Below are 41033 nucleotides of genomic sequence, written 5' to 3'. Positions count from 1 at the left end.
CGAAGACACGGTGGTGTTGTTTGAAGGCCCGTCCCGCATGTTTACCGACATGGGAGGGTTCTAGCGGTGGCCGGCGTGATCGAAATCACGGTTGATGACATGGCGGTCAAGGCGCTGCTCGCCAATGTGAGCCAGCGCCTAGGCGACATGTCCCAGGCCTTTGACGACATCGGCTCGGCCTTGCTCCTTCGGGTGCATCGCTCGTTTGAATTTGAGGAAGCGCCGGGCGGCGGGAAGTGGGCTCCTTTGACCTCGTTCGCCCCTCTGTCGGGGAAGCTCCTGCAACGGACACAGGCCCTGCTGAGAAGCGTAAACTACCAGGCCACTCCCACAAGCGTGAGCGTGAGCGTGGGCGGGCCGGGCATTTCGTACGCCGCCATCCACCAGTTCGGCGGGACCACAAAGGCGCACGTGATCAGGGCCAAAAACAAGAAGGCCCTGGCCTGGGCCGGCGGAAAGCATCCGGTGCGCCAGGTCAACCATCCGGGCTCGAAGATCCCGGCCCGGCCCTACCTGTTCGGGGCTGACGGCGATCTGCCGCCGGCCTGGCTGCGGGCCGTGTCCGACATCCTGGGAGATTACCTGGCGGAGGGAGCCTGATGGCCAAACGCAGCCTGCACGAAGTCGAAGACGCCATCCTGGCCGCGCTTTCGCCGCTCAAGGCGGCCTTGGGCGTGCGCCTGGTCGCGCCCTACGGCGGCGAGTTGGAGCCGGATCAGATCGCTCAGGCCATGGCCACGTTCCCCGCTCTGCTGGTGATCTACGCCGGGTCGACCACGGAAAGCCACGGCTCGCGCAGTGAGGCCAGCATGACCTGGACCATAGTCATCGGTGACAAATACCAGGGCGACCTGGTCAAGGCCCGGCGCGGCGACGCCACCACGCCGGGCGTGTACCGGCTGCTGGACGCCGTGCGCCAGGCCCTGGAGGGCAAACAACTCCTGCCCGAGCTGTTGCCGGCCGAGAGCCTGGGCGACTGGTCGCTTTTGCAGGCCGGGGGCGTGGCGGTCCATGCGGACCAATACCGCATCCCTCAACCCTACTTCAAATAGAGGAGACGCCACATGGGCGCGCAACAGTTCAAAATCATGGTGGTGCTGGGCAAGCTCCACAATCCGGGCGAGGAGGTCACTCCCCTGGCCACGGACGCCCTGCGGGTCGACGCGGACGTGGAGTGCGCCCCGGACGGCGAAAAAATCGAACGCAACATTGTGTCGCGGACCTTCAGCAAGGAGGGTTCGCGCATCGGGGCCAAGTCCCAGAAGTTCACGATCAAGCACGAGGCCTGCGGGGCCGGCCTGGACGGGACCGGCGCGCCCCTGCCGCCATATTACGACGGCCCGTTGCAGGCCTGCGGCATGGCCCGGGCCGACGGCCTGCTTTTGCTCACGCTCTCCGACCAGGTCGGGACCTGGACCGTGGGCGAGACCATTTCCGGTGGCGACCCCGTTGTCACCGGCGTGGTGCGCTTCGCCTGCGGCGATCTTTTGGTGCTTGAGGCCGGAGCCGGGGAGTTCGCGGCCGCCGACGCCCTCACCGGCGGAACCAGCGCGGCCACGGCCACGGTGGTGGAAGCGGCCAAGACCTTGGAATACACCCCGGTGACCCAGACCATCGCCCAGCAGAAGTGCATGACGTACTTTTTCCACCGCGACGGCGTGCGAAAGAGGCTGCGCGACGCGCGGGGATCGTGGAGCCTGGATTGCCCCTCGGGCCAGATCGCCAAGTTCACGTTTACCTTCCAGGCCGCCTGGCTCGACCCGGCCGACCAGCCCCTGCCCAACCCCACACTCCCGGACATCGTTCCGGCTGTCTTCACCGACGCCCACGCCACGCTCGGCGCGTTTACGCCTGCGTTTACCCAGCTCAAGCTCGATTTGGCCAACGAGGTCAACCCCCGCAAGAACGCCAACGCGGTGAGCGGCATCTCGGAATACTACATCTCCGGCCGCAACCCTACCGGGTCGCTCGACCCGGAAATGGACGATCTGTCCAACTTCAACCCCTACGCCCTGTGGTCCAGCTCGACCCCCAGCGGTTTGGTGGCCCGCATCGGCCAGACCGCCGGCAACCGCCTGATCGTGGCAGTGCCCAAGCTGCGCGTGACCAGCATCAGCGAGCGCGAGCGCAGCGGCCTGGGGGCCTACGATCTGCCCTTCGAGGCCACGCGCGACGTGGCCGGAGACGACGAATTTCGCCTCTATTTCGCCTAACCCAAATCCGAAATCAGGAGACGCACATGCCCTGCAATTTGACCGCCGATCGTCAGGTGCTGGAAATGATCGACTTGGCCGGCGAAGAGTACAAGCTCTACTACCGCCTGCCCACCAACCCCCAGAGGATGGCGTTCAGCGCCTCGCTTTACACGAAGAGTGGCAAAAAAACCGTTATAAAGAGCAACATCTTCGCCGAAGAGGCGGCCCTGGGAAAGAAGCTCGTCACTGGCTTCAGCGAAAGCTACTTCATGGACGGCGACGATTTTATCAGCTCGAACCCGTCCGAGGCGCACTACCGCGCCAACTGGAAAGACCTCTTGGCTGCGGCCCGTCCGTCGGATCTGGCCGCCGTCGCCCGCGCGGCCCTGCGCCCGTCCCAGGTCTCGGCGGGCGACGAAGACGAAATCGACCTCCTGGCCGGGGCCGAAGGCGAGGCCGACGCCGACGCCGAGGAGGCGACCGAAGAGACCGACGCCCCTTTGTCGAGCAGCTCCGAGGCCAGCTCGAACGATGCACCCCCGCAGACCGACGCGACTGTGAACGCCTAAACGGCGACTGGCTAGCCGCCGCCTGCGCTAAATGCCCAAAACGCTCCGGGGCCAAGCCGTCGCAATACCTGGGCTGGCTGCTCGCCCTGCGCCAGTACCAGCTGGGCGGCCTGGCCCTGGAGCCTGACGATCTGCCCCTGTGGATGTGGGCGGATCTCGGCATGGTCAAGGAAATGATCGACAACCACATGGCTGCCGCCCAGCGCGTCAGCCTGTTTTGAGAGGACCCTCCCCGTGGCCGGCGACAACGTCATCAAGCTCACTGTGACCGTAGATCCCACCAACGCCAATCAGGCGTTGGTGGATCTCGGTCAACAGTTAGTAAACGTCGGCGGCAAGGGCGACACCGGAGCCAAAGTCGCCACGGGCGCGCTGTTGGAGATGGCCCGGGCCGCCACCCAAGTGCGGGAGCTGCTGGCGTCTCTCGGCCAGCAGTTGCAGACCGCCGGGCAACAGGCGGCCAGCTTTGGCGGCGCGGCGGCGAGCGTCAAAGAGCTGGGCGCGGCCGCCGGCAGCGCGCGGGAGGCGATTACCGGCCTGGGGCAGCAGACCAAAACGGTCGGAGAGCAGGCCGGGGGCGTGGACAAGGCGTCGGCGAGCGTCAAGGATTTGGGACAGGCCTCAAGGCAGGCAAAGTCCGAAATGGGGGAGTTGACTTCCTCTGTTGACGTTTTGCGAGACGTGCTGGTCGCCCTGGAGCTCGCCAAAGCATTCCGTGAATTCGTATCAGCCATCCGCGACGCCATCCAGGCTGTTGACGACTACCGCGTGGCCACCATCTCCATCGCCGCGAATTTGACCGACATGAACCGGGGCACTGACGCGGAACTGCGCCAAATTTACGCCCAGAACCTGCGTTACGCCGAGGAAACCTACGCCAAAGTCGAAGCCGAAGCGGCCAAACATTTCGCCAGCGGCAGGGAGATCATAGAAGGCTGGCAAATCCTCACCAACAAGGGGATCACCCTCACCAACGATCGCGACATCGAGAACCTTGGCGTCATTATCGACAAGATCAAGTTGATGACGCAAGGGCAATCCTCCTCCCTCCAGATCGCCCAGGAACTGCGCTCGGTAATCACCGGACAGGCCCGAGCCGGCGACCAGCTCGCGATGCTGCTCAGGGACCGTCTGGGGCCTGAATGGGAAAAGCAGCTAAACGACGCCAGGGAGCAGGGCCGGACGCTCGAGTTTTTGCGCGAGCAGTTTGGCGGGCTCGCGGCCGCCCAGGAGGACGTGGGCAATACCATCAACTCCCAAATGTCCACCATGTCCACAACCATGGACCAAATCAAACGGTCCGGGTTTAAGGAAATGTGGCAGGACGTCGCCGGCACCATCACGACCATAAACCGGCTGCTCGCGGAAAACAAAAGGCTAATCGGCTCGGCCATCGCGCGCACCTATGCCGCCTTCAAGGACGCATGGCAGGCCCTGCCGCGAAATTTCTTGCAAATATTAACCCCGGGCTTTGACCAGTGGCCAGGCGGCCCCAACCTGAAAAAACGCCTTGAGCAAGAGAACGCGGCCAGGACAGAGGAGGAGGATCGCAGGCGTTTGGGCGTCGGCGATGCGCAGCCTGTTGTTACCAACAAGCCCCAAGTTTACCCCGACGGCATATCCAAAGACCGCCAGACCGCGCTGGCCAGGCTGGGCGTGGCGTCGGCGGCCTCTACAGTGGAAAAGCGCTTGGCCTCCGTGGACAAGCAGATCGTCAGCGAATGGGAGCAGACCTGGAAGGATTATAAAGGCGGTCTGCTCACTGAAAATGAGTATTGGACCTGGGTCGGTAAATCTAATTCCTTGAGGGCCAATCGCCGGCAAGAGATCCTCGACCGGGATACCCGCAAGGGGGCCTCTGCCGCCACGGCGGGCGCGCGGGCCGACATCAAGGCCTCCGGCGTCCTCCAGAAGATCGAAGACGAGATCGCCGCCTACGAACAGTCGCTGGGGGGCGACCGGCTGGGCGCGGCCATCGCCAAAATCGAGCGGGAGCACAACCAGGCGCTCACGCGCATTCAAGCGGATCTGGTGGGGGCCAAGGGCGGCGTCGAGGCGTTGCACCAGGCCGAAGCTCGTCTCGGCGACCTGAAGGCCCTCAAGATCAAGGCCGCCGAGCTGGCCGAGTACAGCCGTCAGCTCGACGACGCCGCCAAGCACGAATCTTCGCTATACCGCGACACCTACGGCGCTCAGGGTTCGCAGCTCAAGGCTGACTGGCTGCAAGGGTACAAGCAGTACCTCCAGGAGTTGCAGCAAGGTGGCTACGGGACGGATCTGGCCGATCCCCAGAAGATCGCCACCGCCGAGGAGCGCTGGCGGGCGCACGAACAATTCATGCTTGACGAAGATGTGCGTCGCCTGGGCGAAGGCGGCAAGCTGTCTGACGAGTATTGGGACGCCGAGGGCCGCCGCCTGGACGCCCATCTTGATCAGGTCAAGAAGCACGTCAGCGACGAAAATGCCTTCCAGGTGTACGCCAGCCAGCAGCGCTCCGAACTGCGCCGCAAGGAGCTGGAGGCCCGCCTCGGCTACGAAGATGACTTTCTGGGGTACCTCCGCGACTACCTCGCCCTCGAATTCAAAGCCTACCAGGACGAAACCGCTCGCAAGCGGGCCATGTGGCAGGACATGGCCAAGTCCACGGCGGACTACATCCGCCAGGTCGGCGGCGACGTGCAAACAGGCATCGCCGACACCTTGACCAACCTCTGGGAAGGCAACGCGCAGAAGGCCCGCGAAAGTTGGGCCAACATGTGGACCAACCTCGTGCGCGACACCATCCGCTACGTCACAAGCCTCGCCGCGACGCTGGCGAAAAACGCCCTGCTCATGCCCATCGTGGCCAAGGTGGTGGGCACGGATACAAGCGCACTGCAAGGCCTGACCGGCCTGTCCGCCTCGGCGGATCAGGGGCAGACGTCCGGGAGTGGTTTCTCGTTGTCGGACCTGTTCAAAAATGGCGGGTCCGCCAAGACCACTTACGACATGGTCAACACCGGGGGCACGTGGACCCTCAACACTGGCCAGGCCGAAATGTACGAGACCCTGGTGGCGGCCGGCAAGGAGCCGGCCGCAGCTTGGCAGTCGGCCATGAACCTCGGGCAGGCGTCCTCCACGTCCACTCTCTCCAACATCATGAGTGTGGCCGGTCCCGCCCTGGCCAGTGGGGGAATAGGCTATGCCGCCGGCGGATTCATCCGGCCGGACAACCCGACCGCCAGCTACGTCGGAGCCGGGACGGGCCTGCTCGCCGGCGGTGTGGCGTCTGCCACAGGGCTCGGAGCGACCATCGGCGGCGCGCTCGGCATCGGCGCGGGTTTGGCGGCCACGGGCGTAGGCGCGTTGGTGGCCATCCCGGCGGCCCTGTTGGCCGGGGCGCTCACACCCAATACCGAGACCAGCAAGTGGGTCATTCCGGCGGCCAGCAAGCAGGCGCTGATGTTTGTGGATGGCGAGTTGGTGCCATCCAGCTACGGGACTATAACGACCACGTCCCGGGAGATGTTTGGGGACAGCTCCACCCGCCACTCGACGATCTATTCGCCAGCTGACGCGACTATGGCCACTGCGGAGGCAGAGGCTTGGGAAAAGGCCACAGCTGGGCTTACCGACTTCGCCGACGCTTTAGGGCTGTCAGAGGACGCCCTGAAAGCCTCACAAAAGGGTTTTTCGTGGGACGTTACGGCCATCCCCGAAGGACACGAAGCTGAGGTCTACAGAAATTTGGCCAACGCCATGTCGCAGTATAGCCTGACCTCGCTTGGATTGCTGGATCAGGTGCAGGCCGTCGCCGCTCCCGATGAGGCCTGGATTGATACTCTAAGCCGCCTTAGTTCCGCCATGACGTCCATGGACGCTATCGCCAGGGCGACGGGGTACGATTTCGACGGACTGACGCAGGGTCTGACCAAAATCCAGGCCGCCGACTACGTGTCGCAGCTCTCCGATGCTCTGGGATCTATGGACGCGGTACAGACCGCGCTGGGGTTACTGACAAAGCACACCACCGACGACGCCGGCCTGCTCCAGGCCCGTATTGACCAGTCCACCATGCAGGTGGGTCCGGCCCTGGCTCAACTGGGCACCGATGTCGAGGGATTTTGGTCCGCCATGCAGGCGGCTACGACAAATGGCCCCCTCGACCCAGATATTTTTGCGGCTTGGTCCGAGGCCGCCACGCAGGTGGATGCCATTGACACGCTGGCGGACTCGCTCCAGCAGGTCGAGGCCCAGGCGGACCAGACGGCCACGTCCATGCGGCAATTGGGCCTGAGCCTGGAGGCTCGCGCCCTGACCGCCCACGGTCTGGACTGGCAGGCCTCGCAGGTCTCGCTCCTGGCCCAGCAGGAAGCTGAGCTGGCTCAGGCCCGCCAGGCGGGCTACGACGCCGCCACCATGGCCAGGATCGCCGAGGTGCAGGCCCTGGAGACGGCGGCCGCCATCCGCCAACACCAGGAGGAGGTCGACTCCACTCGCTCCAGTCTGCTCTCGCGCATCGCCTCCGCCACGGGCGACACCATGTACGAGATCTACGCCATGGTGGCCTCGCGGTATCAGGATTACGTCGCGCTGGAGCGCGAATATGGCGAGGAAATCGCCGCTCTGTCCAACGATGCCTACAATGCCGAAATCAATGCGAAATTGGCGGCCATGGCCGAATCCAAACGGCTGGCCGAAGAGAGCTTTCGCTACGATATACAGGCCCGCAAATTGGTCCTGGAAGGCCGCGACCACGAGGCCGGCGCGGTCAAACTGCTCGCCCAGCAGGCGCAGGAGTTTCAGTCCGCCGTGGCCTCGGGCCTGGGAGCCATCGACCTCTCCACCGTCCTGGACGTGCAACGCCAGGAGTTGACCAAATATTGGGATGATTTAGTTGACGATCTCCAAGACGCGGCCGACGCCATCCACAAGACCGTAGTAGAATTGCGGGGCGGGGATCAGTCGCCGCTGTTGCCGGACCAAAAATACGCCATCCTGCGGTCGCAATTCGACGCGGACCTGGCCAAGGGCCTGACCGGCGACCGGGACGCCATCAGCGAGGCGCAATCCCTGGCCACGTCGGTGCTGTCCGCCAAGATGGACGCCACCACCGATCCTGCGGAATACACAAAAGTTTTTAATGAGATAACGTCCGCCCTTGGCTTGCTGGCCGAGGCCCTCCTTGGCCAACAGCAGGCGGACACCATCGCCGAGGCCGAGGCCACCTATCAGCAGGCCGTGCAGCAGGCGAGTCAGGTATTTGCCGCCTCGCTGGAGGGCCAGATCACCCAGGCCCTGGCCTACACCGGGGCGGGAGCCGAGGCCGCCTACCACCTCGGCGATACAAATACCCCGGACGGCTCTCCCACGTGGGACGCCTACCTGCGCTCGCACCCTGACCAGAGGACCAACTACCTGTCGTGGTGGCAACAGTCGTACGGCATATCCGGCGATGGGCAGTACGACGCCTGGTCGATCCTGAGCGGCCTGATCTCGCGCGGCATCACTCCGGCTGGCACCGGCGACCTCTACCAGGCCGCCCTCGACGCCCTGGACAACCTCAAGTCCGTGCGGGGGTATGCCACAGGAACCATTACCAGCGGTCCGGAGCTGGCCATGATCGGCGAGGCCGGCACCGAGGCCGTCATCCCAATGCCCAGCGGCCGGGTGCCGGTGCAGCTGCTCGGCGGCTCCAACGCGGCCGTGGTGGCCGCGATCCGCTCCCTGGAAGCCGCCGTCGCGCGACTTACCGACAAGGTGGGCCAGGGCAACGCCGCGATCAGCTCCAACACACGCGACGTTGTGTCGCTGCTCCGCCGGTGCGGCGGCGATGAGGGCGTGATCACCACGCGTGTAGAGGCCGAGGCATGAGAGTCGGAGCCCCCCGCCCGGTGACACTCCTCTCCACCAACGTGCCGGAGGACGATGCGCCCCCCTATGACGAGGCCATCGAGTACGCCACGGACGCCATTGTCATGGTTTTGGCCACGCATCGCCTCTACCAGGCCCTGCGCACCACGGCCGGCGAGTATCCGCCCGACAACCTGGCTGATGACGATCCGGCCTGGTCTGATTTGAGCGCGACCAACGCCCGCGCGTGCGTGGACGAGTTCGTCGGCACACAGACTGTGCATCCCGAGCTGATCGACATAACCATCGACGCCTCGCGGTGCGACGCCCTGGCGCTTTTTGGTGTCGAGGGACGTACGCTTACGCTGGACCTGGCTGTCGGGGAGACGGTGATATTCTCGCGGACATATCAAGTGCTTCAACCGGTTTATACTGTTACAGATTATTTCTTTAGCGACGCACGATTCACCCGGAACTATTTTGTCCCCTTGCTCGTGAGGGCTCAATCCACGTTGCGCATACGCGTTAACGCAGGCGTTGATGGCACGGCAAAGTTGGGGAATATTGTTCCTGTGCTGTCCGCATCTCTTGGGGACACAGAATGGGGAGTTGAAATCGGTTTCCTTTCCTACAGCAAAAAGAACACGGACACATTCGGACGTACATCCCTGAAAAAAGGGGCGAATAGCAACACAGTCAAGTTCACGGCGGAAATTGAATCATCGATGATAAGTTATGTGAACGGAACTCTTAGTTCTCTTGACGGAATAGCCGCTCTCTACGTCGCGCATAATGAGAACGGATTCGAGCCGGAAGCGCTGATAACGTACGGATTCTTTAACGAATTCAGTATTACAATACCAGGCCCTATACTGTCGACCGTTGAATTTACAGTCATTTGTATCATATAGGAGAGTCAATGACGACCATACCAAAGACATCAACGCGTGTAGATGCTCCCAGCAGAGGCAGCGACAACTTCGAGACTGCCATGGCCGCCGCGCTGACGAATTTCGATACCCTGGCTGACGAGATCAACGCCACGGCGTCCGGCATGGACGCCTTCTCGTTGCAACTCGGCTCGCTCTCCAACCTCATCATTGAGGGCTCCGGCCCGCCGGACGCCGACGCGGGCCAGGACGGAAACTTCTACTGGGACACGGCCCCGGACACGTTCGGCGACATCTATTATCGGTCGGCCGGGGTATGGACCAAAAAAGGCCGCGTCGCCGGGGCTACGTCAATCATTCATGCCGCCGACTCCGGCGCTGCCAACGCCTACGTCATGACTCCAACCCCGACGCTAGGCTCCCTTGATCCTGCTAGACTTTACATGTTTCGTGCGGCCCACGCCAATACCGGAGCGAGCACGCTCAATGTCAATGCTCTCGGGGCCAAATATATTACGGACTCGTCCGGGGCCGCTCTCGCAGCCGGAGCTATTGTCTCCGGCCAGCTCGTGCTCGTCGGATATATGGTCGCCACGGACTCATTCATGCTGTTGAGTGGAGGGGGTTCGTCCGGCGTGACCAACGCCGGAGCCTGGACGACCTTCGAGGCCCTTCCCACGCGCACGAACGACGCCACGTTCGCGGTGGCGGACATCGCCGCGAACCAGGCGATTTTCGCGCCCGGGCGCCCGATCCGGTTTCGGCAAAACGACACCACGTCCTGGGTCTACGCCCTGGTCACGGCCTACAACGCGGGCGTGGTAACCATCGCCGGAGCGCCCTACACGTCCACTATCGGAGCCGATTCGGGGCGCGAGATGCACTCCGGCGACATGGCCCGCCTGGTACAGGAAACTGTCGCCTTTGCCGGACGCTTCGCGGCCGTGGCCACCACCCAGGCCATCCAGGATATGCTTTTGCTCCGGTACGTCTGGACGCGCGGCGCGGCGCATTGCGTGGGCTTCCGGGTGCGCCCGCTGGTGGACGATTCCGGCGCAGACCAGCCCCACGTCAACGTCTCGTGCAACGGCGCGCTGGTCGGGACGGCCAACGCGGGTGCCGGCCTGGCCGTGAGCGATGCGGCCTGGACAGCCACCACCACGGACATCTCCGCGGCCAACGCGGCGATTGGATTTGGTCAGCCGCTCGAAGTGGTTATCGACGCGGCCGGGACCAACGACGACGCGCGCGACCTCACCGTAATCGTCAACCTGGTGTTGGAGTAGATTATGGGTGTGATCGTTTCGCCTCCCAGTCAACGCGGGCGCGATCCCTACACCAAGTTGCTCCTGACCGGCGACGCCGTGGCAGACGCGTCCCTGTCGGGCCGGACCCTGACCAACAACGGCGTCACCGTGATGGACGCCACCGGAACGGACAAGCCGGCCGGTGTAGCCAAGTCGCTGTATTTCAACGGAAGCAGCGCGAAGCTGGCAATTCCGTATTCCGACGACTTCAACTTCGGATCTGGCGACTTTACCCTTGACGCATGGGTATGTCCGTACAACTCTCTGCCAAACAACTATTCAATATTACAGCAATACCTTGATAACAGCAATCGGGTTGACTTCATGATCCTTGGAGGGAATTTTCTTAGATGTCAGCATGAAGTCGGCGGGTCGCAGTATTATGCACAAGGATCTTGCGCCGCTCTGGCAGCGAATACGTGGTCGCATCTGGCATGGGTGCGATCTGACGGCGCGATGCGTATATATAAAGATGGGGTGGCCATTACGTTCAGCGCCGATACACTCGCCGGGAGTGAGCCGTTTTCAGTGTCTGATTCTGCCGTGTATCACATAGGCTACTGGACTGTTAGCTCGTATTATTTTCCGGGCCAAATCGCTAACCTGCGCATCTCCAAGGGCATCGCCCGCTGGACGCACGATTTCACGCCGCCACAACGGGCGTACTAGAGGGGGGAGCTATGGATCGTACATATCAGCATCTAATACAGATGGACGGGACGTACCTCGTGCAGGAGGTCCGCGCGGACGGCCTGACGCGCATCGTGGCTGCGGCTCACCCTACCTATCTGGCCTGGCTGGCGGCTGGGGGCGTGGCCGAGGAGGTGGCGTACGTGGTGCCGGAGCCGCTGAGCCTTCCTGACGCGCGTTCGACGCGCAAGGAAGATGTGGCTGCCCTGCGTCGGCAGAAAGTGGACGGAGGAGTCCTGTACCAGGGGGCGCTCATCGGTACGGATGACGACGATCGGGCCACCCTCCAGGGGGCCGAAAGCTATCTGGCAAAGAAGCCTGCGGGCGCGACCGTCAACTGGCGGGCCAAGGGCGGAACGACATGGATCGTCCTGGATCTGGTCGCCGTCCAGGCCCTGGGAGTCGCCGTCGGCGATTTCGTCCAGGCCTGTTTCGACGCCGAAAAGATCCACTGCTCGGCCCTGGACGCCCTGGCCTCGTCCGAAGAGGTATTGGCATATGACATTTCGACAGGCTGGCCGGAGGCCTGAGCGTGCGCATCCTCTCCATAGACGGCGGAGGCATCAGGGGCCTCATCCCAGCCCTTGTCCTGGCCTGTATCGAGCGACTGGCCGGCAAACCCATGCACCAGCTAGTCGACCTGGTCGCCGGAACAAGCACAGGTGGCATCATCGCGGCCGCTGTGGGCGCGGGCATCCCCATGGCCACGGTGGCCAGCCTCTATCTCTACCACGCCCGCTCCATCTTCGCGCGGCCCCTGGCGCACCGTATTGCCTCCCTGGGCGGTCTGGTGGACGAGCAATACCCGGCCGATGCCCTGGAGGACTGCCTCCAGGGCATCTTTGGCGACAAGCGCCTGCGTGACTGCACAATCCCCACGCTCGTCACCAGCTGGGACCTCGGGATGGGGGCAGCCGTCCTGTTCAAGTCGACCAAGGCCCAGACCGACAAGGGCCGGGACTACCTGCTGCGCTCTGTCTGCCGGGCCACCAGCGCCGCCCCCACCTATTTCGAGCCGGCGGTCGTCAAATCGGCGGATGGCGTCATGCGCACCCTGGTCGACGGCGGGGTTTGCGCCAACAACCCAGCCATGGTGGCCCTGATCGAGGCCTACAAACTCGCTCCGCACGCCGACGTGGCCCTGCTCTCGCTGGGCACGGGGGCGCAGCCCTGCGGCGTCGCGCCCAGCGAGGCCAAGAGCTGGGGCCTGATCCGCGCGGCCCGGCCGGTACTCGATCTGCTCATGGCCGGTCCCACGGACATCGTGGACTACCAGTGCCGCACCGTCCTGGCCGACCGCTATCACCGGCTGCAAGCCATTTTGCCCCGCCCCATGGCCATGGACGCCACGGACTCGGACAGCCTGGCCCTGTTGGAGGCTCAGGCCCTGCGCATCACCGAAAGCGACGATTTCGCCAAGGCCCTCGCGGTTTTGGGAGTAGTAAACGCCGACTGACCGGCGTTTACCGAGCTTCTTTGACAACGGCCGCCCCGGCGGCCTTTAGGATGGGATGGAAAGGAAGTGGAGGAGGCGGGGTGCTACCAACACCCCACCGACCCGGCGGGCAAACGCCGGACCACGGCCGTAGCCGCTCCTCCCGCCCAATCGCGCGCGGGCGGTAAACGAGGTAGCAGGCTGCGGCAAGCCATGTAAAGAAAGGGTTTTGAGTTGAAAGGACCATTATGTTGGATCGGCGGCAAGTTTCGCCTGGCGAAACAGATCGTCGCCCGGTTCCCAGAGCATGTGACATATTGCGAGGCTTTTGCTGGCGGCGCTCATGTGCTGTTCCGCAAAGAGCCCTCGAAAGTGGAAATCATCAACGACGCAAACCGCGACCTGGTCTCTCTGTTCCAGGTGTTGCAGAACCACCTGGAAGAGTTCGTGCGCCAGTTCCGCTGGTGCCTGGTCAGCCGGGGCTGGTGGGACGACTGGACCGAACAGCTCAAGGTCGGCGGCCTCACTGACATCCAGCGCGCGGCCCGGTTCTACTATGTGCAGCGGCTGGGATTCGGAGGGAAGGTGTATGGCCGGACGTTTGGCGGCGGACCGACTCAGGGGCCGCGCATCAATCTGCTGCGCCTGGAGGAGGAGCTGTCGGACGTGCATGTCCGTCTGACGCACGTTCGCATCGAGAACCTGCCCTACGGCGAGTTCATCGCGCGCCACGACCGGCCTGAGACACTTTTCTACCTTGATCCTCCCTATTGGGGCGTCGAGAACTACTATGGCAAGGGGTTGTTTGGCCGGGACGATTTTGCGCGCCTGGCGCAGCAACTTGCCGGCCTGCAGGGGAAGTTCCTTCTGTCGCTCAATGACACGCCCGGAGTGCGCGAAACGTTCGGCGCGTTTTCGATCGGCACCCTGGCCACGAAATATAGTTGCGCCAGGACCGAGGCCAAAACCGTGCGGGAGGTGCTGATCAGCAACTACTAGCCGGCCTCACGCGCGGCGTCGCGGAGCGCCTGCACCCCGTCAGGGGGCAGGCGCTTGAGCAACTCCACCACGGTCTCAAGCAGGGCCGGGGCCGGTCGCACGCCGGTGGCCCAACGTGTAACGGACACCGGGGAAACCTTCGCCCCGGTCAGGTGTGTCACAATCCGGCAGAGGTCCACATGGCGCAGGCCGAGGCTGCGCAAGTCGTCAGCGAAAGCCAGGGCCACGTAACCGCCGGCAATAAGATCGCGCACATGCCCGGCCACATCATCCGTCCGGACGATGGCCCCGTTGTAGGTGAGCGCTCTCTGGGCGCTGGCTGTCATCCAGGCGTCCAGCGTGGGTTCAGGTAAAAACGAGGATTGCCAGAGCTGGTGGGCAAGCTCCTCCAGGGAACCGGCCCGAAACCGCTTGCCGTCCAGGGTCACAAACTGCATCGGGTCCTCCTAGGCGGCCAGAACGGCCGCCCGGTTGCGGTAAAAGCGTTCAACGGCCGGGTCAACTCCCCGGTAAACGTGGTCGTCGGCAGCGCCGGCCGTGGGGATTGCGCGGTAGCGCTTCTCGGTTCCTTGCCGGGTAAGCTCGATCCGAACCCCGGCCTGGCGCAACCGGGTAACGGCGGCCCGCAGGGTGTGAGGTTGCCAACCCGTGGCGGCCTGGATCTCGGCGACCGTAGATCCGGCCTGAATCAATTCCCAAAGCAGGCGTTGCGATCCGGTCAGGCGAGCGGGCTGGATTGCCTCAAGGAGTTCCGAGGCCGAGGCTTCCACAAAGGCGTCCAAGAACCGGACCCAATTGATGGCCTTGGGGGCGTTCACCGTGCCGCTGTGCTGGCGAAATTCCACCGTGCCGTGGCGCTGGTAGCTCTGCAAGTTCACCTTGTAGTACCGGGAGCCTTGGGCGGCGACCAACCCGGAAATCGTGGTGGCCTGGCGGAAGGAAGGGGAGGCGACCAGGTCTGCAAGCGTATTGCAATAATGGTTGGAGGCTCCCCGACGGCTGGGGGGCATGAAGGCGTCTATCTCAGCCTCGAACATGGCGTAACGCAGAACGAGGTTCTTGAGGTGGTCGGAGGTGAACCCGCTGGCGTCGAAGTGGATGTGTAGGCCGCAGGTCTTGTTGATGGTGGCCCCGGCGTCGTCCAGGGCGGTTATGACCGTCCGAAGCTCTTCAATACCCGCCTCTCCCTCCAAAACCGGGCTGACCACCTCGAAACCGTCGCGGACCGAAGAATCGGACACGATCTTCCAATGGGAGCGCGCCGTGTGGTTGTAGGCTTCGCGGGTTACGGTTATCCCCACCAGGGTGAGCACCCGTTCGACCCGTTCCTGCGCAATTCCCGCGATCTCAATTTCAACCCCAAAGCGCCGTTCCATCTCGTTTTCTCCTTCCCGCGTTGCGTTGAAAAGACCTTCGCTCTGGTGCGGGGAAGAGTCAACATAAATTAACCAATGGTTAATTTATTTCGGACGAAAAACATGGGGTCTCGCGCACGCGCGTAGCAAGCCAAATGCCAACGCCGCCGGCCCCCCTGCCGGCGGCGTCAAAACTAAATGTCGCGAAATGCAAAACTAAATGTCGCGCTACACCTCCGCCAACACTTTTGTTGGCGCTCTCGGACACCGAAGTCTCGGTGAAGCAGCATTCCCCTGTATGAGCATCCAGAAGACGACCCCTTGAGGAAAATTCAAGCGGTCGTTTTTGTTGTGCTTTTTCGCTGTGTTGGAAAAAGTAATTCGCAACAAGCCGCAGCGAAGACTGAGCAAAGAGACGATGGTCTCTTGAGGGATTTTCAAGCGGTGGTGGTCTGGGTGCTCTTCGACGTCACCAATCAGGGGAAAGGAAATGTGCTCCTGGTGAGGAGGCGGCCTTGCCAGAGGGGGAGCAGAAGCGGTCCTAGAGACGACTTCTTGATGAAAATTCAAGGGGATGTGTTGTGGGAGGTCTTCACCTGCTCCTGATGTGCCTGCTGCGGTTTGGACATTTGGACATTCTGAGTGCATCCCTGAGAAAAATTGCGGGCCGGTGCAGGACTGGGCAGGACTGGTGCTGACGAAGTGCCTCAGGTGCTGAAGAGGAGGGGGCTGGATGCTCTGCTGTTTTGCAGGGCCGGTTTCCTTCTCCCTGACCGCCCTGAATGAGCCCTGATGCGGGTGTTGACTGAAGGGCAGGCGGAACGAGTTACAGGGGGATCGGATTTTACCCTGACCAGGTGGTCTGCTGGGCCTTCTCCGGTCCTCCCCCTGACCCTGTCCCGGACCTGCCCCAATTTTCCACAAAACAGGGCCTTCCTGGGACTTTCTTGGGGCGCTGGGGATTGGCCTCCCCGGTGCTGGGGAACTTCAAGGAAGGGGTGTTATTGGAGGAATGTACGTTTTTGCAGGGGGTTGGGGAGAGGTTGGTGGGCGCGCTCTTGGTGAAGCTGAGTTGAGCGAACAAGCTCGCCTTGGTTCCAGGGAACCTTCTCAAGTCTCAGCTCGTCCGAAAAGGTCCGGGTTAGCCAAGGGACTTCATCACGGCATTCCCGTGCGGCATTGCCCTTTATGAGGGGCCTTGGCTTGACAAAATAACTTTGTACATATAATTTTTTGCACATCCTAACGCTGCTTCGTTTGGTCAAACGGACTGAGCCGTGCGCGTCCTCCGCAAGCAGCCCAAGCTCTATATGAGGCTTTCATGAGCGACATGTTGCCACGTTGGAAACGAATTCTGTTGAGCCTGATACCGCCTGCAGTGGCCATTCCAACGAGCATTCTCATCATCTACCTACTGAAAAGAGTTGCCCATGTCGGATTTATATTTTTCCGGGGATGATTATGTTCATTTTTTTGTCAGGAACATGACCTACCAGGTGTTGTTTATGGTGTTTGCATATTTCTTTTATTACGACCCCTGCAGCTTTCCTTTTTAGGAAAACCATGTACTCATTAAAATCAATAATAGATCAAATAATATCGATTGTTGTTGCTATTGTTGCAGTCTACCTAGTGCTGTCTCTCAGGATATGGAGGCTGTGCACGTAGTACAAGGGCCGGTCTCCCGGCCCTTGTCGATGCAAAGTCCTGTTAGGCCAGACCGTCGTTGGGGCTCGCCTCGAATGGCGCTTGTTGCTCCGGCTGCTCCGGCGGGGCTGCCTGTTCAGGCTCCCATGTTAGCCAAGGATACCAGGCCTCCATATCATTAACGACCTCTCCAGCCACGGCCCCACCTACCAATTGAGTGATCCATGATGGTATCGATTTATACCCTGGGAGATCATATGCCAGTAGTCCTCCGATTATGCCGTTTATGACCCCTGGCGGTTTTACCCATCGTAAGTAGAGAGGCCCCTTGATCTGGAGGCTTCCGTCGGGTTGCGGGTTAAGGTAATCCCGATGCCCCTGGGGAGCCGCGTCAGGTTGTTGTTGCACGGGTTGCGCTGCTTTGTTCTGGGCCAGCACGGTGCCGGATGCATTGGGAGAACCCTGTGAACCAGCACTGTTTGTGAAAAGACTGCCGCCCTGTAACCCTCCTGGCCGTTGACCAGCGTTCAGCTTCGCAGCCGCCATCCCCTCAACCGGGTCGCCGTTACTCAGAATATGAGCCTCGTAGGCTACTTCCGTCGGGTGCTGAGGTTCCATGCCCGCAGGGTAGCTTGGATAACCTTCCATCTATATATGCTCCTTTGACTGGTTGCGTTTACGATGTGCCGCCCAGTCTGTCAGCCACGCCGCACAGTTCCAGATAGCGCATCAGGTCTTCGTCTTTGCCCTGGCCGCTGTGCAGACGATCAAGCACGGCGCGTTTCTCATCTTTTGCGTGGGGGGTAGCTCTTGTGTTGCTAACACTACGTCTGGCAGTCGTCGCACGTCCGCGTGCGTGTGACCGGCGCTCCACGCGTTCGGCAATCTCTCGCAAATCACTGTACAACTCCATAAACGCGTGGGGATTGTCCTCCAACTCTCTGGACAAGGCTCTCCGGCAGGGGGTGTGCAAACATCCTGTATGGTATTCAAGAATGTGCATCGTCCGCTCATAGAGCGGATCCACCTTTCTGAGCTTCTCGTGCAGATGCCGCATGGCAGCTTCCTGCTTCTGACGCCTCTCAAGGGCAAAAATTGCTTGAAATCGCTTCTGCAAAACAGGAGTCAACTCCCGAGCCACTTCCCAGCGCAGCCTGACAGAGGGGTCCTCAGGCATGGGACCCCAATCGAAAACTGGGTCTGGACAATGGTTTTCTCCTCGAAAATGCGCGCCCAAGAGCGGGTCACGCAAAATCTCACGAGCCACCTCGGGAAACCCGTAAAATTCTTGTGGAGCAGGATGATGAAAAGAGACTTGATCGTTGATCAAATCACTATTGAGGAAATCGGGTGAGAAAAATGTACCCGTTGTAGACATAGTGTCCTCCTTGGAATTATATACGCCGATATTTTGACCGGCGCTCCAGGAAGACTATCCTGCTTGGGAGAAAAATAAACCCATATAGCCCTATGTGGGTTGGAAAGTGTAAATTTTTTTCAATTCCATGTTCAACCCGCCTTTCCCAAGCTCCCCCGTCGTGACCTCCTCCCTGGGCTGAGGCTACCCTCCACGGGAATCCCCTTTCCCGACCTCTGGAGGAGCCTATGCCTGACAGCCCGACCCCCAATATCGTCTACAGCTACACGCGCGCTAACGCACTGGCTGACGGCGTTCTGATCGACATCACCCCAAGTGCAAGAAATTACGGCTTCAAGCTGCCCTTCGCCATCTCGGATGCGCTCTACCATGGGTATGTGGTGCCGTCAGAGGACCTGGAAGCGTTGGGGCAGTCTCTGGAGGGACGTCTCCATGACCTTCTGACCCTGGCAAACATCGCCGCCAGAAGAAGTATGGGGGAAGACAGGGTCTACTTCAAGGTCGCGTTTCTCATGCGTCCAGCGAAGACGGAGACGGTCCAGGTCGTCCTTCACGTCGGACCTGGCGATTCCGGTGAACCAGTGTTGACCCTCTGCCTGCCGGAGGACCTGTGATGGCACCCTCCGCCCCTGATGACGCGCATGTCCCGGATCGCCTGGATCAGCTGGATACGCTTCTGGCCCGCTTCCGTCCCATCGAGCACCTCTTTCAGATGATGGGTGCTGTCGGGGATGCCGGCGACGGTGCTGAACTGATCAGGGGATGCTCTGAGATCGGACTGAACCTGACCCGGAACTTTCGAGAGGAACTGGAGAGGATTTTCGGAAGGGACGGTGGAGGTGCAGAAGCGGAGCGATTGGAGTAGCTCCAGTAGTGGTCGTTTACCTCCTCCATCACTTCGCGAGCAAGACCCTGGCCATGGTCAGGATGGCTCGTACCTGCTCTTCTGACGCACCGGCAAGCAACTGCTCCAGCTCCTTCCGGGCCTGCTCCTTCGTCAAACCGACGTCGCCCAGGTCGAAAAGGACGGTTCTCCCCTTGACTAACAGTAACATATTTGTTATCTAGGGCCGTGGAATGGGAAATATTCTATTATAGTGATTTGTTACAGGAGGAGATTCTGGCGATGCCAGTCACCCTCCAGGCTCGTTATCTGCATCTTACGGCACGGATGCGAGTATTCGGCGCTGATCTAGGGTTGCCGCATACCAGGGCGATGGGAGACGGTCTTTTCGAACTTCGTTTGAAAGGTGCTGAAGGAATTGCCAGAGTTTTCTATTGCACTCTTGTCGGGAAGAAAATTGTTATGCTTCACCACTTTATTAAAAAGTCCGATAAGACTCCCAAACGGGAGATTCTGGTCGCAATAAAACGAATGCAGGAGGTAAAAGCATGTTAACCCATGAGGAACTTGCAAAAAAAATGCTTGCAAACCCTGCGGTCAAGGAAGCCTACGATGCCATGGCTCCAGAGTTTGCTCTCTTGGATGAGCTTCTGCGGGCAAGAAAAGAAGCTGGCCTCAGTCAGGCCCAGGTGGCTGCCTTGATGGGAACGAAAGCACCGTCCATTGCCCGTTTGGAATCTGCTTTGTCCAGTGGCAAGCATTCACCCTCCGTGTCGACATTGAGGAAGTATGCGAAGGCGGTGGGCAAGGAGCTAATTATTCAATTAAAATAGGAAGTTCTCTGCGTAGTTGGTTCAAATACGCGGGAAACCGCGCTTTTGGACTCCCCTTTTCGAGGTCAAACCCTGGTGTGAAGTGGTCCCATTTGTTTGGACAGATTGGCGGCAAAGTTAAGCTCTAGCCCGGTTGGTGGTCATGCCGCCTTTGAGGCTGAGTGGCCATCTCGGTATACGTCCATGGGTCGGCGACCGTCAAAGGCCGTATGCGGCCGCTGCTCGTTGTAGAAGTGAAACCAGTTTCCGAGCGCCTGACGGGCTTGCCTGCCTGTTTCGAACTCTCGCAGGTAGACACACTCCCATTTCACCGAGCGCCACAGCCGCTCGATAAAGACGTTATCCATCCATCGGCCCTTGCCATCCATGGAGATGGCAACGCCGGCATCTTTGAGAGTCTGCGTGAAGTTCTGGCCAGTGAACTGCGATCCCTGATCCGTGTTGAAGATTTCCGGCACTCCATAGCGATTCATGGCCTCTTGCAAGGCGTCAACGCAAAAATCAGCGTCCAGGGTGTTCGACAGCCGCCAGGACAGCACGGCCCGGCTATGCCAGTCCATGACCGCCACCAGATACAGGAAGCCTCGCTTCATCGGTATATACGTGATGTCGGCGCACCACGCTTGATCCGGCCGTTTGATCGCAAGATCGCGCAGCAGGTACGGATAGATCTTGTGATCGGGATGCGGCTGGCTGGTCCTGGGCTTCTGGTAAATCGCCATTAGTCCCATTTTGCGCATCAACCGCCGCACGCGGCCACGTCCGACCTCGATGCCCTGATGCCGCAAATGTCGTTGCATCTGGCGCGATCCGTAAAACGGCGTCTCCAGAAATTGCTCGTCGATACGCCGCATCAGGTCCAGGTTCATGGCCGATTCGCCCTTCGGGCGATGATACCACGTCGACCTGGCCAGCCCGAGAATGTGACACTGACGGCAGACACTGAGTCGGGGATGGTGACGTTCGACCATCCCGCGCCTTCGCTCGCGACTCATCGTTTGGCGAAGGCTCGTTCTAAAAAATCTTTTTCCACGGTCAACTGGCCGATTTTGGCATGGAGTTCCCGGATTTCGGCGGCAGCATCCTTCTGTACGGTCGCCGCCTTCCCGGAAAAGGCCGCAACCATACCCTCCTTGGCCTGGCGCTTCCAACCGGTGATCTGCGTCGGGTGCACGTCGTACTTGCTGGCCAGCTCGGCCAAGGTCAATTCGCCGGACAGGGCCTCGAGCGCCACTTTCGCCTTAAACTCCGCTGAAAACTTCCGTCGCTTGGACATCGAAAACCGTCCTCCTGCGTCGAGGACTAGAGCTTAACAGGCTGTCCAATTTTCTGCGACCACCTCACGAATCATGAAACGCATGAAGACTGTTCTTCTCCCCCTGGCCATTTTGGGTTTCGCCCTGGCTCTGTGCGGACCAGCCATGGCCGACAAGGAGGACCCCAAGGACCTTGCCGCCGTGTCCACGGCCAAGACCACGCTGCTTCAGGCCGTGAACGCGGTCGAGAAGCAGGGAGGACAGCCCGTGAAAGCCCTCTTGCGTTGGGAAAAGGGCGCGCCGGTTTACGTGGTGGTCAGCCTGAACCAGGAGAAGAAGCTCAAGACCGTCATCAACTCGGACACGGGCGCGGTTGTCTCCTCCAAGGACGACACGGAACTGGGCTGGTTTGGCGGCAAGGAAAAGGACAAGAAGTACGCCGGGCTCGACCAGGCCAAGCTCACCCTGGCCCAGGCCATTGCCAAGGCCGAAGGGCTGAATGGAGGAAAGACCTTCGAGGCGGGGTTCGAGAGCAAGAACAAGAAGAAGCGTTTTGAAATATCCCTGGCAAAGGGGAACGTCGTGTACGAGGTCGTCATAAACGCCGCTACGGGCGATGTCGTCAAGCTGGTCCAAGGCAAGGAAAAGGACCACGACGACTAGAGCCCTCCTCTCTCTATGCACTCACAAAATGGTGCGGGGCTCCCGATGGAGGGGGCCCCGCTTGTAACAACCTTGAACTCCGGAGGCGGCATGAACACAGGAAATACCTCGGGACAGGAAGTTGCCGACGGGTCGCGGCGCTCCTCGTTTCTTTCGGCGCGGCTGCCCGGTGCGCTGCTTGGCCTGGCCCTGCTGGCCGTGATGGCGGTGACCCTGCTGCCCACGCAAGCGGCCCACGCGCAGACAACAGCGCCTGGGGACCTGAACAGATGTGCGGACCTGGACCGCAGGGAGCAGGCCCTCAAGAGCCTCGAGGACCAGATGAACGCCCGGATGGCGCAGTTGAAGCAACTTGAAGCCACGCTCACCTCAATGCTGAACGAGGCGAAGTCCATCAAAGACGCGCGTCTGGCGCACCTTATCGACGTGTATTCCAACATGAAGCCCAGGCAGGCCGGGGCGGCGCTGGAAGCTCTGGACGTTCCCACCGCAGTCAAGATTCTGGCCGGAATGAAGGGCCGCCAGGCCGGTGATATTCTTTCCACCGTCTCGTCCAAGAAGGCGGCCTCCTTGTCCAACGCGTTGACCAGGCTTCAGATGGGGCCGGACCTGCCGGCCAAGCCATGAGAAGCTGCGGCGAGGACCCGGCGTGAATATGCCGGGAGAGAGACCTTGCGGATGCCCGGGACAAGCCGCAGGCATCCATCTTGATCCAACATCTTTTTATAATTGAGGAAACTTGAAATGCTGCTCTCAATCCAATCCCTCTGTCTGAAACGCGGGGGAACTCAGGTGCTGCATGGAGTCGACCTGACGCTGGGTGAGGGAGAAATCTATGGGCTTCTTGGCCCCAATGGAGCCGGGAAGTCCACCACCATCGCCACCACCCTGGGGCTGCTGTGCCCGGAGTCAGGAACCGTGCGGGTTTTCGGCCAAGATCCTCGCGTCGCGTCGCAAAGCGTTTGGAGCGCCCTTGGCGTCTTGCCCGAACGATGCGGATTTTATGACTGGATGTCCGCCGAGGCGTATTTGGGGTTTTTCGCCAAGTTGTATGGCCGAGAGTCCACGCCCGACGCCATGCGCAAGCACATGGACCTGGTCGGACTCGTTTCACGGCCCGGACAACTGATCGGCGCCTTTTCACGCGGCATGCGCCAGCGCCTTGCCCTGGCTCGGGCGCTTCTTCCGGACCCGAAACTTCTTGTTCTGGACGAACCGACGAATGGGCTTGACCCGCGCGGCAGGCGGGAGATGCACGACCTCTTTCTGCAATTGGCGCATCGAGGCATAGGCATTTTGCTCTGCACCCACCTTCTTGACGATGTGGATCGTCTGTGTTCGCGCGTTGGCGTCATCGTGGAAGGCCGGACCGTGGTCGAGGGGATGCTCTCCGATCTTCTTCAAGAACATCAAAGAAACGCGCGCTATCGTATTCGTCTGGAGACGGACATCCCTCCCGGCGCGAGCGCGCCGACCCTCTCCAGCATCGTGGCTCGCGAGGCGGATTGGTGCGTGGTGGACATTGCCACGAACGGTTCTCCAGCCGAGGCGTGGCGGGAGTTGTTGTCCCTCGGCTGGCCAGTGGTGGAGATCAGGGAGGAAGGGAGCGGCCTGGAGGCGCTCTATCTGGCCCTTACCACTCCCACGGGGAGGCCCGCATGAACGCCATGACGCTTATCGCTCGAAAGGAAGCGGGAGAGCTCTTGAAGAGCCCTCGCGGGTTGGGTTGGCTTCTTGCCATGGCGGCATCGCTTTCGGCGTTCTGTCTGCTCCTGGTGAGCGACGTCGAGCTCAGCCTGCTCGATAACGCCCAGGTCGTTTACGATATGTCGGCCATGGTCACCGCCCTCGGCGCGCTCATCGCCATCGTCTTGGGGGTGGACTCCCTGGCTGGCGAACGCGAGCGCGGCAGCCTGACGCCACTGCTCTTGATCCCGACTCCACGGGGAGCCGTCTTGCTCGGCAAGATCGGAGGACTCGTGGCCGTGTGGGTGGTCATGTTCATCCTCTCCCTGCCCTACCTTTGGGCCGTGGGCAGCACAGGCCAGAACCTCGCGGACGGTATGGCCGTCCTGGCCCTGCTTGGATCGCCCGTGGTGCTCGGATTCGGTTTTTTCGCCATGGGGTTGGGCGCTCGTGTCGGGTCCTTGCGAGGCGCGCTGCTGACAGGCCTCATCGTCCTGCTGGTGGCGGCCAGCCCGCTGCTCATCGGTCCCAGCCTGCGCCAGACGGCGGTGGGAAAGTTCTTCGACGCCGTGAACCCGTTCGCGGTGGCGGTTAACGCCTATGACGCGGTGATCATCGATTCCGCGTCTCTTGTGTCCCAGTGGGGAGCGTTACTGGTCATTTTGATCTGGTTGGCCCTGGCGGCCTGGTTCGCCCACGCCGCTTTTCAACGCTTGATTCGGGAAGGAGGCGGCCTGTGAACATGCTGCGCGCATTCGCCCTGATGGTGGGCCTGCTGCTGGCGGCGACGGTTCCCGCCAGGGCGGCTCTTTCCATAAGCCTGGCTCCTCTTGCGGGGAATCCAACCGATCCCCGCATGGGGGATCGCCTGAAATTCCATTCCACCATCGCAAACACCGGCGCGACTTCCGTTGAGGGCCTTACCGCCTGGATCAGCCTGCTGCGCACCGATCCCGGCCATGAGCAGCCCATGGACCTTGAGGACTGGAGCGCGCACAAGGCCATCTCGGCGGCAAGTCTGAAGCCTGGACAAAGCCTGGAAGTGGACTGGCCCATGCGTCTTATTCAGGCCGGAACCTACCGGGTCGTCATCTGCGCGGTCAGCCGAGGGAGTACGGCCCTCTTGACGAGTCCCTTCGCGGACTTTCAAGTGCGGGAAAAACCCGTAGTCGCTTCAAACCGGGTTCTGCCCGTGGCCCTGGGAGCGCCCCTGTTGATTGGAATCTTCCTGCTCGATCGATGGCGCAGGGGGCGGTAGGCGTCGAGACGATGATGGGAAACTGGCAGTCCTTTCCACCTTATACCGCCTTTTCAGGGATCGCTTGACATGTTCAAAGGTTGGCCATGAAAATCCTGCTGATCGAAGACGACGCCGAAACCGCCTCCTACGTGTCGGAGGGGCTCAAGGAGCACGGTCACGTGGTGGACTACGCCCCGGACGGGCTCGAAGGACTGCTCATGGCGTCCTCGGCGAGCCACGACGTGATGGTCGTGGACCGCATGCTTCCGGGACTCGACGGCGTTGCGCTGGTCAAGGCCGCCAGGTCGGCGGGGGTGAAGACCCCCATTCTGTTTTTGACCACCCTGGGGGGCATAGACGACCGGGTGGAAGGCCTCAACGCCGGGGGCGACGATTATCTGGGCAAGCCTTTCGCCTTCTCGGAGCTTCTCGCCCGGGTCAACGCCCTGGCCAGGCGTCCACCCTTGGCCGAGGTGGTGGTCAAGCTTCAGGTCGCCGACCTGGAGATCGACCTGCTGACCCGCACCGCCACCAGGGCCGGGACCGCGCTGGACCTGAAGCCCATGGAGTTCAAACTGCTGGAGTACCTGGCCCGCAACGCCGGGCGGGTGGTCACCAAGACCATGCTTCTGGAGCAGGTCTGGGAGTTCCATTTCGATCCCCAGACCAACGTGGTGGAAACCAACATCAGCCGGCTGCGCTCCAAAGTGGACAAGGATTTCGCGACCGAGCTGATCCACACCGTGCGCGGAGCGGGGTACATTCTTCGTGAGCCTCACTAGACTGACCCGTACCGCAAGCTTTCGTCTTGCGGCCCTGTACGCCGTGTTGTTCGCTCTGTCGGCCTCGATTCTGTTCGGGGTCGTGTACTGGATATCCAGCCAGGCGCTTCTCAAGCTCACGAAAGACACGCTGATGCGCGAGTCCTCGGCCCTGATGGACGACCTCCAGTCCGGGGGGATGGAGGAACTGGTTCGGTCCCTGAAGGAACGCCTGGACGCGAGCGACCTTCCGCCGGCCTACGGCGTTCTGATGGACGCTTCCGGCCGTGTGTTGACGGGCAACATCGTCGTAACGACCCGGCCCGAAGGGTTTACGACCTTGCCGGCTTCGGCCAAGGGAGGCAAGCAAGCGGACGAAGAGGAAGCCGAGCATGGCGTCATCGCCTTCGGTCGAACCCTGCCGGGTGGGGGGTATCTTCTTGTCGGCGAGGACCGTCACCACATGGAGGAGGCGAAAGAAGCCATCCTCCTGGCTTTCGGTTGGGGTCTGGTCACGACGCTTCTCTTGGCTGTGGGCGGCGGGGTGCTTCTTTCCCGGGGATTCTTGCGGCGGATAGACGCCATCAACCGCACCACCCGGGCCATAGTGGCGGGAAATCTGGCAGACCGGGCGCCCACACGGTCCACCAGGGACGAGCTGGACCAGCTCGCGATCAACTTCAACGCCATGCTCGACCGGATTCAAATGCTCATGGACAGCCTTCGCCAGGTGTCCAACGACATCGCCCACGACCTGCGCATGCCTCTTCACCATCTGCGCCAACGGCTGGAACGAGCCAGACTCAAGGCCAACACCGTGCCGGAATGCCATGCAGCCCTGGAGGCGGGTATCGCGGACGCGGATGAAATGTTGATCCTCTTCAGTTCGATGCTCGGCATCGCCCGGATTGAAGCTGGAACCAGGAGGTCGGCTTTTACGCGAGTGAACCTTTCAGGCGTCATGACCACCATAGCCGAGGCCTATGCGCCGGTGGCCGAGGACCAGGGACAAACACTCGGCGCTACGATCGACCCGGACGTGGAAATTTGTGGCGACCGCCCGCTCCTCACGCAGATGTTCTCCAACCTGGTGGAAAACGCCATCAGGCATTGCCCCAAGGGGACGAGCATCCTTTTGACCTTGCGCAAGGAAGAAGGAAGCGTGGTGGCCACGGTGAAGGACAACGGCCCAGGCATTCCCGCGCGGGAATGGGAACACGTCTTCAAGCGGTTCTATCGCCTGGATCGAAGCCGAGGCACGGCGGGGTCAGGATTGGGGCTGGCCCTGGTCAAGGCCGTGGCGGACCTGCACGGGGCTGTGCTTGGCCTGTCGGACGCCATGCCAGGCCTCGGGGTCCGAGTGCGTTTTCCGGCTCCCTGAGGCGCGCGTTGTCGGTTTGTGGAACGGGGCACGGTGAGCCTTGGGGCCGAGGTCCAACCTCTGCCAGGGTAGCGAAACTGCTCGGTCGTACACGCGCCAAGTCTGGCGGAAGCCGTGCTGATCTTTTGTTGGAAAACGTAGACTTCTTGCCAGAGTGTAAAGTAAAAAGTTTGGGCAATCGCAAGGAGAGACGCATCATGAGTCTTCCTCTTCAATCGCTCGGAACTGCACTCGCAAAGCTTGACAGAAAAATTGTCAACCGAATCAACACGGTCGTCTCGGTCCTGGTTTTTGGTACCGGACTGGTTTTGCTTTTCAAGTTTCACGGAGGGGCCGGGGCTGGCAGAAACGCCTTGCTTGGGCTTGGAAAGTGTTTTTGGCTGACCATCCACCAGATGGCGGCCCTGGCGTTTCTTGTCGGCTTTGGGATTCATGTCTTGAACAATAAGCGATATATACTGTCAATTGTTGGGCGCTGGCGCTCCAATCTGCCGGAGAAAATCAAAAAAAGAAGCCTTGAGCAGGTACTGCTCTTTGCTGTTGGGGCATGCGTGATATTCGCCGGGTTCTATCCTTGGATCACGATGCCTGGAGCGCCTTTGAGGATCAGGAATTATCATGCCTGGATCGACATACACAATTTCCTGGGACTCGCGTTTCTGATCGGCTCGGTCGTTCATGTGGCGAGACGGTGGCGTCGTCTCTTGAAATAGAAAGCATGGGTCTGCGTATTGTGTCAGACAGTACAGCGCCTCGTTCAAGGGGGTGAGAGCTTCCCCTTTTTTTTCGGAGGGGGTGGAAAAAACTTTTTGTGTACCGGTCCAGGGTTTCTTGGACAGTTTCTCGTCTAATTCATGCCGCCTTGCCCATGGCCGCAAGGAGCTTCTGCCGGTACTGCTCGGGCGTCCTGTAGCCATGCCGCCCGACCCGCCAGCGAGTGTTGTATGTTTCCTTGAATGCCAGCAGTCCTTGACGCAGGTCCTCGACGGTCTGAAAGCCTCGCACCCAGAGCAGGTTTTCCTTGAGGATGCGCACGAAACGCTCGGCGATGCCGTTGCCTTGGGGCTCGCGCACATAGGACGGCGAGTCCTTGATCCCAAGGAAGGCGATCTCCCGCTGAAAATCCTCCGAGATGAATTGACTGCCGTGGTCGTGGCGTAGCGTCAGTCCGGCCGCTGCGTCCTTGTCGAACACCCCAAAGCCGCGGCGCACGCCCTGCCGGATCGGCTCCAGGGCTTCCAGCCGGGTCCCGCGCTTGGCGGCATGGATGCCGACCAACTCCAGCGAGCAGTGATCGATGGCAAAGAATATCGAGGCGTTGCCTTCCGCAAGGGTCATGGTTGTGGTCATGTCCGTGCCCCACATCTCGTCCACGCGCCCGGTTCTAATCGTGCCGTTGTGCGCTTTGGGACAGTGCGGCCTGCCAGGACGTTTGGGCGCAAGAAGGTCGTTCTCGCGCATCAGACGGAGTGTGCGCTCCTTGGAGGTCCGGACGCCTTTGTCGCGCAGCATGGCCCAGACCTTGCGGTACCCCTCGCCGGTAAACGGGCTTTCCGCGAGGACGCCCTTGATCTCGCCCACCAGCTCGACGTCGGTGTGAAAACCACGAGGACCGCGACGCCTGGGCTCCGTGTCTGAGGGCTGGCGTCGCCAGTACACCGTTGAACGGGCCACGTCCCAGATGCGGCAGACCCTGGTCACGCCGAAAGGCCTGCCTGTGAAGGCGGAAGAGGTGCGGCTCACTTCCTCGACCGCCTGTGGGCCAAAGGGCGGTTTTGCTCCATGCGGGCGATCTTTTCCCGCAACAGCTCGATCTCCATGGCCTGCTCGCCGATCTTGGACTGAAGCCGGTCCACCTCGACGCTTTCCCTGGCAGGACGAGGTTTCAACCCGGATTCTCCGCCTTCGAGGAACGTGTCGCGCCACTCGCTGAGTTCCGCCGCCGTGACGCCAAGCTCGCGGCTGACGTGTTCCAGGTCCTCACCGCGAAGAAGCCTGAGAACGACCTGCGCCTTGTGCTTGGCCCAATACCGCTTCCGACCCGTCGATTCGTTGCCCATTCGACACCTCCAGGACGATCGATCCATACGTCCAAGTTGGTGTCCAAGAAAACCCTAGGGCAATCCACTGGTTTCAAACCCGTTCCTGCGGATACGCCGCCCCAAAAAGGTGACGTGGTTATTATCCAGCAAGCTCCGAACCATCAAAGTGGGCATGCAGCGATGTACGATGGGGAAAAATGGATATCAGATTTTGAGCAAAAAGACATCTACGGCAGCCCTGGGCTGCGCAAAAACAATACACCCTATGTAATTTATCGCAGGCCTTGAGTTTAAAGCTGGTTTCAAGTAAAATGCTGCTGCATGAGCAAGGAAGGGTGTCTTCCGATTCAGCACAGTTCGAATGTCGCTTGTACAAGGCAAGGCCAATTTGAAGATCGAACTGACGAGGAGATCAATGTAATGCAAAAAATGTTCGGTAGAACAATCTTTTATTTCATTATGTTGACATTTTTGTCGTCTCCGTCAGGGTATTGCGCAGAGCAAGATCCAATCAAATTTTTGACTGATTTTTACACATGGTACATACCGGCCCAGGGTGTGATGTATCCAGAATATCATCGTGACATATATCTCTATGTTGCACGGGATACAGTGGAAGAGCTTAAAAAAAGGCCCGTAAATTCTGGGTGCGACAGGACAGACTATTTTATCAAGCTTGATGATACACCTGTAGACATGAAAGGTGTGCGCATATTGGTTGATCAGGTGGAAGATATTGGCCCTGACACTTTAGTGGCCACAGTGACCATTGTCCAGGTAGATAAAGTCGGGCATCGCTTTCCTGATGGTGTTATTATCGTTGTTTTGAAAAAGATCAAAGGCGAACTTAAAATATTTAAGTGCATTGACGCTTATCCTGAAGCTTGATTGTTTGTGGAGAAAAACGATGGCAATAACTCGCTCCATGTTATTCTGTTTGTTTGTCCTTTTGTTTGCACCTAGCTTCGTTCACTGCAAGTTGAACTCAGCAGAAAATCATGTTAAAGAATTTTACCAATTTTACATTCGTAGCGGAACAAAAATAACAATTGATAGTGATCTTTCTAGTTATGTTGACGGGTGCACGTTAAGGACGTTGCGAATTATGTATAATCGAGCTTGTTTTGACTCTGATTATTTTACAAGGTCACAGGATGTCGCTGAAGATTGGCTTGACGTTCTCGTAATCCATAAAGAAATGAAAGTAAATGATACAACAAGCGTGGTGCCTATCTCATTTAGATGGTCAGAAGACAAACAGCATCATCTTCTTGTTTTTGTCAAGAAAGAGGTGGACGGTTGGCGCATAATAAAAGTCTCCGGAACAGAAAGGTTTTATCAGTAAGATATTGCTTTGCAGGCGCTGACAGGCTTGATCCGTTACTAAAAAGTCCTCCGTCTGTTCTTGATGAAAAAGGAAAGAGCACCAAGTCGTTATATCCTCCGAGTCATAGGAGCCTGTGAACCAGGACCATCCTAAGCTCAGTTGGCTGACTCACCACAGCCTCACCACCAGCGCAACCCCAGCCGCCAATTCACCGTTGGCAGGCCCGTCCCTGAAAGCCAAAATTCCTTTGGGGAAGCCAAAAAGACACGTTGGCAACTGTTGGCTGGCTCGCCAAAGCTTAATAATTTCACAATGCTGCTGGCATGGCATTCAAGAGGTCGTCGGTTCAATTCCGTCCAGCTCCACCAAAGACCTCAAGGGGTTATCCAAGAAATTGGGTAACCCCTCCTTTTTTTTACATTGGCTGCCTCCGCCAACACTTTTGTTGGCGCTCCCGGACACCGAAGTCTCGGTGAAGCAGCATTCCCCTGTATGAACATCCAGAAGACGACCCCTTGAGGAAAATTCAAGCGGTCGTTTTTTGTTGTGCTTTTTCGCTGTGTTGGAAAAAGTATTTCGCAACAAGCCGCAGCGAAGACTGAGCAAAAAGATGATGGCCTCTTGAGGGATTATCAAGGGGTGGTGGTTTGGGTTGTCTTCGACGTCCCCTCCAGGGGAACGGAAATTTGCTTCTGGTGAGGAGGCGGACTTGCCGGAGGGGAGCAGAAGCGACCTTGGAGACGACTTCTTGATGAAAAATCAAGGGGATGTGTGGTGGGTGGTCTTCACCTGCGTCTGGTGTGCCTGCTGCGGTTTGGACTTTTGGACATTCTGAGTGCATCCCTGAAAAAACATGCTGGTCTGGTCAGAACTGGGCAGGACTGGCGCAGACGGAGTGTATCCTCGGATGCTGAAGAGGAGGGGGCTGGATGCTCTGCTGTTTTGCAGGGCCGGTTTCCTTCTCCCTGACCGCCCTGAATGAGCCCTGATGCGGGTGTTGACTGAAGGGCAGGCGGAACGAGTCACAGGGGGATCGGATTTTGCCCTGCCCTGGTGGCCTGCTGGGCCTTCTCCGGTCCTTCCCCTGGCCTGTCCCGGACCTGCCCCAAATTTCCACAAAACAGGGTTTTCCTGGGATTTTCCTGGGGTGCTGGGGATTGGCCTCCCCGGTGCTGGGAGACTTCCAGGAGGGGGTGTTTTTGGAGGAATGTACGTTTTTGCAGGGGGTTGGGGAGAGGCTGGTAGGTGAGTTTGGGTAGGTTTTATGTTCGCATCGTCGTGTCGGTTGGCCCAAATGTCACTCTGGAATGAAGCATTTTGATGTTATTTGCCTGAAACTAAAAGGTTTTTGTAGGAGTGACGTTTGTGACGTTTGATTTAGTCAGTTTCTGGGCTTTATTTCATGCTCAGGCCGTTGTCATAGTCAAAGGAGAATGAATGCTCGCCCAACTCCTAGTAATGAGGCTGCAAACTTCTATCAAAATCTTTTCCATTCTCGTTATAATGAATCTGATATTGAAACACATTGTTTGAATCATAATAGTTTAGGTAAACAAACCATGTGTGCCTCCTTTCTCCTGAATCTTCAAAGAAAAAGCACATGTACATTTTTTCAATATCCTCTTGAACTGTTTTTTCTTCAACCTGTTTTGTTTTTGCCCTGGCGCTTATATACATATCACAGTCAAAGGCGAACTCATACTCTGGGAACTTTTCCTTAAGCATGCTCATGTGTTTGACATCTCCAGGCTGTGGAGCAGAACAGCAGGCACGTAATACAACAACGTGAGCTAACAGTAGAAGCAGGAATATAGAAACAAATAACTTAACAATTGCCATGGCTATTTTTTTCATATTCATGGTGTCATCGGTGATTTTGCAAAGTAAAGGTATGTGGGTAGATCATTCTGCAAAGCCACAGCTCCACCCTGTAGAGCAACAGTATTGTTCCAGCAGGGCGGAGCCGGTGTGTCGACGCGTGGTGTTATGGTTTTATTTGGCATCTATTACTTCGCTGCACAAGAATACATGTCATATGCTATTATATTCATTATTCTTCACAACTAGTAGAAGTCCTGTAGGCTTTTGTGAAATATTTTTTTGTCTTGTAGATATGTGATTTGGTACTGAAATTCTCCGCTTGAGTCATAATAGTTCAAATATACATAACCTACACGCTTTTCCCCAGACCCGTTCATAAAAAAACACCTGTATATTTCTTCAAGCTTTTCTTGAGTGGTTTGCGCCTCAACCGCCTTGCTTCTTGCCTGTACGCGGATGTAAAATTCGCAATCAAAGTCAAACGCGTACTCTGGAAACTTCTCCTTGAGCATGTGCATATGTTTGACGTCCTCCTGCGACGGCGTCGGACAGCAGGCACGCTGTGACAGCAAGGAAATGAGCAGCAGGAATGCATAGAAGACAACAATGAATTTCATGAGCTTGAAAATAATCTTTGCCAGTTTCATGATGCTTCCGTCGTAGATTGGAAAGATGAGATACGCAAACTCGCCCCATCTACGGCTGCAACTTCACCCTGTCGGGCAAATGTATTGTTCCGACAGGGTGAAGCCGGTTTGTCGACGCGTGGCGTTACGGTTTGTTCTGGGCTTCTATTTCTTGCTCGGCCCGATGAATGCCAACTTCGTTGGCTTCAAAGTCATCAAGCGAAAACGCCCAGGGCCTTTCTCCGTTTAAACGCCTCCACAGGTCGGGTAAATCTTGATACAGAAGGCCTTGTATCTCGTTGCCATAGCCCGCTAGACGTGTCCAATTAGGGCCGAACTCCTTGGTGAGCAGATAGCTTACCGTGGCGTGGCGTGTATCAGAGTCTTCATGGTTTTGCATTTTGTTATGTCCCCACAGTCGAAGCTCCTTCGCCCTCTGATAAAATTCAAGAGGATGAGTTATGGGGTATATGCCATCTTTATCAGGTTTTGCCGTTGACGTCCACCCGGGGGGAGGCGGTGAAATCGAGATTTCCTTCGGCTTTGTCGAATTTTGCTCTCCAGTTGCCGGCGGCATGGTTTGGTTCTGTCCTCCGGCGGCTTCGAGTCCTCCCTGTCCCGCCGAACTGAATTGCGCCAATTGGGTCTTTGGCGTGTTGTCCGCCATACCGGTGATGGCGCTGAACTGGTTCGAGGTTGCTCTGAGATCGGACTGAACCTGACCCTACACTTTCGAGAGGAACTGAAGCGAGTTTTCGGAAGAGACGGTGGCGGAGGTGGAGGGGCGGAGCGATTGGGGTAGCTCCAGGGGTGGGAAATACGCGAGAAACCGCGTTTTTGGAGGTCACGTCCGTCAACGTGGTGTAAATTCCGACCTGCTTGAGGTGGCAATCGGCCAGCACGTCGTGCTCGGTTTCATCCATGAAGCTGGCGAGTTTTGGCCATTTGCCGCGAAGCTGGTCGGCGACATGCCGCCAGGTCTGGCTGGCGCTGGCCGCATCCGACTGTAAAAAGGCCTGGCGCAAGGCGGCGGAGACCATGGCGTGCTGGGATTTGGGGACGCGGGCCAGGGCGTTTCGCATCCAGTGAACCCGGCAACGCTGCCACGTGGCCCCGAACGTCTTGGCTATCGCGGCCTTGAGGCCTTCATGGGCATCGGAGATGACCAGTTTCACTCCGCTTAAGCCACGGCGAAGAAGGCCTTTGAGGAAAAAAGACCAGAACGGCTCGGCCTCGCTGGGGCCGATGTGCAGCCCCACGATTTCACGGCGACCTTCCGTGTTCGTCGCCACGGCGATTATATCGGCGACGCTGACCACTCGGCCGCCTTCGCGCTGCTTGAGGTAGGTCGCGTCCAGCCACAAATAGGGCCATTCTCCCGTCAGCGGCCTGCAAAGAAAGGCATGTACCCGTTCATCAATGTCCTTGCACAGCTTGGACACCTGGGATTTCGAGATGCCGGAAAGCCCCATGGCCTGAACGAGATCGTCCACGCGTCGCGTTGATATGCCGCCGATCCAGGCCTCCTGGATGACGGCCACCAAGGCACGTTCGCTGGTCTTGCGTGGCTCCAGGAAGGGCGGAAAGTAGCTTGCCCTGGCGCAGCTTGGGGATGCGTAGCTGTAAAGAGCCGACGCGGGTGTCAAGGCTGCGATCCCGGTAGCCGTTGCGGTAGCTGACTCGCTCGGGACTCCGTTCATGGCGGCTGGCTCCGATCAGGCCGTCCACATCGGCTTCCATGAGAAGTTGCAAAACAGCTTCCGCCAGGGAGCGCAGAAAATCGCCGCCATCGGTCTTTTGCATCAGCTCGATTAATGCCATGCTGTTCTCGGCCATCGTGGTTTCCTTTGGTTGCAGGTGCGGCTTCGCAACTTCACCTTACAGCCAATCGGCCCGATGGCCACCTCGCCCATCCCGTCCAGGCTGTCCGAAAAGGTCCGAGTTAGCCAAGGGACTTCATTAAAGTCATTCTCTTGGTGCATTACGCTTGAAAACGGGCCTTGGCTTGACAAAATAACTTTGCACATATAATTTTTTGCACATCATAACGCTGCTGCGTTTGGTCAAGCGGACTGAGCCGTGCGCGCCCTCCGCAAGCAGCCCAAGCACCATATGAGGCTTTCATGAGCGACATGTTGCCACGTTGGAAACGAATTCTGTTGAGCCTGATACCGCCTGCAGTGGCCATTCCTACGAGCATCCTCATCATTTACCTGCTGAAAAAGGTTGCCCATGTCGGATTTTTATTTTGCCGGGGATGATTATGTTCATTTTTTTGTCACGAGCACAACAAACGAAGTGATCATTGCATTGTTTGTATACTATTTTTACATTGATCCGTGCAGCTTCCCATTTTGAGGGCATTATGTACTCATTTAAGTCAATAGCTCAAAGCACAATTGTCTTGATTGTCACCATTGTAGCTTTCTATCTAGTGATTGTTTGGAAAGTGAGCAGGCATTGCTCTTAGTCAGAAAGGCCGGTTTCCCGGCCCTTGTCGGTGCAAAGTTCTGTCAGGCTAGTCCCTCGTTAGGGCTCGCTTCGAATGGAGCTTGCTGCTCCGGCTGCGTCGGCGGGGCTGCCTGTTCAGGCTCCCATGTTAGCCAGGGATACCTGAAATCCAGGTCATCAAGGAGTTCTCCAGCTATGGCACCACCTAACAATTGAGTGGCCCAGGGTGATATTATCCCCTTAATCCCTCCGAGACGACTTGTGATTACTCCTCCGATTATGCTGTTTATCCACCCTGGCGGTTTTACCCATCGTAAGTAGAGAGGCCCCTTGATCTGGAGGCTTCCGTCGGGTTGCGGGTTGCGGGTTGCGGGTTAAGGTAATCCCGATGCCCCTGGGGAGCCGCGTCAGGTTGTTGTTGCACGGGTTGCGCTGCTTTGCTCTGGGCCAGCACGGTGCCGGATGCATTGGGAGAACCCTGTGAACCCGCACTGTTTGTGAAAAGACTGCCGCCCTGTAACCCCTCCTGGCCGTTGACCAGCTTTCAGCTTCGCAGCCGCCATCCCCTCAACCGGGTCGCCGTTAGTCAGAATATGAGCCTCGTAGGCTACTTCCGTCGGGTGTTGAGGTTCCATACCCGCAGGGTGGCTTGGATAACCTTCCATATATGCATGCTCCTTTGACTGGCTGTATTTACGATGTGCCGCCCAGCCTGTCAGCCACGCCGCACAGTTCCAGGTAACGCATCAGGTCTTCATCTTTGCCCTGGCCGCTGTGAAGACGATCAAGCACGGCGCGTTTCTCATCCTTTGCGAGGGTGGTAGCGGTTTTGTTGCCAGCGCTGCACCTGGCGGTCGCCGCACGTCCGCGTGCGTGTGAACGGCGCTCCACGCGTTCGGCAATCTCTCGCAAATTGCTATACAACTCCATAAACGCGTGGGGATTGTCCTCCAACTCTCTGGATAAGGCTCTCCGGCAGGGGGTGTGCAAACATCCTGTATGGTATTCAAGAATGTGCATCGTCCGCTCATAGAGCGGATCCACTTTTCTGAGCTTCTCGTGCAGATGCCGCATGGCGGCTTCCTGCTTCTGACGCCTCTCAAGGGCAAAAATTGCTTGAAATCGCTTCTGCAAAACAGGAGTCAATTCCTGAGCCACTTCCCAGCGCAGCCTGACTGAGGGGTCCTCAGGCATGGGACCCCAATCGAGGTCCTTCTGGCTTTCCCGTGGGTCTCAGCCCGGCTAAAGTCCTCCAGGGAGGACACTCATGACGGACACGGACCTGTATTCGCGTATTCTCGGCCTGACCGAGCCTTGGTGTGTCGAGGCTGTCAAGTTGAACACGGTTGAAGGGCGCGGCGGGGAAGATCGTCCACGACCGGTTCCACATCATGAAGCACGTGGGAGAGGCGGTGGACCGGGTGCGCAAGCAGGAGCACCGCGAGCTGACGGGGCAGGATGACCACCGGCTCAAGGGCACGAAATACCTCTGGCTCTACCAGGAGGCGAATCTCCCGGACAAGCACCGTCCGACTCTGGAGTCCTTGAAAGCGGCGAACCTCAAGGTGGCGAAGGCCTGGGCCATGAAAAAAAGCCTGAACAACATCTGGAAATCCTTGAGCATAGGCTGGGCGAGGCGTTTCGTGAACCGGTGGCTGAAATGGGTGAACAAGTCCGGCTTGTCGCCGATGCAAAAGGTGGGCGGGCTGATCCAGCGCCATCTGGAGAACATTCTGACTTTCTGCCGCCACCGAGTCACCAACGGCGTGGGCGAAGGACTCAACAGCAAGATCATGGCCATCAAGCGGAAAGCCTGCGGCTACCGCAACAGGGACCACTTCAAAACCGCCATCTCCTTCTTCTGCGGCGGCCTGGACCTCTACCCCGCCGGATCCTGACTGGGCCTACCCACGGAAAACCCGGAAGAGCCGAAATTCTTTATGGATAAGTTCATAGGAGTTTTATACACCGAGTAATACAATTGTTTGTAATACAAAGGAGAAATCCCGCGATAGCTGTGAGCCTGACGAGCGAGCCGATTTCATGGCTCTAGCCGAACCAATAACGTCTAAAAGGAAGATTTATAATGATTCGGCAATTTAAAGGTTTACTGGTCAATAAAAGTAACAAGAGACTTGTTGCATTGCTTGCTTCGATCTACGCCACAGTGCGCAACAAGCAATTTTGCTGTGTTTCAAGTGTTGACAACTATTGGGTTCATAAGCATAAAGACTATACTTTTGTTGATCTGGGTTTATGTTTGCAAACCAGGGATGAACTTTTTTCCGCAACATACGACTACTACAATTATGGTTACAAGATAAAGCCTGGTGATGTCGTTTTTGATGTAGGCGCTGGCATTGGCTATGAGACACTGTGTTTTGCCGCAGCCTGCGCCCCGCACGGGAAAGTTTTTTCTTTTGAAGCCGTACCCTCTTTGTTCGCCATTCTTCAGAAAAATATTGAACTCAATGCCTTGGCGCACGTCCAGAGCTTCCATGCCGCAATTTCCAACATATGTGGGCAGACGTATTTTCAGGAAATGCCGAACCACGTCGAGAGCCGAGTCGCCTTTCACGGCTCCACCAAGACCGCTGTCGAAAGCCTGACGATTGATAGCGTGGTGCAACGGTATCAGCTCGATTCCATTGATTTTCTTAAGATGAATATAGAGGGTTTCGAGCGCTACGCCATTGAAGGCATGCGCCAGTCGATCAGCAAGGTACGGCATGTAAGCATCGCGTGCCATGATTTCCTGTCACAAAACGACCAGGATAGCCACCTCAAGACTCTGTCGCTTGTCCAGTCTTTTCTGCAGGATAATCAGTTTCATATCATCCATCGGCCAGACGACCCACGCCCCTGGATCGCCCATACCCTGTATGCTTCCCGGGTGTAGCGGCGAAAGCTTGAGCAGGTTGTCTGTCAGGCGCCAGGGTACAAATTGCTCCCTTCTCCTTGGCCAACCCGCGCAATAGAAAGCGGATATGACCCTGAGCGTCCTTGATCTGGCCGAACATCGCTCTGGATTGCCTTAGGGTTTTCTTGGACACCAACTTGGACGTATGGATCGATCGTCCTGGAGGTGTCGGATGGGCAACGAATCGACGGGTCGGAAGCGGTATTGGGCCAAGCACAAGGCGCAGGTCGTTCTCAGGCTTCTTCGCGGTGAGGACCTGGAACACGTCAGCCGCGAGCTTGGCGTCACGGCGGCGGAACTCAGCGAGTGGCGCGATATGTTCCTTGAAGGCGGAGAATCCGGGTTGAAACCCCGTCCGGTCAGGGAGAGCGTCGAGGTGGACCGGCTCCAGTCCAAGATCGGCGAGCAGGCCATGGAGATCGAGCTGTTGCGGGAAAAGATTGTCCGCATGGAGCAAAACCGCCCTTTGGCCCACAGGCGGTCGAGGAAGTGAGCCGCACCTCTTCCGCCTTCACAGGCAGGCCTTTCGGCGTGACCAGGGTCTGCCGCATCTGGGACGTGGCCCGTTCAACGGTGTACTGGCGACGCCAGCCCTCAGACACGGAGCCCAGGCGTCGCGGTCCTCGTGGTTTTCACACCGACGTCGAGCTGGTGGGCGAGATCAAGGGCGTCCTCGCTGAAAGTCCGTTTACCGGCGAGGGGTACCGCAAGGTCTGGGCCATGCTGCGCGACAAAGGCGTGCGGACCTCCAAGGAACGTACGCTACGTCTGATGCGCCAAAACCGTCTGCTGGCGCACAAGCGTCCAGGCCGGCCGCACGGACCCAAGGCCCATACCGGCACGATCAGAACCGGGCGCGTGGACGAAATGTGGGGCACGGACATGACCACGCCCCTGACCCTCGCGGAAGGCAACGCCTCGATATTTTTCGATATCGATCACTGCTCGCTGGAACTGGTCGGCATTCATGCCGCCAAGCGCGGGACCCGGCTCGAAGCCCTGGAGCCGATCCGGCAGGGCGTGCGCCGCAGCTTTGGGGTGTTCGACAAGGACGCAGCGGCCGGACTGATGCTACGCCACGACCACGGCAGTCAATTCATCTCGGAGGATTTTCAGCGGGAGATCGCCTTCCTTGGGATCAAGGACTCGCCGTCCTCTGTGGGCGAGCCCCAAGGCAATGGCATTGCCAAGCGTTTCGTGCGCATCCTCGCATAAACGTCGCATTCAAAAAAAAGCACAAAAAGTACCTATTTCCAATCTATCAATTTTTCAAGATAAAGCAAATTTAGATAATTTTCCACGGCAGAAAAAGAGAAACCCGTTTTGTCTGCTATTTCAGCAATGCTCAGGCGTCCGTTTATGTAATACGTCACACTATGAATGATCTCTGCCATCGTTCCATAATCCAACTTGTTGAATCGGGAGATGAAAATTTCACCCGTAAACAAGGGAATGGGAATGCGATTTGCCTCGAAAGCCTCAATGATTTTCATCGTGAGATTGACTGAGTCCTCAAGGTGTTCAATGTCCGCCGAAGAAACGTTATCCAAAGAGGTATGATATCCCCGGTACGGGTGATCCTTGTGACTGGGGGGAAGGACCCTGGAAAGAGAGGCCATAGGTACATTGATGCCCTGCGAATTGAACATGCGCTCATCGTTGAGCACGACTTTGCCAAACGGAGCACACCACGATTCAGGATCATGCTCTTTAACAACGAGTGAACAGATTTGATCAATCTCACTGTTGCCTTCTAACGAAAATTGCAAAGAATAAGGGTGCACTGTGGCCAGCATTTCCAAAAAAAGGCCAGCGCGAAAAGTCTTGACCATGTGCATATTATGACTCAAGTACGCCGCGGAACCAATTGTTTCCGGTAAAAACAAAATCCTATATGTATAACGCAGACGTGATTTTCTCTTGAGTCTTTTTGAAATCTCTATCGCTGCAACAACTCCGCTTGTATCATCGTTGGCCATGCAGGGATGGCAAAGATGGGTGCATAAAATAAAAGACTCTTCGCTTGCTCCACGAACAAGAATCTCCCCAACCTTCAGCTCCCCCTTGCTGAACTCGGCATCAATTACCACACGATATGCGTCGTCCTCAAGAGATTCTTTTTGCTCTTGCGTACAGCACAATCCCCAGTCTCGTTCATAATATTTAAAAATAAAAGGAATAGCATCCTGCAACGTATCGTGCGTATACAGATGCTTGAAAAGCTCTTCCCTGTTCACCTCGCCATCAAACGGCAACGAATAGGAAATCACATGCAATCTGTGGTCGCGGGAAGAAAATATTGTTTCTCCGTCAAGCGTTTCAAGACGCGCCTCTCGGCAAGTCCACTTTTCTGGTACTATCCAGGAAAAGCATTCTTCACCTGTTGGATAGGCATGGACATGCATGGGGACAATACTGGCAATGGAGTCGATGGCATCATCATAGCCGTCGGAAACAATGTCGCGGGGCAGTGGAGACAAGGATGCGAGTAAAGTCTGCAGCGAGGCATCCCTCGGTATTGTGACCGGCGAGCGCCTTGGGGGAACACGGCGAATTTCTTCTTCGAGTGGATTGACATCCGGATCTCTGGCAAAGCACATTGGATTATGGATTAACATTCTTCTGGCAACTGAAAATATGTCTTCAATTGATGCCACGGTAATACTTGCCAGCCCTAACGATACAACGTTGCAACTGCTTTGTGCTATCAATTGCTCCTGTGCTCTGTCAAACTGAGGCAGGCTAAAGTCGCCAAATGTTCTCACGGAATAGATCCAACGCTCCCGCCTTGTACTGTTTCCCTCCCGGATTACACCTGAGAATAGCTTTCGATATCGGTGCGGAGCATTGCACGCTTGTTCAAGATAGTGGATTCCAGTAAAGTA

General features: G+C 58.3%; 42 protein-coding genes and 2 pseudogenes (1 of these 44 cut by a window edge). 31 read left to right on the top strand and 13 right to left on the bottom strand.

The features are described 5' to 3' along the window. Positions 1–75 precede the first annotated feature (75 nt). The 11 genes from ACYQ01_RS10980 (at position 76) to ACYQ01_RS10930 (ending at position 13917) form a co-directional block, all read left to right on the top strand. A complete protein-coding gene (locus ACYQ01_RS10980; RefSeq protein WP_459931792.1) occupies positions 76–600 on the top strand; it encodes a phage virion morphogenesis protein in 525 nt (174 codons plus the stop codon). Further along, positions 600–1052 (top strand): phage protein Gp37, encoded by a 453-nt coding sequence (locus tag ACYQ01_RS10975; protein WP_459931793.1) that lies wholly within the window; start codon positions 600–602, stop codon positions 1050–1052. Before ACYQ01_RS10980 ends, ACYQ01_RS10975 begins: the two co-directional genes overlap by 1 nt. Positions 1053–1064: 12 nt before the next feature. Beyond that, positions 1065–2213 (top strand): phage tail tube protein, encoded by a 1149-nt coding sequence (locus tag ACYQ01_RS10970; protein ID WP_459931794.1) that lies wholly within the window; start codon positions 1065–1067, stop codon positions 2211–2213. Positions 2214–2239: 26 nt separating this feature from the next. Next, positions 2240–2764, top strand: coding sequence for a hypothetical protein (locus ACYQ01_RS10965; RefSeq protein WP_459931795.1), 525 nt, complete (start codon positions 2240–2242; stop codon positions 2762–2764). Positions 2765–2998: 234 nt separating this feature from the next. Next, positions 2999–8617, top strand: coding sequence for a coiled-coil domain-containing protein (locus ACYQ01_RS10960; protein ID WP_459931796.1), 5619 nt, complete (start codon positions 2999–3001; stop codon positions 8615–8617). Continuing rightward, entirely contained in the window at positions 8614–9507 is an 894-nt protein-coding gene (locus ACYQ01_RS10955) for a hypothetical protein (RefSeq protein ID WP_459931797.1), read from the top strand. Before ACYQ01_RS10960 ends, ACYQ01_RS10955 begins: the two co-directional genes overlap by 4 nt. Before the next feature lie 80 nt (positions 9508–9587). Continuing rightward, positions 9588–10772, top strand: a complete 1185-nt coding sequence (locus ACYQ01_RS10950; RefSeq protein ID WP_459931798.1) for a hypothetical protein — start codon at positions 9588–9590, stop codon at positions 10770–10772. A gap of 3 nt (positions 10773–10775) precedes the next feature. Continuing rightward, the gene (locus ACYQ01_RS10945; RefSeq protein WP_459931799.1) at positions 10776–11462 is read left to right on the top strand and encodes a LamG domain-containing protein; all 687 of its coding nucleotides are present in this window, start codon (positions 10776–10778) and stop codon (positions 11460–11462) included. A gap of 11 nt (positions 11463–11473) precedes the next feature. Next, positions 11474–12013 carry a DUF4376 domain-containing protein gene (locus ACYQ01_RS10940; protein ID WP_459931800.1) on the top strand — a complete coding sequence of 180 codons (540 nt, stop codon included), beginning with the start codon at positions 11474–11476 and terminating at the stop codon, positions 12011–12013. 2 nt (positions 12014–12015) lie between these two features. Next, positions 12016–12939, top strand: coding sequence for a patatin-like phospholipase family protein (locus tag ACYQ01_RS10935; protein WP_459931801.1), 924 nt, complete (start codon positions 12016–12018; stop codon positions 12937–12939). Between the two features lie 213 nt (positions 12940–13152). Then, entirely contained in the window at positions 13153–13917 is a 765-nt protein-coding gene (locus ACYQ01_RS10930) for a DNA adenine methylase (protein ID WP_459931802.1), read from the top strand. On the opposite strand, the gene ACYQ01_RS10925 is transcribed toward ACYQ01_RS10930, so the two are convergent. From ACYQ01_RS10925 to ACYQ01_RS10915, 3 genes are all read right to left on the bottom strand, one after another. Continuing rightward, positions 13914–14354 carry a hypothetical protein gene (locus tag ACYQ01_RS10925; RefSeq protein WP_459931803.1) on the bottom strand — a complete coding sequence of 147 codons (441 nt, stop codon included), beginning with the start codon at positions 14352–14354 and terminating at the stop codon, positions 13914–13916. The two genes, ACYQ01_RS10930 and ACYQ01_RS10925, sit on opposite strands and share 4 nt — an antisense overlap. Before the next feature lie 9 nt (positions 14355–14363). Continuing rightward, positions 14364–15293, bottom strand: coding sequence for an amidoligase family protein (locus tag ACYQ01_RS10920; RefSeq protein ID WP_459931804.1), 930 nt, complete (start codon positions 15291–15293; stop codon positions 14364–14366). Between the two features lie 2302 nt (positions 15294–17595). After that, the gene (locus ACYQ01_RS10915) at positions 17596–18297 is read right to left on the bottom strand and encodes a hypothetical protein (RefSeq protein ID WP_459933868.1); all 702 of its coding nucleotides are present in this window, start codon (positions 18295–18297) and stop codon (positions 17596–17598) included. Between the two features lie 227 nt (positions 18298–18524). On the opposite strand from ACYQ01_RS10915, the gene ACYQ01_RS10910 reads away from it, so the two are divergent. Together ACYQ01_RS10910 and ACYQ01_RS10905 are read left to right on the top strand one after the other, a co-directional pair. Beyond that, positions 18525–18911, top strand: a complete 387-nt coding sequence (locus ACYQ01_RS10910) for a DUF6573 family protein (protein WP_459933867.1) — start codon at positions 18525–18527, stop codon at positions 18909–18911. Continuing rightward, complete coding sequence (locus ACYQ01_RS10905; protein ID WP_459933866.1) at positions 18908–19162, top strand: hypothetical protein; 255 nt, start codon at positions 18908–18910, stop codon at positions 19160–19162. Before ACYQ01_RS10910 ends, ACYQ01_RS10905 begins: the two co-directional genes overlap by 4 nt. Positions 19163–19190: 28 nt before the next feature. Here the strand turns inward: ACYQ01_RS10905 and ACYQ01_RS10900 are convergent, their stop codons facing one another. Next, positions 19191–19352, bottom strand: coding sequence for a hypothetical protein (locus ACYQ01_RS10900; RefSeq protein ID WP_459933865.1), 162 nt, complete (start codon positions 19350–19352; stop codon positions 19191–19193). A 17-nt stretch (positions 19353–19369) separates the two neighbouring features. Here ACYQ01_RS10900 and ACYQ01_RS10895 point away from each other — a divergent pair, with 17 nt between their 5' ends. Together ACYQ01_RS10895 and ACYQ01_RS10890 are read left to right on the top strand one after the other, a co-directional pair. Further along, positions 19370–19696 carry a type II toxin-antitoxin system RelE/ParE family toxin gene (locus tag ACYQ01_RS10895; RefSeq protein WP_459933864.1) on the top strand — a complete coding sequence of 109 codons (327 nt, stop codon included), beginning with the start codon at positions 19370–19372 and terminating at the stop codon, positions 19694–19696. Continuing rightward, positions 19690–19974, top strand: a complete 285-nt coding sequence (locus ACYQ01_RS10890; protein WP_459933863.1) for a helix-turn-helix domain-containing protein — start codon at positions 19690–19692, stop codon at positions 19972–19974. The genes ACYQ01_RS10895 and ACYQ01_RS10890 overlap by 7 nt, the downstream gene beginning before the upstream one ends. Before the next feature lie 140 nt (positions 19975–20114). On the opposite strand, the gene ACYQ01_RS10885 is transcribed toward ACYQ01_RS10890, so the two are convergent. Then, a protein-coding gene (locus tag ACYQ01_RS10885; protein WP_459932118.1) for an IS3 family transposase occupies positions 20115–21250 on the bottom strand; the annotation gives its coding sequence in 2 pieces (ribosomal slippage) (positions 20115–20975 and positions 20978–21250; 1134 coding nt in all). A gap of 82 nt (positions 21251–21332) precedes the next feature. Here ACYQ01_RS10885 and ACYQ01_RS10880 point away from each other — a divergent pair. From ACYQ01_RS10880 to ACYQ01_RS10845, 8 genes are all read left to right on the top strand, one after another. After that, positions 21333–21893: a PepSY domain-containing protein gene (locus ACYQ01_RS10880; protein WP_459933862.1), complete on the top strand. Its 561-nt coding sequence runs from the start codon at positions 21333–21335 to the stop codon at positions 21891–21893. 90 nt (positions 21894–21983) lie between these two features. Further along, on the top strand, positions 21984–22520 hold the full coding sequence (locus ACYQ01_RS10875) for a MotE family protein (protein ID WP_459933861.1): 537 nt from the start codon (positions 21984–21986) through the stop codon (positions 22518–22520). A gap of 117 nt (positions 22521–22637) precedes the next feature. Next, a complete protein-coding gene (locus ACYQ01_RS10870; RefSeq protein ID WP_459933860.1) occupies positions 22638–23555 on the top strand; it encodes an ABC transporter ATP-binding protein in 918 nt (305 codons plus the stop codon). Then, the gene (locus tag ACYQ01_RS10865) at positions 23552–24319 is read left to right on the top strand and encodes an ABC transporter permease (RefSeq protein WP_459933859.1); all 768 of its coding nucleotides are present in this window, start codon (positions 23552–23554) and stop codon (positions 24317–24319) included. The genes ACYQ01_RS10870 and ACYQ01_RS10865 overlap by 4 nt, the downstream gene beginning before the upstream one ends. Before the next feature lie 2 nt (positions 24320–24321). After that, positions 24322–24837: a hypothetical protein gene (locus tag ACYQ01_RS10860; RefSeq protein ID WP_459933858.1), complete on the top strand. Its 516-nt coding sequence runs from the start codon at positions 24322–24324 to the stop codon at positions 24835–24837. Between the two features lie 86 nt (positions 24838–24923). After that, positions 24924–25601: a winged helix-turn-helix domain-containing protein gene (locus ACYQ01_RS10855; RefSeq protein WP_459933857.1), complete on the top strand. Its 678-nt coding sequence runs from the start codon at positions 24924–24926 to the stop codon at positions 25599–25601. Continuing rightward, positions 25588–26961 carry a sensor histidine kinase gene (locus ACYQ01_RS10850; RefSeq protein ID WP_459933856.1) on the top strand — a complete coding sequence of 458 codons (1374 nt, stop codon included), beginning with the start codon at positions 25588–25590 and terminating at the stop codon, positions 26959–26961. The genes ACYQ01_RS10855 and ACYQ01_RS10850 overlap by 14 nt, the downstream gene beginning before the upstream one ends. Positions 26962–27158: 197 nt before the next feature. After that, positions 27159–27674 carry a DUF4405 domain-containing protein gene (locus ACYQ01_RS10845; RefSeq protein WP_459933855.1) on the top strand — a complete coding sequence of 172 codons (516 nt, stop codon included), beginning with the start codon at positions 27159–27161 and terminating at the stop codon, positions 27672–27674. A 139-nt stretch (positions 27675–27813) separates the two neighbouring features. Here the strand turns inward: ACYQ01_RS10845 and ACYQ01_RS10840 are convergent, their stop codons facing one another. Both ACYQ01_RS10840 and ACYQ01_RS10835 read right to left on the bottom strand, forming a co-directional pair. Continuing rightward, the gene (locus tag ACYQ01_RS10840) at positions 27814–28704 is read right to left on the bottom strand and encodes a transposase (protein ID WP_459933854.1); all 891 of its coding nucleotides are present in this window, start codon (positions 28702–28704) and stop codon (positions 27814–27816) included. Further along, positions 28701–29021 (bottom strand): transposase, encoded by a 321-nt coding sequence (locus ACYQ01_RS10835; protein ID WP_459933853.1) that lies wholly within the window; start codon positions 29019–29021, stop codon positions 28701–28703. Before ACYQ01_RS10835 ends, ACYQ01_RS10840 begins: the two co-directional genes overlap by 4 nt. 39 nt (positions 29022–29060) lie before the next feature. On the opposite strand from ACYQ01_RS10835, the gene ACYQ01_RS10830 reads away from it, so the two are divergent. The 3 genes from ACYQ01_RS10830 to ACYQ01_RS10820 all read left to right on the top strand — a co-directional run bounded on the left by ACYQ01_RS10830 (position 29061) and on the right by ACYQ01_RS10820 (position 30348). Next, positions 29061–29291, top strand: a complete 231-nt coding sequence (locus ACYQ01_RS10830; RefSeq protein ID WP_459933852.1) for a hypothetical protein — start codon at positions 29061–29063, stop codon at positions 29289–29291. A gap of 132 nt (positions 29292–29423) precedes the next feature. Further along, positions 29424–29891: a hypothetical protein gene (locus ACYQ01_RS10825; protein ID WP_459933851.1), complete on the top strand. Its 468-nt coding sequence runs from the start codon at positions 29424–29426 to the stop codon at positions 29889–29891. A gap of 19 nt (positions 29892–29910) precedes the next feature. Beyond that, complete coding sequence (locus tag ACYQ01_RS10820) at positions 29911–30348, top strand: DUF3828 domain-containing protein (protein WP_459933850.1); 438 nt, start codon at positions 29911–29913, stop codon at positions 30346–30348. Between the two features lie 1434 nt (positions 30349–31782). Here the strand turns inward: ACYQ01_RS10820 and ACYQ01_RS10815 are convergent. From ACYQ01_RS10815 to ACYQ01_RS10800, 4 genes and pseudogenes are all read right to left on the bottom strand, one after another. Further along, positions 31783–32190, bottom strand: a complete 408-nt coding sequence (locus ACYQ01_RS10815) for a hypothetical protein (protein WP_459933849.1) — start codon at positions 32188–32190, stop codon at positions 31783–31785. 203 nt (positions 32191–32393) lie between these two features. Continuing rightward, positions 32394–32798 carry a hypothetical protein gene (locus ACYQ01_RS10810; protein ID WP_459933848.1) on the bottom strand — a complete coding sequence of 135 codons (405 nt, stop codon included), beginning with the start codon at positions 32796–32798 and terminating at the stop codon, positions 32394–32396. A 124-nt stretch (positions 32799–32922) separates the two neighbouring features. Beyond that, complete coding sequence (locus tag ACYQ01_RS10805) at positions 32923–33177, bottom strand: hypothetical protein (RefSeq protein WP_459933847.1); 255 nt, start codon at positions 33175–33177, stop codon at positions 32923–32925. Between the two features lie 493 nt (positions 33178–33670). Next, a pseudogene (locus ACYQ01_RS10800) lies at positions 33671–34613 on the bottom strand (IS256 family transposase); the annotation flags it as partial. A gap of 287 nt (positions 34614–34900) precedes the next feature. Between ACYQ01_RS10800 and ACYQ01_RS10795 the strand changes: the two are divergent. Beyond that, positions 34901–35038, top strand: a complete 138-nt coding sequence (locus tag ACYQ01_RS10795) for a hypothetical protein (RefSeq protein ID WP_459933846.1) — start codon at positions 34901–34903, stop codon at positions 35036–35038. An 883-nt stretch (positions 35039–35921) separates the two neighbouring features. Here the strand turns inward: ACYQ01_RS10795 and ACYQ01_RS10790 are convergent. Beyond that, the gene (locus tag ACYQ01_RS10790) at positions 35922–36422 is read right to left on the bottom strand and encodes a hypothetical protein (protein WP_459933845.1); all 501 of its coding nucleotides are present in this window, start codon (positions 36420–36422) and stop codon (positions 35922–35924) included. Between the two features lie 161 nt (positions 36423–36583). Here ACYQ01_RS10790 and ACYQ01_RS10785 point away from each other — a divergent pair. The 4 genes and pseudogenes from ACYQ01_RS10785 to ACYQ01_RS10770 form a co-directional block, all read left to right on the top strand. After that, a pseudogene (locus ACYQ01_RS10785) lies at positions 36584–37126 on the top strand (ISL3 family transposase); the annotation flags it as partial. A gap of 188 nt (positions 37127–37314) precedes the next feature. Then, positions 37315–38127: an FkbM family methyltransferase gene (locus ACYQ01_RS10780; protein WP_459933844.1), complete on the top strand. Its 813-nt coding sequence runs from the start codon at positions 37315–37317 to the stop codon at positions 38125–38127. A gap of 193 nt (positions 38128–38320) precedes the next feature. Next, positions 38321–38641 carry a transposase gene (locus tag ACYQ01_RS10775; RefSeq protein ID WP_459931911.1) on the top strand — a complete coding sequence of 107 codons (321 nt, stop codon included), beginning with the start codon at positions 38321–38323 and terminating at the stop codon, positions 38639–38641. Then, a complete protein-coding gene (locus ACYQ01_RS10770) occupies positions 38638–39363 on the top strand; it encodes an IS3 family transposase (RefSeq protein ID WP_459933843.1) in 726 nt (241 codons plus the stop codon). The genes ACYQ01_RS10775 and ACYQ01_RS10770 overlap by 4 nt, the downstream gene beginning before the upstream one ends. A 32-nt stretch (positions 39364–39395) precedes the next feature. Here the strand turns inward: ACYQ01_RS10770 and ACYQ01_RS10765 are convergent, their stop codons facing one another. Continuing rightward, positions 39396–41033: the 3' portion of a DUF4910 domain-containing protein gene (locus ACYQ01_RS10765; protein ID WP_459933842.1), read on the bottom strand. The gene runs 465 nt beyond the window's last position; only the last 1638 of its 2103 coding nucleotides appear in the window; its start codon lies beyond the right edge, outside the window — the gene reads right to left on this strand; it ends in the stop codon at positions 39396–39398.

Source organism: Fundidesulfovibrio butyratiphilus (assembly GCF_054657235.1).
This window is presented reverse-complemented; position numbering and strand designations above follow the sequence as displayed.

Bases quoted from the DNA above. Each gene is read 5' to 3' on its own strand.
- ACYQ01_RS10975 (WP_459931793.1), top strand. From the start codon at position 600: ATGGCCAAACGCAGCCTGCACGAAGTCGAAGACGCCATCCTGGCCGCG.
- ACYQ01_RS10970 (WP_459931794.1), top strand. From the start codon at position 1,065: ATGGGCGCGCAACAGTTCAAAATCATGGTGGTGCTGGGCAAGCTCCAC.
- ACYQ01_RS10965 (WP_459931795.1), top strand. From the start codon at position 2,240: ATGCCCTGCAATTTGACCGCCGATCGTCAGGTGCTGGAAATGATCGAC.
- ACYQ01_RS10955 (WP_459931797.1), top strand. From the start codon at position 8,614: ATGAGAGTCGGAGCCCCCCGCCCGGTGACACTCCTCTCCACCAACGTG.
- ACYQ01_RS10950 (WP_459931798.1), top strand. From the start codon at position 9,588: ATGGCCGCCGCGCTGACGAATTTCGATACCCTGGCTGACGAGATCAAC.
- ACYQ01_RS10945 (WP_459931799.1), top strand. From the start codon at position 10,776: ATGGGTGTGATCGTTTCGCCTCCCAGTCAACGCGGGCGCGATCCCTAC.
- ACYQ01_RS10940 (WP_459931800.1), top strand. From the start codon at position 11,474: ATGGATCGTACATATCAGCATCTAATACAGATGGACGGGACGTACCTC.
- ACYQ01_RS10925 (WP_459931803.1), bottom strand. From the start codon at position 14,354: ATGCAGTTTGTGACCCTGGACGGCAAGCGGTTTCGGGCCGGTTCCCTG.
- ACYQ01_RS10920 (WP_459931804.1), bottom strand. From the start codon at position 15,293: ATGGAACGGCGCTTTGGGGTTGAAATTGAGATCGCGGGAATTGCGCAG.
- ACYQ01_RS10915 (WP_459933868.1), bottom strand. From the start codon at position 18,297: ATGTCTACAACGGGTACATTTTTCTCACCCGATTTCCTCAATAGTGAT.
- ACYQ01_RS10910 (WP_459933867.1), top strand. From the start codon at position 18,525: ATGCCTGACAGCCCGACCCCCAATATCGTCTACAGCTACACGCGCGCT.
- ACYQ01_RS10900 (WP_459933865.1), bottom strand. From the start codon at position 19,352: ATGTTACTGTTAGTCAAGGGGAGAACCGTCCTTTTCGACCTGGGCGAC.
- ACYQ01_RS10890 (WP_459933863.1), top strand. From the start codon at position 19,690: ATGTTAACCCATGAGGAACTTGCAAAAAAAATGCTTGCAAACCCTGCG.
- ACYQ01_RS10880 (WP_459933862.1), top strand. From the start codon at position 21,333: ATGAAGACTGTTCTTCTCCCCCTGGCCATTTTGGGTTTCGCCCTGGCT.
- ACYQ01_RS10875 (WP_459933861.1), top strand. From the start codon at position 21,984: ATGAACACAGGAAATACCTCGGGACAGGAAGTTGCCGACGGGTCGCGG.
- ACYQ01_RS10870 (WP_459933860.1), top strand. From the start codon at position 22,638: ATGCTGCTCTCAATCCAATCCCTCTGTCTGAAACGCGGGGGAACTCAG.
- ACYQ01_RS10865 (WP_459933859.1), top strand. From the start codon at position 23,552: ATGAACGCCATGACGCTTATCGCTCGAAAGGAAGCGGGAGAGCTCTTG.
- ACYQ01_RS10860 (WP_459933858.1), top strand. From the start codon at position 24,322: ATGCTGCGCGCATTCGCCCTGATGGTGGGCCTGCTGCTGGCGGCGACG.
- ACYQ01_RS10855 (WP_459933857.1), top strand. From the start codon at position 24,924: ATGAAAATCCTGCTGATCGAAGACGACGCCGAAACCGCCTCCTACGTG.
- ACYQ01_RS10845 (WP_459933855.1), top strand. From the start codon at position 27,159: ATGAGTCTTCCTCTTCAATCGCTCGGAACTGCACTCGCAAAGCTTGAC.
- ACYQ01_RS10835 (WP_459933853.1), bottom strand. From the start codon at position 29,021: ATGGGCAACGAATCGACGGGTCGGAAGCGGTATTGGGCCAAGCACAAG.
- ACYQ01_RS10825 (WP_459933851.1), top strand. From the start codon at position 29,424: ATGCAAAAAATGTTCGGTAGAACAATCTTTTATTTCATTATGTTGACA.
- ACYQ01_RS10820 (WP_459933850.1), top strand. From the start codon at position 29,911: ATGGCAATAACTCGCTCCATGTTATTCTGTTTGTTTGTCCTTTTGTTT.
- ACYQ01_RS10815 (WP_459933849.1), bottom strand. From the start codon at position 32,190: ATGAATATGAAAAAAATAGCCATGGCAATTGTTAAGTTATTTGTTTCT.
- ACYQ01_RS10810 (WP_459933848.1), bottom strand. From the start codon at position 32,798: ATGAAACTGGCAAAGATTATTTTCAAGCTCATGAAATTCATTGTTGTC.
- ACYQ01_RS10805 (WP_459933847.1), bottom strand. From the start codon at position 33,177: ATGCAAAACCATGAAGACTCTGATACACGCCACGCCACGGTAAGCTAT.
- ACYQ01_RS10795 (WP_459933846.1), top strand. From the start codon at position 34,901: ATGAGCGACATGTTGCCACGTTGGAAACGAATTCTGTTGAGCCTGATA.
- ACYQ01_RS10790 (WP_459933845.1), bottom strand. From the start codon at position 36,422: ATGCCTGAGGACCCCTCAGTCAGGCTGCGCTGGGAAGTGGCTCAGGAA.
- ACYQ01_RS10780 (WP_459933844.1), top strand. From the start codon at position 37,315: ATGATTCGGCAATTTAAAGGTTTACTGGTCAATAAAAGTAACAAGAGA.
- ACYQ01_RS10775 (WP_459931911.1), top strand. From the start codon at position 38,321: ATGGGCAACGAATCGACGGGTCGGAAGCGGTATTGGGCCAAGCACAAG.